This is a genomic window from Methylorubrum podarium, assembly GCF_040270385.1.
Taxonomy (GTDB): domain Bacteria; phylum Pseudomonadota; class Alphaproteobacteria; order Rhizobiales; family Beijerinckiaceae; genus Methylobacterium; species Methylobacterium podarium.
Window position 1 is genome coordinate 1 of record NZ_JBELQE010000091.1, and the last position, 57,671, is coordinate 57,671.

General features: G+C 69.9%; 43 protein-coding genes. 25 read left to right on the forward strand and 18 right to left on the reverse strand.

Going from position 1 to position 57,671, the window contains the following annotated elements; translation table 11 throughout:
- Positions 1-885 precede the first annotated feature (885 nt).
- Positions 886-1,128, reverse strand: coding sequence for a DUF4113 domain-containing protein (locus tag ABS772_RS17675; protein ID WP_350396105.1), 243 nt, complete (start codon positions 1,126-1,128; stop codon positions 886-888).
- A gap of 325 nt (positions 1,129-1,453) precedes the next feature.
- A complete protein-coding gene (locus ABS772_RS17680) occupies positions 1,454-1,624 on the reverse strand; it encodes a hypothetical protein (protein ID WP_350396106.1) in 171 nt (56 codons plus the stop codon).
- Positions 1,625-1,844: 220 nt separating this feature from the next.
- Here ABS772_RS17680 and ABS772_RS17685 point away from each other — a divergent pair, with 220 nt between their 5' ends.
- A complete protein-coding gene (locus tag ABS772_RS17685) occupies positions 1,845-2,549 on the forward strand; it encodes a sigma-70 family RNA polymerase sigma factor (protein WP_350396107.1) in 705 nt (234 codons plus the stop codon).
- A gap of 238 nt (positions 2,550-2,787) precedes the next feature.
- A complete protein-coding gene (locus tag ABS772_RS17690; protein WP_350396235.1) occupies positions 2,788-2,997 on the forward strand; it encodes a hypothetical protein in 210 nt (69 codons plus the stop codon).
- 61 nt (positions 2,998-3,058) lie between these two features.
- On the opposite strand, the gene ABS772_RS17695 is transcribed toward ABS772_RS17690, so the two are convergent.
- On the reverse strand, positions 3,059-3,355 hold the full coding sequence (locus ABS772_RS17695) for a helix-turn-helix domain-containing protein (RefSeq protein WP_141952928.1): 297 nt from the start codon (positions 3,353-3,355) through the stop codon (positions 3,059-3,061).
- 359 nt (positions 3,356-3,714) lie between these two features.
- On the opposite strand from ABS772_RS17695, the gene ABS772_RS17700 reads away from it, so the two are divergent.
- The 3 genes from ABS772_RS17700 (at position 3,715) to ABS772_RS17710 (ending at position 10,971) form a co-directional block, all read left to right on the forward strand.
- Positions 3,715-5,478 carry a type I secretion system permease/ATPase gene (locus ABS772_RS17700; RefSeq protein WP_350396109.1) on the forward strand — a complete coding sequence of 588 codons (1,764 nt, stop codon included), beginning with the start codon at positions 3,715-3,717 and terminating at the stop codon, positions 5,476-5,478.
- 3 nt (positions 5,479-5,481) lie between these two features.
- A complete protein-coding gene (locus ABS772_RS17705; RefSeq protein WP_350396110.1) occupies positions 5,482-6,855 on the forward strand; it encodes an HlyD family type I secretion periplasmic adaptor subunit in 1,374 nt (457 codons plus the stop codon).
- A 78-nt stretch (positions 6,856-6,933) separates the two neighbouring features.
- Positions 6,934-10,971 carry a hypothetical protein gene (locus ABS772_RS17710; protein ID WP_350396112.1) on the forward strand — a complete coding sequence of 1,346 codons (4,038 nt, stop codon included), beginning with the start codon at positions 6,934-6,936 and terminating at the stop codon, positions 10,969-10,971.
- Positions 10,972-11,108: 137 nt separating this feature from the next.
- On the opposite strand, the gene ABS772_RS17715 is transcribed toward ABS772_RS17710, so the two are convergent.
- From ABS772_RS17715 to ABS772_RS17725, 3 genes are read right to left on the reverse strand one after another with little or no spacing between them, the layout of a single operon-like run.
- Positions 11,109-13,067: a glycosyltransferase family 2 protein gene (locus tag ABS772_RS17715; protein ID WP_350396113.1), complete on the reverse strand. Its 1,959-nt coding sequence runs from the start codon at positions 13,065-13,067 to the stop codon at positions 11,109-11,111.
- Entirely contained in the window at positions 13,064-14,239 is a 1,176-nt protein-coding gene (locus ABS772_RS17720; protein ID WP_350396114.1) for a hypothetical protein, read from the reverse strand. The genes ABS772_RS17715 and ABS772_RS17720 overlap by 4 nt, the downstream gene beginning before the upstream one ends.
- A gap of 35 nt (positions 14,240-14,274) precedes the next feature.
- On the reverse strand, positions 14,275-16,029 hold the full coding sequence (locus ABS772_RS17725; RefSeq protein WP_350396115.1) for an HlyD family secretion protein: 1,755 nt from the start codon (positions 16,027-16,029) through the stop codon (positions 14,275-14,277).
- Between the two features lie 1,111 nt (positions 16,030-17,140).
- Here ABS772_RS17725 and ABS772_RS17730 point away from each other — a divergent pair.
- The 4 genes from ABS772_RS17730 to ABS772_RS17745 all read left to right on the forward strand — a co-directional run bounded on the left by ABS772_RS17730 (position 17,141) and on the right by ABS772_RS17745 (position 23,148).
- Positions 17,141-18,376: an MFS transporter gene (locus ABS772_RS17730; protein WP_350396236.1), complete on the forward strand. Its 1,236-nt coding sequence runs from the start codon at positions 17,141-17,143 to the stop codon at positions 18,374-18,376.
- 613 nt (positions 18,377-18,989) lie between these two features.
- Positions 18,990-19,472 carry a low affinity iron permease family protein gene (locus tag ABS772_RS17735; protein WP_350396237.1) on the forward strand — a complete coding sequence of 161 codons (483 nt, stop codon included), beginning with the start codon at positions 18,990-18,992 and terminating at the stop codon, positions 19,470-19,472.
- A 48-nt stretch (positions 19,473-19,520) separates the two neighbouring features.
- Complete coding sequence (locus tag ABS772_RS17740; protein WP_350396116.1) at positions 19,521-19,781, forward strand: hypothetical protein; 261 nt, start codon at positions 19,521-19,523, stop codon at positions 19,779-19,781.
- Between the two features lie 943 nt (positions 19,782-20,724).
- The gene (locus tag ABS772_RS17745; protein ID WP_350396117.1) at positions 20,725-23,148 is read left to right on the forward strand and encodes an MASE4 domain-containing protein; all 2,424 of its coding nucleotides are present in this window, start codon (positions 20,725-20,727) and stop codon (positions 23,146-23,148) included.
- A gap of 152 nt (positions 23,149-23,300) precedes the next feature.
- Here ABS772_RS17745 and ABS772_RS17750 read toward each other — a convergent pair whose 3' ends face one another.
- A complete protein-coding gene (locus ABS772_RS17750; RefSeq protein WP_350396118.1) occupies positions 23,301-24,194 on the reverse strand; it encodes a LysR family transcriptional regulator in 894 nt (297 codons plus the stop codon).
- Positions 24,195-24,297: 103 nt separating this feature from the next.
- On the opposite strand from ABS772_RS17750, the gene ABS772_RS17755 reads away from it, so the two are divergent.
- From ABS772_RS17755 to ABS772_RS17765, 3 genes are all read left to right on the forward strand, one after another.
- Entirely contained in the window at positions 24,298-25,161 is an 864-nt protein-coding gene (locus ABS772_RS17755) for an NmrA/HSCARG family protein (RefSeq protein WP_350396119.1), read from the forward strand.
- 38 nt (positions 25,162-25,199) lie between these two features.
- Complete coding sequence (locus ABS772_RS17760; protein WP_350396120.1) at positions 25,200-25,673, forward strand: SRPBCC family protein; 474 nt, start codon at positions 25,200-25,202, stop codon at positions 25,671-25,673.
- Positions 25,674-25,854: 181 nt separating this feature from the next.
- A complete protein-coding gene (locus ABS772_RS17765) occupies positions 25,855-26,556 on the forward strand; it encodes a GntR family transcriptional regulator (protein ID WP_238256217.1) in 702 nt (233 codons plus the stop codon).
- A 4-nt stretch (positions 26,557-26,560) separates the two neighbouring features.
- Here ABS772_RS17765 and ABS772_RS17770 read toward each other — a convergent pair whose 3' ends face one another.
- Entirely contained in the window at positions 26,561-26,971 is a 411-nt protein-coding gene (locus tag ABS772_RS17770; RefSeq protein WP_350396121.1) for a nuclear transport factor 2 family protein, read from the reverse strand.
- Between the two features lie 226 nt (positions 26,972-27,197).
- Between ABS772_RS17770 and ABS772_RS17775 the strand changes: the two genes are divergently transcribed.
- The 5 genes from ABS772_RS17775 to ABS772_RS17795 all read left to right on the forward strand — a co-directional run bounded on the left by ABS772_RS17775 (position 27,198) and on the right by ABS772_RS17795 (position 34,494).
- Entirely contained in the window at positions 27,198-28,388 is a 1,191-nt protein-coding gene (locus ABS772_RS17775; RefSeq protein ID WP_350396122.1) for an ABC transporter substrate-binding protein, read from the forward strand.
- A gap of 46 nt (positions 28,389-28,434) precedes the next feature.
- Positions 28,435-29,304 carry a branched-chain amino acid ABC transporter permease gene (locus ABS772_RS17780; protein ID WP_350396123.1) on the forward strand — a complete coding sequence of 290 codons (870 nt, stop codon included), beginning with the start codon at positions 28,435-28,437 and terminating at the stop codon, positions 29,302-29,304.
- 3 nt (positions 29,305-29,307) lie between these two features.
- On the forward strand, positions 29,308-31,779 hold the full coding sequence (locus tag ABS772_RS17785; RefSeq protein WP_350396124.1) for a branched-chain amino acid ABC transporter ATP-binding protein/permease: 2,472 nt from the start codon (positions 29,308-29,310) through the stop codon (positions 31,777-31,779).
- Entirely contained in the window at positions 31,742-32,713 is a 972-nt protein-coding gene (locus ABS772_RS17790) for a polysaccharide deacetylase family protein (RefSeq protein ID WP_350396125.1), read from the forward strand. Before ABS772_RS17785 ends, ABS772_RS17790 begins: the two co-directional genes overlap by 38 nt.
- Positions 32,714-32,784: 71 nt before the next feature.
- Complete coding sequence (locus ABS772_RS17795) at positions 32,785-34,494, forward strand: gamma-glutamyltransferase family protein (protein ID WP_350396126.1); 1,710 nt, start codon at positions 32,785-32,787, stop codon at positions 34,492-34,494.
- A 166-nt stretch (positions 34,495-34,660) separates the two neighbouring features.
- Here ABS772_RS17795 and ABS772_RS17800 read toward each other — a convergent pair whose 3' ends face one another.
- On the reverse strand, positions 34,661-35,551 hold the full coding sequence (locus ABS772_RS17800; RefSeq protein WP_350396127.1) for an AraC family transcriptional regulator: 891 nt from the start codon (positions 35,549-35,551) through the stop codon (positions 34,661-34,663).
- 134 nt (positions 35,552-35,685) lie between these two features.
- On the opposite strand from ABS772_RS17800, the gene ABS772_RS17805 reads away from it, so the two are divergent.
- Positions 35,686-36,441 carry an SDR family NAD(P)-dependent oxidoreductase gene (locus ABS772_RS17805; protein WP_350396129.1) on the forward strand — a complete coding sequence of 252 codons (756 nt, stop codon included), beginning with the start codon at positions 35,686-35,688 and terminating at the stop codon, positions 36,439-36,441.
- A 27-nt stretch (positions 36,442-36,468) separates the two neighbouring features.
- On the opposite strand, the gene ABS772_RS17810 is transcribed toward ABS772_RS17805, so the two are convergent.
- On the reverse strand, positions 36,469-37,581 hold the full coding sequence (locus ABS772_RS17810; protein ID WP_350396130.1) for an aldo/keto reductase: 1,113 nt from the start codon (positions 37,579-37,581) through the stop codon (positions 36,469-36,471).
- A gap of 165 nt (positions 37,582-37,746) precedes the next feature.
- Between ABS772_RS17810 and ABS772_RS17815 the strand changes: the two genes are divergently transcribed.
- On the forward strand, positions 37,747-38,634 hold the full coding sequence (locus tag ABS772_RS17815; RefSeq protein WP_350396131.1) for a LysR family transcriptional regulator: 888 nt from the start codon (positions 37,747-37,749) through the stop codon (positions 38,632-38,634).
- A 116-nt stretch (positions 38,635-38,750) separates the two neighbouring features.
- Here the strand turns inward: ABS772_RS17815 and ABS772_RS17820 are convergent, their stop codons facing one another.
- The 8 genes from ABS772_RS17820 to ABS772_RS17855 all read right to left on the reverse strand — a co-directional run bounded on the left by ABS772_RS17820 (position 38,751) and on the right by ABS772_RS17855 (position 48,887).
- The gene (locus ABS772_RS17820) at positions 38,751-41,804 is read right to left on the reverse strand and encodes an ATP-binding protein (RefSeq protein ID WP_407943001.1); all 3,054 of its coding nucleotides are present in this window, start codon (positions 41,802-41,804) and stop codon (positions 38,751-38,753) included.
- Positions 41,805-42,337: 533 nt separating this feature from the next.
- Positions 42,338-43,234 carry an STM4011 family radical SAM protein gene (locus ABS772_RS17825; protein WP_350396134.1) on the reverse strand — a complete coding sequence of 299 codons (897 nt, stop codon included), beginning with the start codon at positions 43,232-43,234 and terminating at the stop codon, positions 42,338-42,340.
- A 5-nt stretch (positions 43,235-43,239) separates the two neighbouring features.
- Positions 43,240-44,607 (reverse strand): STM4012 family radical SAM protein, encoded by a 1,368-nt coding sequence (locus tag ABS772_RS17830; RefSeq protein WP_350396135.1) that lies wholly within the window; start codon positions 44,605-44,607, stop codon positions 43,240-43,242.
- Positions 44,604-45,407 carry an STM4013/SEN3800 family hydrolase gene (locus tag ABS772_RS17835; protein WP_350396136.1) on the reverse strand — a complete coding sequence of 268 codons (804 nt, stop codon included), beginning with the start codon at positions 45,405-45,407 and terminating at the stop codon, positions 44,604-44,606. The genes ABS772_RS17830 and ABS772_RS17835 overlap by 4 nt, the downstream gene beginning before the upstream one ends.
- Positions 45,404-46,579 (reverse strand): STM4014 family protein, encoded by a 1,176-nt coding sequence (locus tag ABS772_RS17840; protein WP_350396137.1) that lies wholly within the window; start codon positions 46,577-46,579, stop codon positions 45,404-45,406. Before ABS772_RS17840 ends, ABS772_RS17835 begins: the two co-directional genes overlap by 4 nt.
- Complete coding sequence (locus ABS772_RS17845; protein ID WP_350396138.1) at positions 46,576-47,502, reverse strand: STM4015 family protein; 927 nt, start codon at positions 47,500-47,502, stop codon at positions 46,576-46,578. Before ABS772_RS17845 ends, ABS772_RS17840 begins: the two co-directional genes overlap by 4 nt.
- 53 nt (positions 47,503-47,555) lie before the next feature.
- Positions 47,556-48,569: a DUF6745 domain-containing protein gene (locus ABS772_RS17850; RefSeq protein ID WP_350396139.1), complete on the reverse strand. Its 1,014-nt coding sequence runs from the start codon at positions 48,567-48,569 to the stop codon at positions 47,556-47,558.
- A 21-nt stretch (positions 48,570-48,590) separates the two neighbouring features.
- Entirely contained in the window at positions 48,591-48,887 is a 297-nt protein-coding gene (locus ABS772_RS17855) for a hypothetical protein (protein WP_238253878.1), read from the reverse strand.
- A 366-nt stretch (positions 48,888-49,253) separates the two neighbouring features.
- On the opposite strand from ABS772_RS17855, the gene ABS772_RS17860 reads away from it, so the two are divergent.
- The 6 genes from ABS772_RS17860 (at position 49,254) to ABS772_RS17885 (ending at position 57,666) form a co-directional block, all read left to right on the forward strand.
- The gene (locus ABS772_RS17860; protein WP_350396140.1) at positions 49,254-51,509 is read left to right on the forward strand and encodes an ATP-binding protein; all 2,256 of its coding nucleotides are present in this window, start codon (positions 49,254-49,256) and stop codon (positions 51,507-51,509) included.
- Positions 51,510-51,511: 2 nt separating this feature from the next.
- The gene (locus tag ABS772_RS17865; protein ID WP_238253891.1) at positions 51,512-51,973 is read left to right on the forward strand and encodes a response regulator; all 462 of its coding nucleotides are present in this window, start codon (positions 51,512-51,514) and stop codon (positions 51,971-51,973) included.
- Entirely contained in the window at positions 51,970-53,697 is a 1,728-nt protein-coding gene (locus tag ABS772_RS17870) for a response regulator (RefSeq protein WP_350396141.1), read from the forward strand. The genes ABS772_RS17865 and ABS772_RS17870 overlap by 4 nt, the downstream gene beginning before the upstream one ends.
- Before the next feature lie 402 nt (positions 53,698-54,099).
- Positions 54,100-55,038, forward strand: a complete 939-nt coding sequence (locus ABS772_RS17875; protein WP_238253893.1) for a pirin family protein — start codon at positions 54,100-54,102, stop codon at positions 55,036-55,038.
- A gap of 107 nt (positions 55,039-55,145) precedes the next feature.
- Positions 55,146-56,912: a monovalent cation:proton antiporter-2 (CPA2) family protein gene (locus ABS772_RS17880; protein WP_350396142.1), complete on the forward strand. Its 1,767-nt coding sequence runs from the start codon at positions 55,146-55,148 to the stop codon at positions 56,910-56,912.
- 34 nt (positions 56,913-56,946) lie between these two features.
- The gene (locus tag ABS772_RS17885) at positions 56,947-57,666 is read left to right on the forward strand and encodes a cytochrome c biogenesis CcdA family protein (protein WP_350396143.1); all 720 of its coding nucleotides are present in this window, start codon (positions 56,947-56,949) and stop codon (positions 57,664-57,666) included.
- Positions 57,667-57,671: the final 5 nt, after the last annotated feature.

Below are 57,671 nucleotides of genomic sequence, written 5' to 3' on the forward strand. Positions count from 1 at the left end.
GCCTGTTAGCTTCCCCGATCTGGCCTTCCGGCTACCCATGGCAGCGGCCATGCAGTAGCCTCTCACTCGGCTCGGTCCAAAATACCGGTCAGGTCACCTGTCGCGGATCAGTCGGCTTATACGGTTGTAGTAGCGAACCAAATCAACCTGTACGAGGGACCCAACCTTTATCTCAATGCCAACTACAACAACACGAGCGTACCGGTGCCGAAGGGGGTCGGATTCGTCTCAGGGCAGCTCTTGTTGACCCAATGATGATCGGGTCGTCTTCGACGGCAACCCGGTGACGGCCGCGGGCGTCTTGGTAGGGCTCGACTTCGCCCTGACTGACATCAGGTCGGCAGTGGTTCAGGAGCGACCAGATGCCCGATGCCGGGCAGTTCGTTCAAGAGCCCTACCGTCCGCGGCAACTGGTGAGCGCGATAGCCCACGCAGCCTAAGATGGTGATGCTCAGCCCAGGCGTTGTCGCAGGCTTCTTCCTCACAGGTTCATGCGACCCTGTCAGCTGCTGTCAATTTTGCGAAACGCGGGGAGAGGGGGTTGACTTCCCCGCCGTGGTGAGGAGCAGCCTGACCAGGCACACCGCCGAATTTTTGAGGAAGCGCGCCCGTGAAGACCTTGTTTGTAACCGCGACTGCGCTGCTGATGCTCTGCACTGCCCCAGCTCTTGCCATGAGCTGCTGCGGAGGTGCCAAGGGGAAGGGCGCAATGATGTGCGGTAAAGGCGGTATGGCGATGAACCAAGCCAAGAAAAGCAGGAAGGGTAGCTGCTGCTGCGACGGTATGAGTGGTGGCAACATGAGCAAGCGTACCTAAGCCGCGTCACGACGCCTCTCTCGCAGTCCGTCGCGAGCATCCTGCTACTTATGTCTCGCAGGGCCTTATCAGGCTCGGGCGACCGGTAGTTCATCCACCTGGGTCGTGTAACGCGGCGTGCGCATCTCGAACTCCGTCGTCCAGGCGCGCCGCTGCCGTTCCAGCCCCGCCCGCGCAGGCAGCACGCTGCCGCGGCCGAAGCGGGCGTCGCAGATATCTATCGCACCCATGAGCCGACCCGCACATTCGCGGTCGAGCCGGCCGATCAGCGCCCGCTGCGAGCCCGCCAGTGGCAGATTGGTGGTCAACATGCGGGAACATGCCCACCATTTTGGCACCGGGTTCGTCGTGGAGATGCGCGGAATATCCGCCTGCGTCCCGCTAAATCGGCCCCCCTCGCAGGGCCGGAAGCGTGACAACCTCATGCCGACCGGGGTGGGTACTTGGTCTCTCGTCACGACAGCTGCCGCGGCCGAGGTGGCCGGGGAGAGATGCCATTCACGCTTGACTGCCGGATCCTGCCACCCCTCGCGTTCCGTCTCGCAAACGACGCTGTCGGAGGCAGGGCCTCGGCTAGGCGCATCTCACGTTGCTCGAGTATGGAACTCTGGCCGGTGTTGCGGGAGCGGTTACCCGTTACCCCGGCGGACGCGGCCGGTTCGGTGTGTGCGGATTGGGCGAATGGTCGGAGCAGGCGAGGGCCGCCCCGCAGAGCGACAGCATGGCGCGCAGATCCTCCACGCAGGCATCCGCCTCCGCGAGCGTGAGCAGCCCGCCGCGCCAGTAAGCGGTACCGGACTTTGCCATGGCGACAACCGCAAACCGACCGTCCGGACAATCGACGATTCTGCATTTCACCGGACGCGTCATCACCTCGACCGTGCAAGTGTTCACGACGCTCCCAAACGCAGCCGCGGAATGGATCGATCCTTCGAGTCCGTGAGTTAGATGTTCACTGTACGGCGGAGCGGACCGGTTCAGGCGCGCCTCTGCCACTCGCTTCGGACAAAGGACGTGGGTTATCGACATGTTGATTGCAGGCGGCCTCGGACCGGTTCGCTCGGACCGCAATAGGAAGGCAGGCGCTGCCAAACTGCCGTTGGCCGTTCAGAAGCATCTCGGTGCGCAGTTGCAGACGTCCTATCTCGATATCGTCGCCACGGATTCACCGCAGCACCTGCTCGATCTCAGCCGGGCCTTGGAAGGGACGCTCGCCTTCCTGGCCAGCGAGCGCAACAAGGCTTTTCGCGAGGGACTCAAGGCGGCGCTCCCCGCCCTGCACGTCTTCGCCCAGTCCCTGGCGGGAAGCCCGGCACGGGCCGATGACCTCGTGCAGGAGACGGTCCTGAAAGCGTGGGCCAATCAGGATCGGTTCATTCCGGGCACCAATCTGAAGGCGTGGCTGTTCACCATCCTCCGCAATTACTTCTACACCGAGCGGCGCAAGCACAGGCGTGAAGTGGAGGACGTGGACGGCGCCATGGCGGCCCGGCTGGTCTCCCTGGCGGCGCAGGAGCACGGATCGGACCTTCAAGTCGTCATGTCTCACATCGCGCAACTGCCTGCCCCCCAGCGCGATGCGCTGCTTCTCGTCGGTGCGCAGGGCCTGACGTACGAGGCGGCCGCGGAGGTCATGGGCTGTCAGACCGGCACGGTGAAGAGCCGAGTGAGTCGTGCCCGCTCCTACTTGGTCGAGCGGCTGGGTGAGCCATCCACCAGATTGCCGGCCTGAGCCTCTTTCTACATTGAAACAAATTGAGTGAAGCGCGGCAGCGATGCAGATCTGCCGCAAACACCGGATGACGTCGTCCGCAATCCGAGGTGGCGCCCAGCTTATTGCGGATCAATGCTGGCCGAGCCTCGTTGTGGGACGGTCGGATACAGTGAAGTTCATAGCTTGAACTGCACGAAACGGCGACGCATGACAGGGCCTGTCTTTCCGCCCTTAGCCCCGCTCCCTATTCGTGCTCATGCCTCGCCATGCGTCGTATCGGATCGTCGAACGCCCTGATGGCCGCTTCGACATCACCGTGACATTGGCCGGGGGCGGCACGCATGTTCGGGAAGGCTTGGCGAGTCCGGCGGACGTGGAAACCGCGCTTGCAATGCTCCGCGACTTGATGACGGCCTGCGATGCCGTCCTTGTCGAGGCGGAGGCGCTCAGCCTCGCTGCGGAATAGGGGCCGAGGGCCGACATCCTGCGCCGCCCACGGCAGGACCTTGGCCTCCGAGCGTGCCCGGTCAGTCGCCGAAAAGGATCTCGAAGGTCAGCGGATCGTAGAAGCGCATCAGGCTTTTCACGAAATCTTTCGCATCGACCCCGAGGGCCTCGGCCCAGATTCGGTACCGGTCCGGGGGGACACGGCCGCGCCCGGTCTCCAGTTGCGAGATGAAGGTGTAATATTCCGCGCCGACCTGCGCGGCCAGCTGCCTCTGCGAGAGGCCGCGCTTCTCTCGAAGTTCCTTCAGAAAACGGCCACCTTCACGGCGCAGTTCCTGCACCTCCTCAGAGCCGAGACGTTGCTGGTGGACATACAAATGGAAGGCTCCCGCCAGCGCTCGAAGGCGACAGCGCCGAATGGTACAGTAATCCCTATATGTCGCTCCACGAGCCGACGTCCAGTTCTCGGCGCGCCTGATTTTCGGCAGGCTCGGCGCCGCTTCTTGGAATACAATAAGCCTGCGCTAAGATTCATGGGTCGGCACGCGATGACGCGGACCGGGGAAGCAGACGGTATGCGGCGGCACGGGTCACATTTTACTGAGGGCGGGTCTCCGGCAGCGGTTTCGGTCCTTCCGGAGCCGATCCGGCAATGGGCGGAATCTGCTTGGCACCCGCAGGCGGGTTGCCTGGACGCAGGAATCGGCACAGGCGTACCGGCGCGCCCGGAGGTGCCATGAGCGACCCTGTGGCCGGGTCCGTCCTGAAGGATGGACTGCGCTCGATTCGTCCCGTTCTGATGACGGTGTTAGTCTTCGCCTTCTTCACGAACCTGCTCCTGTTCGCCGGCCCGCTCTACATGCTGCAGGTCTACGACCGCGTCCTTCTGAGCCGGAACGAGGCGACGCTGTTCGGGATCACGGCGATCGCAGCCTTCGCGCTCGCGGTCTATGCCGCCCTCGAGATGCTGCGTTCGCGCCTGCTGGTGCGGGGCGGGATGATCTTCGATCGGAAGGTCGCCGAACCGGTCTTCGAGATCGTGCACAGGGCCGCGTTGCTCAAGCCGCGAGCCGGGCACGAAGCAACCCTGCGCGACGTCGACGTCCTGCGCGAGTTCCTCACGGGCGGTGCGATTCTGGCGTTCTGCGATCTGCCCTGGGCCTCGCTGTTCCTGATCGCATGCTTCATCCTCCATCCGTGGTTCGGCTGGATGGCGTTGCTCGGGGGCGGCACGCTCCTGGGACTGACGCTGCTCACCGATCTCACGACCCGGCGGCCCCTCGACGTTGCGAGCCAGGTTGCCCGAGAGGCGGGCGAGCAGGCCCGCGCGTCGGTCCGAGGGGGCGAAGTCCTGCGAGCCATGGGCATGCTCGGCGCAATGCGCTCACGATGGCGTCGGCGTCACGATGAGGCGATCCTGCTGCAGGCTCGGGCAAGTGACCGCGCAGGCCTCATCGCTGCGGCGACGAAGTTCACGCGCATGTTTTTGCAGACGATGGTCCTCGGTGTCGGCGCCTATCTCGCCATTCATGGCGAGATCTCGGCCGGCTCGATGATCGCGGCCTCGATCATCATGGGCCGGACGCTGGCGCCCATCGAGGCGGTGGTCGGACATTGGAAGAGTTTCACGGCAGCCCGGAGCAGCCACGCCCGGCTGACGGATATCGTGGCACGCATCGGTCTCGAGCCGCAGCGCGTGATGCTGCCGCGCCCGCGCGGTCGAATCGAGACCGAGAACGTGGTCGTCGCGGCCCCGGGCTCGTCGAGGACCATCCTTCACGACGTCAGCGTGCGGCTGGAGCCCGGCAGCGTTGTCGGGATCATCGGTCCGAGCGCGGCCGGAAAATCGACCCTGGTCCGCGCGATCACGGGCGTCTGGCCCCTCGTCTCCGGCGCGGTGCGCATCGACGGAGCCGACCTCCGGCATTGGGATCCTCAGGCGCTCGGGCGGCATCTTGGATACCTGCCGCAGGATGTCGAATTGTTCGATGGCTCGGTGGCGCAGAATATCGCGCGCTTCGACGTCCAAGACGACGCCGCGGTCGTCTCGGTCGCGCAGCGCGCGGGCTGCCACGACCTGATCCAGGCTTTGCCCGACGGCTACAACACCCGGATCGGCCCGGGCGGGCACGGTCTCTCCGGCGGCCAGCGTCAGCGCATCGCCCTGGCGCGCGCGATGTACGGGGATCCGAGCTTGGTCGTCCTCGACGAGCCGAATGCCAGCCTCGACCAGGCCGGCGAGGCCGCGCTGATGCGGGCGGTGGCGGACCTTCGAGAGCGCGGGACGACCGTCGTCATCGTCACGCACAAGGTGAGCCTGCTGGCTGGCGCCGACCTGATCCTGATGCTGGATGGCGGAACGCTGCACGCCTCAGGCCCGGCGGACCAGATCCTCGCCCAGGTCTCCGGACCCCGCCCGGTTCCGGCGCTGGTCGCGACCGGTGGCCGGCCCATGCCCGAGAACGAGAGGGTGCCCGAAGTCCAGCGCAGCGCGGGCTGAGCCATGAACACGCCTTCCGCCCCGATTCCGATCACGTCGCCCGCCCCTCCCTCGCCGTCACCGGGTCGGATCAGCGAGGACAGCGCCGTCTCTCCGATCGCGTGGCAGCGCTACGCGATCGCCGGCTACGCGCTCATCGTGGCAGCCTTCGGTATCGCCGGTGCCTGGGCGGCCACGGTGCGCCTGGATCGCGCCGTCATCAGCACCGGCGTCATCGTCGCGGAGAGCAGCCGCAAGGTCGTCCAGCACTTCGAAGGCGGCATGGTCCAGGCCGTGCTGGTGCGGGATGGACAGACGGTCCGCGCGGGTGATGTCCTCCTGCGGATCGATCCGGTTCAGTCCCAGGCGAGCGCGGACCTGTTCCGAAATCAGCTCGACGCCGCTCTCGTCCTCGAGGCGCGGCTGCGGGCGGAGCAGGCGCAGTCCGACGACCTGCACTTACCCGCCGACATCGCCGCGCGGCGCGACGAGCCCACCCTCGCGCGCATGATCGGCGATCAGGCTGGGCAGTTGGTGGAACGGAGGACCACGCTCAAGGGGCAACTCGCCCTCATCGAGGCCAAAGTCACCCAGCTGAGGACGGAGATCTCCGGCCTTGCCGTCGAGAAATCCTCGGTCGAGCAGCAAGTCGGCTTCATCCGGCAGGAACTGGAGGGCCTGCGCAGCCTGCACGAGCGCAATCTGATCCCCCTGTCGCGCCTTCTCGTGATGGAGCGCGAGCGCACGCGGCTGGAAGGGGTGATCGGGCGCTCGGTGGCCGAGAGGGCCAAGGCCGAGAACGCCATCAGCGAGGCCGGGCTGCAGATCACCCAATTGAAGCAGAAGCTTCAGGAGACGGTCACAGGCCAGCTTCTCGAAACGCGTCAGAGAATCGGCGAGCTCCGCGAAAAGCTCGTCGTCGCCCAGGACGTGTTCAGGCGTCACGAGGTCCGCGCCTCCCACGACGGCGTCATCCAGGCGCTCAAGGTCGTCGCGACCGGCCAGGTCGTCCGCTCGGGCGAGCCGCTGATGGAGATTGTCCCGACCGCCGACCGGCTCGTGGTCAGCGTGCAATTCTCGCCCAACGACCTCGAAGCCGTCCATGCCGGCATGCGGGCGGAGATCAAGTTTCCGACCTTCCAGGCGCGCCGGACGCCCGCGGCCTTCGGAACGCTCACGGTGGTGTCGCGGGACCGTCTGGTCGACGAGGGCACGAAGCAGGCCTACTTCGCCGGCACCGTCGAGATCGACGAACACCAGCTTCCGGCCGATGTCAGACACCGTCTCCTCGCGGGCTTGCCGGCCGAGGTGGTGGTCTCGGCCGGGGAGCGCACGGCCTTGGAGTATCTGTTCGCGCCCTTCTTCGACGCGATGGGACGCGCCTTTCATGAACGCTAGCGCCGCGCGCGGTCACGCTGCCATGGAAGGCGACGCGATCCGCCGGGGGACGCAACGAGCCGATACGGTGAGAGGACGATGAGCACAGTCATTCCCTTCTTCCGTCCGGCGTCGGCGCGACAAGGCAACTGGTCGCAGCAGGAGCTGGCCGAATTCTACCGCGTCGAGGCAGCCCTCCTCCGGGCCGGGTTCAGCATCGCGAGCGAGCACGGTCTCAGCGACGAGGGGGAGCCGTGGTTCGTCTTCTGCCGGCCGGACGGCGATGCGATCATCCACTTCGCCAAAATCGACGGCAGCTATCTCATCGCCTCGGAGGCTCTGGACCGACCCGTGCGCGGGACGGATTTCCGAACCCTGATCGACCAGATCGCGCGCTTGCATCCGCATCTGCTCCCGATTCCGGCGACGGGGACGGGGACCACGCTCGTGGTTCATCCGGCCGCGCTGCTCGCGGCTCTGGTGGCTGCCGCCGCCTTGAGCCTGTCGTCCGAGGACGCCCATGCGGGGCCGCTCCTGCCGGGCGGCGAAGGCGTATCGGCGCCGCCCGCCTCCGAGGGAGGCGGGCCCGCACAGGGCCAGCCGCAGCCGAAGGCCACCGGCGGATCCGGCGATCGGGACACCGATCGCAAGCAGCTCGAAGCGATCATTCTCTCGGCGATGATCTTCGCAGCCGAGGCGATGGCGGTCGATCACCGCGCCGTGAGCGCGGAGCTGAATCTCGACTTCGCGGACGGGGCGGGCAACGCCTCGAGCCCGACGCCGCAGGGTGATACGACGCTGGCGCCGGGCACCGCGCTCGGCTACGGCCGCGGGGGCGTCTCGGTCCAGCCGGCCGTTCTGACGGCGCAGGGAAGCGGCGCGAATCCCGACCCTCGTCCTCAGTCCGCTTCCGACACGATTGCGGTGTCGAGCCGGGTCGATTCGGCTCCTGTGGCACGGATCGAATTCGCGAGCGAAGCGCCGAAGTCGCCAACCTCGCAGAACCAGCCGCTGGCGCCCGGATTTGGCAGCGATGTCGCGCCGACCGGCACATCGGCCGAGGCGTCCGCCGCCAAATCCGGCGGTCAACAGGCGTCGACTTCGGGGCGCAGCGAGAGCGCGGCGCCCGCATCGGACGAGTCGGGGCCGGCCTCGATCGCCGAGCCCCCCTCCCACGCCCGTCCTGCACATGCCGCATCGTCTGATTCGGCCAATGCCGGAAACGGACCTGCCCGGCCGGTCTCGGGCAATGCCGTGCCCCAGACCGTGACGGACCGGGTACTCCCTGCCGAAGCCTCGCGCGATGACGACGATCGGGGCCACGGCCGGCAAGCTGAGGTTGCCGTCGGAGACAACCCGAAGGCCGATCAGGCGAAGCCTGGAAACGGCCCCGTCAACGCCTTTGGCCGGGATCGCGCATCTCCGGCTGTCCCCGCAGCCGAGGACAATCCGAATCACGAGCAGGCCGGACCCGGCAACAGCCATGCCAGGGACGTCAGCCACGACCGAGGCTCACCGACCGAAGCGGCGGCGGAAAATGGGTCTCAAGCCGAGCGGGACAACTCCGGCAACGGCCGAGCCCGCACCTTCGCTGAAGCCCGAGGGTCGCAAGCTGAAGCTACGCCCGGGAGCAGCCCTCAGGCAGAGCTTTCGCAACCCGGCAAAGGCCACGCCAGCGGCGATGCTTGGGAGGTTCGCTCGTCGGCTCGGGCTGCACATGGAAACGGCTCACAGGTCGAGAAGTCGGGCCGTGGCGGAAGCCCTGCCGACGGCGCCGCCTCTGATCAGAGTTTGCAGGCCGAGGCTACGGCGGAGAGCAATCCGCCGGTGGAGCAGTCTGGAGGTGGCGAAGGCCACCGGAGCAGCGCTGGTCAGGATCGAGGGGCACGGATTGAAAACATGGCCGGCAACAACCCGCCGGCCGAGCAGGCCGATCCAAGCGACAGCCGCCACAGCGGTGTTGATCAAGGTAGAGGCCCGCAGAACGAGGCCGCAACGCGGAACAACCCGCAGCTTGAGCAGGTCAACCCTGGTAAGGGCCATGCCGATGCCACGGGCCAGTCTCGAAAGGCACCGACCGAGGCTGCGATCAAGGATCCGTCGCAGGCCGAGCGAGACCCGCATGTTGAAGGCCAAGCCAGCAGCGCCGGTCCAACTCATCATTCGCCGGCCGCAGCCGCGAGCGATCCGCAGGTCGAGCCAACCGGCCCCACAAGCGGAAGCGGCAAGAAACTCGGTCACGACCGAGGTTCGTCGCCCGAAAGTGCGGCCGGAGATCAACCGGCGACCGATCCTCCCAGCCGCGGCAAAAGCCACGTCAACGACGTTAGCCAAGATAATGAGCCGTCGGTTGGACCTTCGATCGGTGGCGAGCCGCAGGCCGAGCAGGACGTCCCACGTCACGGCCGTTCCGGAGGCATCGGTGAGAACCTGAACCCGCACGCCAAGGCTGCGGCGGGGAACGAGCCGCAGATCGAGCGGTCGGGCGGTCAGGGCAACGGGCGCATCGAGAACTTCGATCAGGACCGAGGCTCACGGAATGAGTCCGTGTCTGGCGGGCGCTTCGAGGCTGAACAAATCGGCCGCGGTGAGGGCCGGGAGCACACCGACGGTCAGGGTTTGCGCCGACCGACCGAGACGTCCTCCGAGAGCGGTGTACATCTCGATCAGGCGGGCGGCGGCAACGGTCACAACGATGGTGGCAGCTCGCACGGTGAGGCTGCTGCGCACCGCAATACGGGCTCAGGCTCTCCTGTTGCGGGCCACGGTCGGACGCCGAGCAATGGCGCCGATCATGGATCTGCCGTGCAGCCTGAAACCAATTCCGGCGGCCCGGACCACCAAGTCGATCGCGTTTCTGGTCACGACCGGGCTCTTGCCGAGGGAGATGGCGATCAGGAGCCGGATGCGCGCGGTCCCGGCGCGATCGATCCGTCCTCAGATCACCGTAGGCCAGAAGCGCCCGGCGAAGCGCGATCAGACGCAGCACCGATCACGAAGGCCCATGCGACGCTTGATCTCGACTCCGCGGCCCATGGACCGACCAAGCTCAGCGCGACCAAACTGCCGGGCGGCGTGCGCGAACCGACCGACGGAGCCGCTCCCGAGCATGCGACCGCGGCCGGTCACGCGTCCGCAACGGCCGATGGTCCGGCTCGGGATCCGACATCGTCCCCCTCCGAACACCCACGGGGCAATTCGATCGGGCATGACTCCGATCACGCCTCGAACGCGGCAGTCTCGGAACTGACGAGCGGGGACGTGTCCGGCACGAGGGAGCACGAATCCTCGCCGAGCGACGTCGCCGTAACGTCGCCGTCGACCGTCCATGTCGGCGGCACCGGGTCTCAAGCGAAGCTTGCGCAGGAAGAGTCAGCGCCGCACGGGCAAAGTGCCGATGGGGAGCCTGCCATTCCCGCGTCGGCCGCCCGTGATCCAGTTTCACAGGATCGGGGAAGCGATCGGGCAGAAGCGGAAAACCCCCTTCGACACGCAGCTTCACCGGCGTCGGACGCTCAGTTTGCGTCGCCGAAGGGTGAGCACGCCGAAGCCGGTCCTGACGGGTCGCATGACGGCGCGGGACCCGTCGTCGATCGCGCGATCCCAGCGGCGGACCCGCAGGCGATGGTTCACGGTGTGGACGAGAATGGCCTGCCCGACCCGTCCGGTGGTCCGAACCGGACGTCGCCACCCGCATCGATTTCGCAGGACGAGACCGCATCGGCCCATTTCGATCGCGGGCAGGTCGATGACGCCCCTTCGGTCAGTGGCCGCGGCGACCGGGAGGCGCCCGGCCAAGCGGCCCATCCGGTCAAGACCGAGCCGCCGACCGAGCCGCCTGTAGAGGTTGAAGCCGGTCTGGCGGACGGGCTTTCACCGAGCGGCCAATCCGGCTCCGAGGCGTCCCACGGGGCGTCTCATGGCGCGTCCGGTCAAACGAAGCCCGGCCGGCCGAGCCCCCCGCCCGCGGCGATCGACGCGGATGGCAATCTCGTGTTCCACACGGACGCCCATCAGGATTCGGTGCCATCGGCTCCTCCTCACGGGCCGGATGAGGCAACGACCCATCACGCGGTCGGCCTGATCGGGGTCTCGGATCAGGCGCATCCAGTCCACGACATGTACCACCACACCTAGGGCCAGATCCGGCCTGATCGCTTCAAGCCGGCGTCTCCAACCGCTTGTCTTGACGCGGGTCTTGCGGACGCACTGACCGCCACTCCCTCGGATCGCGTTCGGGAGAATCCGCCGATGCGCTTCGGCCGCGGCCCCGCTCAGCCGAGGCCGAGGCTTCGGCGGAGCAGGCCGCCGACGGTCGGTGCGAACCGGGCGGCGCGGGCGATGGTGTCGCGCGGCGTCGAGTAGAGGGCTACGACCAGAGCCCGGTACTGCTCCGGCGACGGATCGAGCGAGAGGCCGGCGGGATCCGAGACTGCGTCGATCGCGCCGATGCCTGGAAGGTGCAGGACGAGCGGCACACCCGGTGCGGAGACCGGCTCGCACTCGTCCGCGAGCGTCGCCCGGCCGGGCGAGAGGGTCGCGATGCGGCAGGCACGGGTGGTCCCGCCAGCGTCAATTCGGGCATCTGCGTCGTAGCGGAACGCGAGATCGACGCGTGGGTGCTCGAAGCAGACGAGGAAGCAAATGAAGGTCAGCACCATCGCCACACCGGCCCAGACGAGGTTGAAATAGTCGATATCCGAGATCTCGGCCGGTGCGGTCGGAGCGATGAAGGCCCAGACGATGCTGAACGCGGAGAGCAGGGAGAGGCCGCCGAAGGCCGAAGCCATGCGCCAGCGGACCCGCATCTGGGAGCGGTCACCGCCCTTCTCCGTGACCTTGAACGGTCGGCCGAAGGGGCGGACGGCCGCTTGGATCAGTGTCATGGTGACGGCGAGCGCGCTGATCGCGTGGGTCACCTCCATGAAGATCGGTAGGGTGCGCGAGCGCGAGACCCAGCCGCTATAGGCCCACAGAGCGAAAAGCGGGGGCGCGCCGTATCGCAGGAAGGAGAGCACGTCGGCCTCGAAGGCTGGCAGGCCGGCGAGCCAGTACACTGCCGGGGCCAGCAGCATCAGCACGATGTAGGGCTTGCAGGCCCAGTTCAGCACGCCGTGCAGGAAGTGGATCCGCTGGACCAGGGTATACCCTGGCCCGCGCAGCGGTCCGTCGGCGAGCAGGGCGATCTGAAGCGTCCCGAGGCACCAGCGGGTGCGCTGCGTGATGTATTCCGGAAGGCCCTCGGCCGAGAGGCCCATGCTCAGCCGCTCGTTCAGCCAATGGGTCTCGTAGCCGCGGCGCGACATGCCGAGCGAGAGGTTGAGATCCTCGCAGATCGCCGCATCGGGGAAGCCTCCGATCTCACCGAGCCGGTCGCGGCGCACGATGAATGACGTGCCCACACAGAAGGCCGCGTTCCAGGCGTCCTTTGCCGGCTGGAATACGTCAAAGAAGATGCGCTGGTCGTCGACCCAGCTGTCGGAGACCGCGAGGTTGTGCTGGATCGGATCGGCGTTGAAGAAGAATTGCGGCGATTGGACCACGCCCGCCTTCGGATCGTCGAACAGGCCGACCATGCGTTTGAGGATGTCCGGCTGCGGCGCGAAATCCGCATCGAGCACGAGGATCAGGGGCGCGTTGCTCCGCTCCGCGGTGTGGCGCAGGGCGTTGTTGAGGTTGCCGGCCTTGGCCCCCTTGTTGTCCGGTCGCGTGATGTAGCGGGCGCCGACCTCCTCGCAATATTCGCGCAACCACTCGCGGCGGGTGTCGTCGCAGACCCAGACGGTCTTGGGTCCGTAATCGATAGCGAACGATGGCAGGATCGACTTCTCCACGACCTCGCGCGGTTCGTTGTAGGTGCAGATGAAGATGTCGACGGCCGGCCATTCGCCGCTCGCCTCGCGGCGCACCTGTGCCGCGTCGGCCTCCGCAGAGCGGTCCTTGAACCGCAGCAGGATCACCACCGAGAGCAGGGTATAGACCACCGCCACCATTTCGGCGGCGAAGAACAGGTAGGACCAGAGGGCCCCGGTCTCGGGGGTCAGCGGCGGCAGCGTGTCGCTCCAGCGCCAGCGGGCGTAGGTGGCGATGAGCGCGGCCGTCAACCCTCCGAACAGAAGGCGATCGAACGCGCGCTCCGGACGCAGCAGGCCCGCGAGAGCGAAAAGCCCGAGCGCGATGCCGAAGGAGAGAGCGAGCACGGAGGCCGCGTCGCCGGGGGAGGGAAACATCATCGGACGCGGCCTCCTGTGAAAGGGTTGTGGCCAAGCGCCGCCAGCGCGGCCCATGCCGTCGCGCCGAGATGCGGACGGCGGAAGTAGAAGAAGTCGTCCTGCGTGCTTGTCGGCCCGATCCGCAGGCCGGTCGTCAGCCGGGCCTCGCGGCTCGCGTAGAGCCAGCCCGAGGGCGCCCGCTGACCCGCAAGGGTCTGCAGGAGGGCCTCCGCCGCGGCATCGTCCCGGACGGAGCGGTAGCTCAGCGCCGCCTGAGCTGTCCCCTCGACCCAGAGACCGTCGCGGTCGTCGTTGAAGTCGAACCCGCCCGGCACGCTCAACCGTGCGGTCGCGCAGGACAGAGCGCGCCGCCATGCCTCCGGCGGGTCGGCGACCCCGAGCAGCGGCCAGAGTTGCGTGTCGAGGGCGACGGCCTCGACGCCGCGCATGCGGCCCTCGACATCGGTTCCCATCCGGAAGCAGCCGGCCTGCCCATCGAAAGCGGCGTCCAGGAATGCCCGCGCCGAACCTGCCATAGCGAGGTCATCCGGCTTGCCGAGCCGCATCCCGAGAGCGACGATGTCGAGGTTGTGCTCCGTCGAGGCCCAGCCCAGCGGAGCCTGTTCCGGATCGTAGCCGTCGAGCCCGCCGGTGAAGCCGGGAGCATCGTGGCGAGCCGTCCGCGCTCGAATCCAGGCCGCGAGACGGGTCGCTCCTATCCCGAAGCGCGGGTCCTGCGTCGCGTCGCGCAGATTGATGAGCGCGAGACCGACCCAGGCGACGTTGCCGGTCGCCGTACCGGCCTGATAGCGATCCTCAGACCAGCGCTTGTTCGCGGCATCCCACCAGCCTGGGAGCAGGACGGGACGCTCGCGCACAGGGCCGGCGCGGTAGGCATTGCGCACCCGGCCGTCCTCGAAGGTGCGGTCGCTCTCGATCGCCGCGAGGAACGCTTCGCCGATCTGACGGGCGCGACGCAGGTCCCCGCAGGCCGAGAGTGCCGTGGCAGCCAAGGCGTTGTCGTAGGAGAAAGCGGTGCTGCGAAGCGGCAGCGGGACCTCCTTCTCGTCCGGACTGGGCTCGTAGCTTGCGAGGAAGGCGGGTTCCCCATCGGGCGCAGTCATCTCGACGGCACCGGACAGGGCGCGGCACAGCTCTCGGCCGAGATCATCGGCTTTGCCAGGGGTCGACATCCCCAGCGCGAGAGCGAGCGCGGCGGCGACCGCCCTCAGCTGCGTGCCTCCTGCGCCGTGCGATCGATCCGCCTCGGAGCCTCACTCTGGAAGGAGTTCGGCCGCGCCGGCGGGAGGGGCGGCATCGAAATGCGGCGCTGAAGCGTGACGTCGGCAGGCTGCTGCCCCGTGCTTGAGGGATGGGTCGGAGTCGGGACCAATCGATTGGTCGCGGCCTGCTCGCCGGATGAATCGGACATGTTGGTCGGCGCCTCAGCGGAGTGGTCGGATGCGCCGGCCCCCGATTGCTTCTCGGATCGCTCCCCGCCAACGGCTGCGCTCGCCGGAGGCTGTCCGCTGTCCGGTCGCACGGGGATGTTGTGACCGACCTTCGCGGGGCCAGCGACATCCGCACCCGTGGAGACGACCTGTTTCAGAACGTCGCTTGCGGAGGAGACGAAGGACCGGGTGTGGTCGACGACGTTTGACGCGAGATCGGGTGCGGCGGCCGCGACCTTCGTCACGAGCCCGCTCGCGCCGTCTTCGAGATCGCGCCAAACGACGGATGTCGACGGCACCCAGCCCGAGTCCCGCGTGACCGTCACCCAACGCCCGACGCCGCAAGCCGCCTCGACCGGACTCTCGGACCTTGCAGCGCTGGCCGGGAGCGGCTCGGGCTTGACCAGGACGTAGAGCTCGCGCCGCTCCGTCTGCGGGAACGGGACCGCGTAGGTCGCGTCGACCGTGTCGCTGGTCTTGGGCAGGATCTCGGTCACGATGCCTCGACGAGGCTCGACGGATCCACCAGAAATCGTGACCGCGCTTCCGACCTGGAGGTTCTGGCCCTGGCGGTAAGAGAAGATGGCGACGACGAAACTGCGCTCGCAATCCACGACGGAGGCGAGGCTGTCGCCGGCTCCGACATGCCGCCCGGTCGTGGCGCTGACGTTGTAGACAACGCCCTTGGCCGAAGCCTTGATCTCGGAGGTCGTCAACCGGTCGAGGCGCTGGTCCTCCCGCGTCAGCAAGGCCTGCTGATCGGCCATCGCAGCCTTCAGCTCCCTCTCCTCAATTGCGAGGCGCTGCGTGTCATAGGTGATGGAGAGCTGCTTCTGCGAGAGGTCGGCGAGGCTGCGCAGTTCGTCGCCCAGGAACAGCCCACGAGTCAGTCCATCGAGCTGAACCGTCTTCTGATTGAGCTTGGCCTCTGCCGCCTTCTTCTCCTGGATCGCGGCATTGAAGGCTTGCGTCGTCGACTTCACCATGTCGGGGCTCGCCACGTCGCGAGCGACCATGCCGACCTGACGCTCCATCAGCACCCGCTTCTCCTCGCCCGATGCGTTGGCCGAGGCGATCTTGGCCCTGAGCTCCTCGACCTGCGCCCGGAGAACCTGCGTCATCTGAGCGGACTGATCCCGGATCGCCCGGTCGAGGGCAGCGAGGTAGGCCTCGTTCGAGGTTCGCTTGTTCTCGGCGGCCAGCGCGCGCTCCCGCAATTCGGAAACCCGTCCGGCAAGCTGGATCGCCGTGGCGCGATCAAGACGGTCGTTGGTGATCTGGGCCACCAGCGAACCGGGCTCGACGCTGTCCCCGGCAGCGACCGGGATCGCCCCGATATCGCCCGCGATCGGGGCCGTGAGCAGGGTGATCGGGGCGTTGACCACCGCGCGATCGGACTGGTCCGCCACCAGGGGAGGAAGAACCGAGGTACCGATCAGGATCGCCAGAACCGAGGCAAGACCGACGCTCGACACGCGGACGAGCCGGCCATGGCGGTGCTCGGGCGCAGACGTGAGGGTAGGCTGTGACAAGAGGCCAACTCCAGGCGCGTGGAATGGGTCGCTCTGCGGACTGCAACCATTCGGATCACCGACCGTGCGACGCCCCCTGAATTGCTGCGGTGCCGAAAGGGTTGCGAAAATTTTTCATCAATTTGCAGCGAACGCGGCAATTCAAGAATATATTCTGGCATGAACAACGCCCGCACAGCGTATACGTAAATCCAATTGACGGTTGCAGTGCGGTCGATTGACGGAAATATGGCAGAAATGCAGTCATATTTGCTCAATTTCCTGTGAGATGGGGTGCTGGGTGCAAAGATCGATTGCAGGATGGTACCCTGCGGTACTTTGCGCAGGGCAAAGTAGGCGGCCATCGCGAGGCTCGTGGCGCGGTGAGCCGCCCGATAGCAGCAAGCGGACCGAGTTCCACCATTCAGTCACGCGCTCCAGCGTCGGCCGGGTCGACGACGTGAACTTCAGCGTCGGCACTGCGATCCGGCGCTCGGTCACGCTGCACGCCCTACTGCCGGTCGTACTGAGCCTGGTGCCGGCCTAGCGGAGCGACCGCTACATCCTGATGCGCGACGACATCGTCAGGATCGACCCGGATACCTACCAGGTCGTGGACGTGATCCAGGGCTGAGCGAAGTCGGAGCCGCGGGCGGAACCGGACGGTCCCGCCCACGGAGCAGCGGCGTGGTCATTCGGGATCGACTCGCTGTCGTCCGTGACGACATCTTCGGCCCGGTCGGGGGTTGGATAACCGGCGCATCCTCGAACGGGCGAGCGGCAACGAGGGCGATCGAGCGCTGGGCCGGCTCGAAGGGCATCGTGGCCGACCCGGAGACGACCAGCCCCGCCATGCTCCTCAGATCTGAGGGCTGGCACGGGTCCAGGACACAAGCCCAAGGCAGGTTCCTTTAAGGTATATCTCTGGATCCGGACACGCCCAACAAAACGTTCTTCGAATGCAGACCGTTCCGAACGAGCAAGTACGTTGCTCAATGGGTTCGCGTACGCCGCTTCTTCGTCGCTCGTACATCACCATTTCCTGCGTCAACAGACGCGGCGGAACGGTTTAGGTCGTCAGAACGTCTCTCGTGACCTGTCCTCGCGCCATGCGGCGCATTGGTTCGAGAGCATGCTCGCCACCACTCACCTCGCCCTCATCAATGTCTTCACCGGCGACATCCAAGGAGGCCTTGGCCCGTTCCTGGGCACCTGGCTCGCTCAGACTGGAGGCTGGTCGCCTGCGCGTGTCGGGTTCGTCACGACACTGGTAGGGGTCAGCGCCCTGTTCCTGAGCGGGCCTGCCGGAGCCGTTGTCGACCGGATCGGGCGGCCCCGCTTGCTCATCGCCGCCGCCTGTGCTGCCATCCTCGCGGGCACGTTGCTCATCCTGCCAGCCACGTCCTTCCCGGCCGTGTTCGCCGCCCAAATGGTCGCCGCCGCCGGCGGTGTGCTGCTGTTGCCTGCTATCACAGAACTCACCCTCGGCATCGTCGGCAAGGACCGCTTTCCTAAGCAACAGGGCCGTAACCAGGCCTACAACCATCTCGGCATCCTGATCGCTGCCGGCCTGATCAGTTTCGGAACCGCTTATTTCGGGGCGGCCGTGGCCTTTTGGGTGCTCGGCGCCATGGCGGTGCTGGCCATCGTTGCGACGCTGACGACGCCGGGCCACTGCTACAACGGGCGCCGCGCCGTCGGCTGGAAGGAAGATGACCCAGACGACAAGCCGGAGCGCGCGACGACCCGCAGCGTGCTCTCGAACCGCAAGCTGATGGTGCTGGCGGTAGCGCTCGCCCTGTTCAACCTCGGCAACGGTGGGATGTTGACCCTGCTCGGCCAGAAACTCGTCGCCGCCGGAAGCGACGCAACGGCCTGGACTGCCCGCTACGTCATGGTGGCGCAGTTGGTGATGATTCCGGTGGCGCTATTTGCGGGCTCGCTCGCCGACAAGCGCGGTCGTCGCAAGCTCCTATTGGTCGCACTGGCGGTGCTGCCCGTGCGCGCAGCCCTGTCCGCCTTCATCGACGACCCAGTCTGGCTGATCTCGGCCGAGATCCTCGATGGAGTGGCTTCCGGCATCGTCGGCGTGGCCGTACCGGTGGTGGTGGCCGACCTCACCTGGGGCTCAGGCCGAACCCAGACGGCGCTTGGCACTGTCAACGCGGTACAGGGCATCGGCGGCGCGCTTTCGGCCTGGTACGGCGGCCTAGCCCAATCCGTTCTCGGCTGGAGTGGCTCGTTCCTGGCGCTTGGGGCACCTGCCCTGATCGCGCTCGCCCTCGTCATCTGGCTTGATGCAACCTCGGAGCCCGGTCGTCGAACCCAGCGGCGCGAGCGCCTAGCCGCCAGCCTGAAGCCCGCCTGACGCCTCGGGTGAATGCCGGTGCATCATCGAACGCCACTCTGGCCCGCACGCCGAGCGTCGGATGGAGCTCGCGCCTCAACGCTAGCCATGCATCGCATGCATTGCTCTCCTGGAGAACGATTTCCGTGCTTTGACCGTTGCAGACCCCTCCCGTTGCCCGAGCCTCTGGCCGCCCAGCGAGCGGCCGGTGCGAAAGGAGAAGGAGTATGGCGTCGCTGCTGGACTACGAACACGGCGATCGCCGGACGGCAGAGTTCCACCGCGGCTTCACACATGGAGCACAGGCTCAGTTCGACGTGGCAAGCGGCCATCGCTCCGCGGATCACGCGAGCCTGCTGCGAGATTGGCTGATCCGGTCGGTGCGGGACTGGACCGCCAGACCCGGCGAGGCCGGGGAGCCGCCACCCCCCTCGTGGCTGCAACCGTCATGACTGCATCCCCGCAGAAACAGGATGACCTTGCGACCGACGAAGGCCGGCACGCCTCCGAGGCGGCGGGCCGGGCGCAGCTGGAACGGGCGCTCGAACGGCGGAGCCCTGCGGAGCGCTCCGACTTTTGGAAAGCCGTGGACCACCTCTACACTTTCGTCGAGCCCCACTCTCAGGGTGATTCCATGACGCCAACAGCCCCAGGAGAGCCCACACATTTCAAGGCGTCGGCGTCGCGCGCCTTCACCTTCTTCGCGGGCAAAGTGGCCAAGTGGGCTGGCCATCCCCTCGCTTTTGCGCTGGGAACCGCCGTCGTCGTCGGCTGGGCCGGCACTGGCCCATTCTTCGGCTACTCGGAAACGTGGCAGCTCGTCATCAACACGGGCACCACCATCGTGACGTTTCTGATGGTGTTCCTGATCCAAAACTCGCAGAACCGCGACGGGGCGGCCATCCAAGCCAAGCTCGACGAACTCATCCGGGCCAGCGCCGCTCAAAACCGCTACATCGGTATCGAGAACCTTACCGAGGAAGAACTCTACGAGTTGCGACAGCGCTGCGAGACGTGCGCCATGGCCGAGCGCTTGGACGATGCTCGCGAGGCGGCCGACGAGGCCGAGGCCAGAGCGCGGGACCGAGCGAGGATGGCGGCGGAACGGTTCGGCTAGATTGGCGCCACCTTCACCGGCCGGAAGCATGTGGGTGCTCCCGAGGCGATGAAATTGCTGACCGATGCCTCCCTCGGTCAACAGGTCGAGGCCGACGTCTACGTTTCTTCCTTTAGGCAGGTCGTTGAGGCATGCTTTGAGGCTGCGGCAGACGCATCTGATACCGTCACTCGAGCGGCTCGAGTTCGGATGAGCACGAGCGTTTATCTTAAGTATTTCTATGACTATATCGTCTTTCTGCCCGCGCCTGGGATCAACTTCCCGGGCGAATGCGGCTTTTCCTCTGCTTCCGGAGTAATTCTGGCGTAGGGACACGCTGTGCAGGACGGCTTCGCAGTGCGTGAGGCAGAAATTCGGCACCGTCCCGTGCGGCGGGAGGTGGCAGCGCTCAGCGAAATTCTCCGCTGTCCCGCACATGGGGTGTTCCTCGGATCTTCAGAATCAAGGTCAGCCTAGCCGCAACCCTGCAACTTTTGATTTTGCCGTCAGAAAATCAGATTATCGTCGCGTCAAGGACGGATCTTGTACCAAAAGCAGACGATCCGTTAATCGCAGGCGAAGGTCCGTTGATGGCGCATCTGAGACATCCCGCAGGTGTCAGTCGAAGTCTGCTTTAGGAACAGCGACGAAGTACTTGTGTTCGGTACGAAGCCGACTGGACGTTTCGTTGCTGTGCTCAGGTAGGCGATTCTTATCACTACGGTTCACGCCATCATTTCGCACGGTAGGATTGCGGCTGACGCTTCAGCTCGGGTTGAGCCGCGCAGAGGTGAGCCATTTCCGGTTTGACGGGTGCTACGAAAGGTTGCTACGAAAGCTCGAGTAAGTGCGAGCAAAAGCCTTTTATCTGCAATGGACTAAGGCGCCCGGCGGCGAATCCCCCCCTCTCCGCCAAGTCGCCCCCAAGCCCCTCTGTGAACGGTATCTTTCTGATTCCGTCGGCTTCTGAGCGTGCTCCTGCTACGAAGCCTTGGGCAGATGGGGGGCTTGGCCCAGCGTCGGGGTATGTTCTCTTTCCGTCGCACCATCCCGGAAACGCCGCGTTTCGATAGGCCGGCCGTGCTGGGAACGGCAGGACCTCGACCATCGACGCTGTCTCCGCCCACGCCTTGAAGGCCGGCCGATGCGGCCGTTGCGGATGGTTCCCTTCGAACCAATGAATGGTCGGCCCGACAGGGCCGTGCTACGCCGTTCTCCTCGCCCACGACCGACCGAATCGGCCTGGTCGTGCGCCTCGCTGGGGGAGGACACGATGCCCGCGGTCGACCCTGACCCGACGCTCGCGACCCTGGCGACGGCGCGGGCCAATCCGGCACAGCGGCGTCTCGCCGGCATCGTCAGCCTCGCCTTCGGCGCCGTCACACTCGCGCTGCTGCCGATCGCGAGCCACCCGATGCCGCCGATGCCGGGCTTCGTGCCCGTCTACCAGTCGGCCCTCACCGTGGTCTACGCGCTGACCACCTACCTGTTCTTCTCCCAGTACCTGCACACGCGCTCGGTTCCGCTGCTCCTTCTCGGCGCCGGCAGCCTCTACGTGACGCTGATCGTCCTGCTTCAGCTCCTGTCGTTCCCCACCGTCCTCGCGCCGGGCCGCCTGCTCGGCGACGGGCCCGACACCACGACCTGGTTCTGGACCTTCTGGCACGTCGGACCGCCGCTGTTCGCGCTGCCCTACGCCATCATGGAGGGCGACGGGCGCAGCCGGTCCGTCCCGCCGGGGCGCGCCGCGCGCGTCGGCTGGTTCGCCGCGGCGACCGCCGCGGTCGCGGTCGTGCTCGCCGGCCTCGCAGCGACGCGCTACGTCCACCTGCTGCCGAAGAGCGTCGAGGGCGACGATTACTGGCTCCTGACCACCTCCGGCATCGGACCCGTCGTGGTGGCCCTGACGGTCGCCGCGCTCGCGGTCCTGTGCTGGACGACGCGGCTGCGCACCGTGCTCCAGCTCTGGCTGGCCGTCTCGCTGCTGCTGCTGGTGTTCGACAACATGATCACCCTGTCGGGCGCGGCGCGCGGCACGGTCGGCTGGTTCGTCGGACGGCTGGAAGCGCTCGTGGCCGGGCTGATCGTGCTCGGGGTCTATCTGCGCGAGGTCGATTTCCTCTACGCCCGGGCCGAGGCCGCCGCCGACGAGCGCGAGGCGCGCCGGGCCGAGCTGCAGCTCGCGCGCGACAACCTCGCTCTGGCCCTGGAGGCCGCCGAAATGGGCGATTGGGAGATCGACCTCGTGTCGGGCACGTCGCGCCGCACTCCGCGCCACGACGCGATCTTCGGCTACGACCGGCTGGCCGCGGGTTGGGACGTCGAAACCATCCTCCGCCACGTCGTCCCGGAGGACCGCGCCATGGCGCGGGCGGCGCTGCAGGGTGCCGACGGGCGGGAGCGCATCGACCTGCACTGCCGCATCCGCCGGGCCGACGACGGCGCGACCCGCTGGATCGCGCTGCGCGGCAAGGCCTATCTCGATGAGGCCGGCCGGACGCGCGGCCTGGCGGGCATCGTCATGGACACGACGCGCCAGCACGAGGCGGAGGAGCGCCTGAACCAGGCGCAGAAGATGGAGGCCATCGGTCAGCTCACCGGAGGCGTGGCCCATGACTTCAACAACCTGCTCACCATCATCGTGGGCAACCTCGACATGATCGTCCGCCGGCCCGAGGACGCGGGGCGCGTCGCGCGGCTGGCGACCTCCGGCCTGCAGGCGGCCAAGCGGGGCGCCGAGGTGACCGAGAAGCTCCTTGCCTTCTCGCGCCGCCAGGTGCTGCGGCCCGAGACGGTCAACCCGAACCGCCTGCTCAAGGACTTCCAGGGCCTCTTGCGGCGCGCGATGGGCGAAACCATCCAGGTGCGGCTCGACCTCGATGCCAGCCTCGATCCGGTCCGGCTCGACCCGGGGCAGTTCGAGAGCGCGGTGCTGAACCTCGCCGTGAACGCCCGCGACGCGATGCAGGGCGGCGGCGTGCTCACGGTCAGGACCTGCAACGCCCACCTCGACGCCGGCGAACTCGCCGACCGGCCGGACCTCTCCCCCGGCGCCTACGTGCTCGTGGCGGTGACGGATACCGGTCACGGCATGGACGCGGCCACGAAGGCGCGCGCGTTCGAGCCGTTCTTCACGACCAAGGAGGTCGGCAAGGGCACGGGCCTCGGTCTGAGCCAGGTCTACGGCTTCGTGCGGCAGGCCGGCGGCCACGCTCAGATCAAGAGCGAGGCGGGGCGCGGCACCAGCGTGGAGCTCTACCTGCCGCGCTCGGTCGGCCAGGTCGCTGAGAGCCAGCCGGTGGGACCGCTGCCGCTGCGCCGGGCGGCCGCCGGAGAGGTCGTGCTCGTGGTCGAGGACGAGCCCGCGGTGTTGGAAATGGCGGTCGAGAGCCTGGGCGAACTCGGCTACCGGACGCTGACCGCCACGCAGGCGAGCGAGGCGCTCGACCGCCTGCAGGGCCCGGAGCGGATCGACATCCTGTTCTCGGACGTGGTGATGCCGGGCGGGATGAACGGGGTCCAGCTCTCGGTCGAGGCGCGGCGCCTGCGCCCGGGCCTGCGGGTGCTGCTGACCTCGGGCTACACGGGCACGGCCCTCGACGACCAGGGCGTGCCCGCCGACTTGCCGCTCCTCAGCAAGCCCTACCAACGCGAGGAGCTGGCGACCAAGATGCGGCTGGTGCTGGGCCGCGCCTGATCCTGAACGACAAGCCCGGCCGCGGTGCGGTTCGGGCGTTCACGGACCTGCCCGGCTTGGTTGGCGGCGACGTCGCTCCGTTCGCGCCCGGCCAAGTGGAGGCCGCCCCCGGCTTCGGTCGACGCCGCCGGTCGCGGGGGTAGCGGGGCCGCTCAAGACCCGACATAGGCCGTGAGCTCGTCCGGCGTCCCGTGCGGGAATGCCTGCCGCAGGTGGTCGAGGAAGGCCGACACGCGGGCGCTGAGCAGCCGGCGCGAGGGATAGAGCGTCCAGAGCGCGATCTCGGGAGCGTCGACGTCGCCCCAGTGGACCAGCCTGCCCGCCGCGAGGTCGCGGCTGACGAGCGAGATCGGCAGGCTCGCGGCCCCGACGCCGACCCGGACGGCGTCGCGGATCATGATGAGCGACGACAGGGTGAGGACCGGCTCGAAGGCGAGGCGCGACCGCCCGCCCGGCGCCATCAACGGCCAGACTCCGCTCCGGCCGTCCCCGCCGCGGACCACGGCCGGCACCGGCCGGTCATCCTCCGGCCGGCCGAGATCCGGGCTCGCCACGACGACCAGCCGGTCGCGCAGGAAGGCGCGGCCGACGAGGCTCTCGTCCGCCTCCGGGTTCACCCGGATCACCAGATCGTAGCCCTCCTCGACCATGTCGACGGCCCGGTCCTCCGTCGTCACCTCCAGGCGCACGGCCGGGTGCTTCACCGCGAACTCCGCGGCAAGCTTTCCCATGGCGACCTGCGAGAACAGGAGCGGCGCGCTGATCCGCAGCCGGCCGCGCGGCGTCCCCCCGCCCGAGGCGATGGCGGCCGCCGTCTCGTCGAGTTCGGCCAGCAGGGCCCCCGTGCGCTCGTGCAGCGCCCGGCCTTCCTCGGTGAGCTTGAGGAGGCGCGTCCCCCGCTCGAACAGCCGCAAGTCGAGGCTCGCCTCCAGTTCGGTGACCCGCCGGGACAGCGTCGCCTTCGGACGACCGGAGGCGCGGGCCGCCCGCCCGACGCCGCCGTGCCGGGCGACGAGGTTGAAGTCGGCGAGGGCGAGAAGGTCCATGTGTTCCACCAGTGAGACGGCCTGTCCTAACAGCTCGTCTATCGGGCGGAATATGGATCATTAGGTTTCCGGAGGCCACTAGGCACCAACCGGAGAGAACACCATGACCATCCTCGTCACCGGCGCGACCGGCACCGTCGGCCGCAACGTCGTCGATCAACTCCTCACGCGCGGCGCCGACGTCCGCGCCCTCGTCCGCGACACCGCCAAGGCCAACCTCCCGGCCGGCGTCGCGACCGTGCAGGGCGACCTGCTCGACATCGATGCGGTGCGCGGCGCGCTGTCGGGCGTCTCGACGTTGTTCCTGCTCAACGCCGTCGTGCCCGACGAATTCACTCAGGCGCTCATCGTGCTGAACGCCGCCCGCGAGGCCGGGATCGAGCGGATCGTCTACCTCTCGGTGATCCACGCCGACGTCTCCGTGAACGTGCCCCACTTCGCCGGCAAGTTCGGCGTCGAGCGCATGATCGAGCGGATGGGCATGGCCGCCACCATCCTGCGCCCCGCCTACTTCATGCAGAACGACCTCACGGTCCGGGACGTGGTGCGCGAGCACGGAATCTACCCGATGCCGGTCGGGGCGAAGGGCATTGCCATGGTCGATGCGCGCGACATCGGCGAGGTCGCCGCGCTCGAACTCATCCGCCGCGAGCGGGCGGCCACCCCGCTCCCGCTCGACCGGATCAACCTCGTCGGCCCGGACCCGCTGACGGGGCCGGGCCTCGCCGCGATCTGGTCCGCGGTGCTGGGCCGGCCCGTCGCCTATCCGGGCGACGACATCGCCGGCTTCGAGCGGAACCTGCGCCAGTTCATGCCGGGCTGGATGGCCTACGACATGCGGCTGATGGGCGAGCGCTTCCTCACGGACGGCATGGTGCCCGAGGCCGGCGACGTCGAGCGCCTGACCGCGCTGCTCGGCCGGCCGCTGCGCTCCTATCGCGATTTCGCCGCCGAGGCCGCTTCCTGAGCCGCGACCCGCATCCTCAAGGTCACAGGAGACCCGTCATGATCTATTCGACCGCCACCGTCCCGGTGAACCCGGAGGGCGAGACCCCGCTGACCCGCGAGCAGGCCTGGGCCGGCCTGGTCAAAAAGGCGCGCGACGCCCGCCTGTTCCTGCCGCCCGGCCTCTGCACCCGCTGCGACGTCGTGGAGGAGAGCGCGACGCACCTCGTGCGCGAGGCCACCATCGGCGGGCAGGACCTGCGCGAGATCATCACCTTCGAGCCGCAGGCCAAGGTCACCTTCTTCCAGGCCACGGGACCGCGGGAAGGCGCCATCGTCAACGAGCTGTTCGAGGACGGCTCCGGTGTGCTCCGGCTTCGGTTCTACTGCTACCTGGGCCTGCGCGGGAAGGCGCCGAACGGCCCGGAGGAACGGGCCGAGCAGGCGCAGTTCGACGGCGAGACGGGCTACAGGGCGGCCCTCGTCTCGACGCTGAAGCGGACCCGCGAGCTCCTGGCGGACGGCAAGCTCTAGGAACTGTCGGCATTGTCCGAGACGGTGCCGTCCGTGCCGCGGCGCCTTCCCGGTGACGGCCGACGCACGACCGGCACGGATTTTTCCCGCGATTGGGTCGGTCGAGGCACATCGGCGTCGATCGTGCATCTGGTACGAACCGGACCCGGAGGTCCGCCGTGCAAGAGGATGCGCGTCAGCGATGAGACAGGGCGAGAGGAGCCCCCCGACCAACCGCGTCGGAGCGATCTGCCGATCCCTCCGGCGGGCCATCGTCGAGCGAGCCCTGACCCCGGGAGATCGGTTGCCCGAGGACGCGCTCGGCGAACGGTTCAGCGTCAGCCGCACCATCGCGCGCCAGGCGCTGGTTCAGCTCGCGGGCGAGGGCTTGGTCGAGCTGCGCCGGAACCGCATCGCCGTGGTGGCGAGCCCGAGCTGGGAGGAGGCACGCGACACCTTCGACGTGCGCATCAGCCTCGAGCGCCTCGTGGTCCAGCGGCTCGCCGGCCGGCTCAGCGCCGAGCAGCGGGCCACGCTCGAAGCGCATATCGAGGGCGAGGAGCGGGCGAGCGGCGGTTCCGAGGCCGCCTCGATCCGGCTCGCCACGGAGTTCCACCTGCTGCTCGCCGAGATGACCGGCAGCCCGGTGCTCAACCGCTACGTCGCCGAGATGGGCTACCGCTGCGCCCTGATCCTGTCGCTCTACAGCCGGCCGCACTCGTCCGACTGCGCGGTGAGCGAGCACCGGGGCATCGTGGCGGCCCTGGTCGAGGGTGATGCCGGGCGGGCGGTCGCCCTGATGGACCACCATCTCGACGCGGTCGCGGAAAGGGCGCGCATCCTCGACGAGCCTCGGCGCGAGCGCGACCTCCTTCGCCTGCTCGCGCCCTACGTCGACGGATGACCGGTCAGGCCGCCGCGCCCTGTCGTTCGAGAAGCCGCTCGGCGCTGTCGTTCCACACCTCCATGGAGACGATCAGCCCCTCCCGCACGGTGAAGCGATCGACGTAGCGGTTGCCCTCGAACGGGGTGCCATCCGGCCACGCGCCGTAGAGCGTGCCGAGGCTGTAGACGGTGGTGACGCCCTCGCCGGGCACCACGTCGAGCCGCTCCATCCGCTTCTTGACCCAGGCGTAGCGGCCGGCGTTGAAGGCCGTGACCTCGCGCGGATGATGGAACACCCGGCCCCCCGTGAAGACGATCGCGATGCCGGGCGCCATGTAGCGCGCCGCCGTTTCCGGATCCGGCACCATCGAGGCCTCCAGATAGGCCGTCACCGCCGCCGCATCGCGCGCGGCCCCCGCTTCCTTGTCATCCATGCCGAGACCTCCGTGCTGCCGGGCGCCGATCATGCCCATGTCCTCCCGCGAGAATGACGAAGGCGTGACGAGTGTGCATGCAGAAAGTGTATGCACTTTGCCGGCACTTTGTGCACACTTCTCGGGCAGACGTCGAACGATTCGGAAAATGTGAGAGAAAACAAAGCCGCGTCGGCTGGCACGGCTGTTGCGGACGTCGGTCGACCACAAACGGGATCGGATCGCCATGCCCCACCGCCTCGACGCAGCCCGATCTCTCACGCGGCGCCTCGCCCTCGGCGCCCTTCTGGCGGGGTTCGCGAGCCTCGGCCCCGTCCAGGCCGCCGAACCGATCCGGATCGGTCTCGTCACCGCGCTCAGCGGACAGTCGGCGAAGTCGGGCGAGGCGATCTCCCGCGGGATCGGGCTGGCGATCGAGGAGATCAATAGCGGCGGCGGCGTCCTCGGCCGGCCCCTGGAACTCGTCGCCCGCGACGACGAAGCTAACCCGTCGAAGGGCGTGCTCGCCGCCCGCGAGCTGATCCAGCGGGCCGGGGTCGTGGCACTGATCGGCGGCCTCGACACGCCGGTCTCGATGGCGATCGTGCCGATCGCCAACCAGATGAAGGTGCCCTTCGTCGGGCCCTGGGCGGCCGGCACCGGCATCACCCGCAACGGGGCGGCGGACAACTACGTGTTCCGGGTCTCCGCCGTCGACGCCCTCGTGGACGAGGCCCTCGTCGCCTACGCGGTGAAGACCTACGGCGCCAAGAAGCCCGGCGCGATCCTCGTCAACAACGCCTGGGGCGAGTCGAACCAGCAGGGCATCGTCGCGGCGCTGAAGGCCGCGGGCCTCCCCAGCGCCGGCATCGAGAAATACGAGGCCAACGACATCGACATGGTGCCGCAGCTGTCGCGGCTGCGCGAGGCGGGGGCCGACGCGCTCTTCCTCGTCGGCAATGTCGGCCCCTCGGCCCAGGTGGTGAAGTCCCTCGACCGGATGGGCTGGACCGTGCCGGTGATCTCCCATTGGGGGCCGGCCGGCGGGCGCTTCGACGAACTCGCGGGCCCCGGCGCGGCGCGGGTGCACTTCGTGCAGACCTTCACCTTCGCGGGCAACGACAGCCCGAAGGCGAAGGCAGTGCTCGACGCGCTGAAGGCGAAGTACCCGGCGATCAAGTCCATGGCCGATGTCACGCCCGCGGTCGGCATCGCCAACGCCTACGACGCCACGCACCTGATCGCCCTCGCGATCAAGGCTGCCGGCGCCACCGAGGGGCCAAAGGTCCGCGACGGCTTCTACAAGGTCCCGGCCTATGCCGGCCTGATCAAGACCTACGAGGCGCCGTTCGCCCCGGACCGGCACGACGCCCTGAAGCCGGACGACTACATCTTCGCCAGCTTCCGGAACGGCGAGATCGTCGCGGTGTCCAAGTGAGGCGCCCTTCGAGCCGCCGTTCGAGCCTGCGGCCGGGGAGGCGCCCGTGCTGACCGGAACCCTCGTGAGCGGGCTCGGCCTCGGCAGCATGTACGGGCTGGTGGCGCTCGGCTTTCACATCACCTTCGCGGTGTCCGGCACCGTGAACTTCGCGCAGGGCAGCGCCGTCGCCCTCGGGGCGGTGCTGGGCTACGCCTTCGGGGTCCAGCTCGGCTGGCCGATGCCGCTGGCAATCACCGCGGCCCTGGCCGGCTGCGCGCTGCTCGGGCTCGCGGTCGAGCGGTTGCTGGTGCGCCCCTTCGTGGTGCGCGGCTCCGACGCGTGGCTCCTGGCCACGGTGGCCGGCGGAATCATCCTCGACAACGTCCTGCTGTTCACCTTCGGCAAGGAGCCGCGCAGCCTGCCGTCCTCCCTGGTCTCGGCGCCCGTTCAGGTTCTCGGCGCGGGCATCTACCCGCTCCAGCTCGTGATCCCGGTGGTCGGCATCGCCGCCGCCGTGGCGATCCGCGCCGTGTTCCGCGGGACGGAACTCGGCCGCGTGCTGCTGGCGGTGGCGCAGAACGCCGAGGCCGCGCGGCTGATGGGCATCGACGTCGCCCGCACCGTGGCCTGCGCCTTCGCGCTCTCGGCCGTGCTCGCGGGCGCGGCGGGCCTGCTGATCGCGCCGCTCTTCTCCGTCTCGGCCGAGATGGGCGCGCTGTTCGGCATCAAGGCCTTCGCGGTGGCGATCCTCGGCGGAATCGGCTCGGCCACCGGCGTGGTGCTGGCGGGCCTGCTCTACGGCCTCGTGGAGGCGGGCGTCACCGCCACGCTCGGCTCCGGCGCGACCCAGATCGTCGTGTTCTCGGTCATCATCCTGGCGCTGGCGCTCCGCCCGAACGGTCTGCTCGGCCGCGCCGCCGTCAACAAGGTCTGACCCATGCGCTCGCTTCTCCGGGCGCCGGCCGCGATGCCGCTCGCCATCCTCGCCCTGACGCTCGCCGGCCTCGGCCTCGTCGGGCTGACCAGCGGCTACAGCCACTTCGTCATCGCCCTCGTGGCGCTGACGGTGCTGGCCGGCACCGGCCTCAACGTCCTGCTGGGGCTCGCCGGTCTGATCTCCTTCGGCCATGCCGGCTTCTACGCGCTCGGCGCCTATGCGAGCGCGATCCTGACGCTGAAAGGCGTGAGCTTCTGGCTGGCGCTTCCCGCCGCGGCCGGGATCGCCGCCCTCGTCGGCGCGGCGCTCGCCGTGCCGGCGATGCGGGTGCGCGGGCCCTACCTCGCCATGGTGACGATCGCCTTCGGCTTCCTCGTCGAGCACGCGCTGATCGAGGGCGGCGAACTGACCGGCGGCCAGAACGGCCTCGTGGTCGCGACCGGCCCGAGCCTGTTCGGCCTTCCCCTCGGCGAGCGCGACCTCGCGATCCTGGCGGTGATCGGGGCGGGCCTCAGCCTCTACGGCTTCCACCGGCTCCGCCACGCCCGCCTCGGCCAGGCCTTGCGCGCGGTGCGCGACGCGGACGTCGCCGCCGCCTCGCTCGGTTTCGATCCGGTCCGGGTGAAGACCGCCGCCTTCGCGATCTCGGCGGCGCTGACCGGGCTCGCGGGCGCGGTGCTGCCGCCGCTGATGCTGTTCATCGCGCCGAGCTCGTTCCCGTTCACCCAGTCGATCCTGTTCGTCCTCGCGGTGGTGGTCGGCGGGGCCGGCACCGTGCTCGGACCGCTGTTCGGCGCGCTGGTGACGGTGCTGCTGCCCGAGGCGCTCGCCGGGCTCGCCGAGTACCGGCTGCTGTTCTTCGGCCTGACCACCCTGGTCGTGCTTTGGCTCGTGCCGGCCGGCCTCGTCGGCAGCCTCGCCCGGCTGCTGCCGCGGGGCGGTGAGGCGCGCCCGGAGGCGGCGGCCGAGGCGCCGAGCTTTCTACACCGGGAAGCGAGCGAGTCGCTGACGGTCGAGGGGCTCGGCATCGCCTTCGGCGGCATCCGGGCGGCCGACGGCGTCGCCTTCGAGGCGCGGCCCGGCGCGATCACCAGCGTGATCGGACCGAACGGGGCCGGCAAGACGACCGTCCTCAACATGATCTCGGGGTTCTACCGGCCGAGCGCCGGCACGATCCGTCTCGGCGCGCGCGACCTCGCCGGACATCCGGCCCACGCCATCGCCCGCGCCGGGATCGCCCGTACCTACCAGACGACGCGGCTGTTCGGCACGCTCAGCGTCGTCGAGAACGTCACGCTGGCCCGTGCGCCGGGGCGTCTGCTGCGCCGAGCCCAGGCGCGGGACCGGCAGGAGGCGGCGGCCCTGCTGGCCTTCGTCGGCTATGCCGGCGCCCTCGACCGGCCGGCCAGCGAGCTGCCGCATGTCGATCGGCGGCTCGTCGAGATCGCTCGCGCGCTCGCCGGAGCCCCCCGGGTCCTGCTTCTCGACGAGCCGGCCGCTGGCCTCGCCCGCGCCGAGACCGACCGCCTCGGGGCGCTGCTGCGCCGGATCGCGGCCTGCGGCATCGCGGTGATCCTCGTCGAGCACGACATGCCCCTGGTGATGGGCGTGTCCGACCGCATCCTCGTCATGGATGCGGGCCGCCCGATCGCCCGCGGCACCCCCGCCGACGTGCGCCGCGACCCCGCCGTGCTGCGGGCCTATCTCGGGGCCGCCGAAACTCCGGCCCGGCCGCGATCCGCCCCCTGGAGCGGCCCGGCCGACCCGGTGCTGGCCGCCCACGACCTCAGCGCGGGATACGGCGCGGCGCCCGTCCTCGATCGCATCGACCTTGCGGTGCGGCCCGGCGAGACCGTGGCGCTGCTCGGCTCGAACGGGGCCGGCAAATCGACGGCGATGCGGGCGCTCTCGGGCCTGCTCCGGCCGGTCGAGGGCTCGGTGGTGCTGGCCGACGCGCCGATCGCGGCGCTACCGGCGCACAAGATCGCGCGCCGCGGCCTCGCCCTGGTTCCGGAGGGCCGGCAGGTCTTCCCCGAACTCACGGTCGTGGAAAACATCCGCCTCGGCGCGTGGAGCCGCGGCGGCCGGGTCGATCCGGCCGAGGTCGAGGCCCTGCTCGACCGCTTCCCGCGCCTGCGCGAGCGGGCGGGCAGCCGCGCCGGCCTGCTCTCGGGCGGGGAACAGCAGATGCTGGCGATCGCCCGGGGGATGATGGCGCGCCCGCGCATCCTCCTGCTCGACGAGCCCTCCCTCGGGCTCGCGCCCGCGATCATCAACAGCCTCTACGCCACCGTCGCCGAGCTGCGCGACGCGGGCACGACGATCCTGATCGTCGATCAGATGGCGGCGCTCGCGCTGACCGTGGCGGACCGGGGCTACGTCCTGGAGCAGGGGCGCGTCGCCGCGTCCGGCACGGCCGCGGAACTCAAGGCGGATGCGGCGCTCGAAGCGGCCTATCTCGGCGCCGCCTGACGCCGCGCGCTTTCCCGACGACAGGAGCGAGACTCTTCCCGTGACGACATCCGAGCCGACTGTGTCGAGCCATGGCCGCTACGCCTATTCCGCCCTGCCGGACCGGCCGGTCTACGACTGGCCCGGCGGCCGGCGCCTCGCGGTCTACCTCGCCCTCAACCTCGAAACCTTCGACTTCGGCTCGGGCCTCGGCGCCGAACTGGCACCGGGCGGGCCGCAGCCGGATGTGCTGAACTACGCCTGGCGCGACTGGGGCAACCGGGTCGGCGCGTGGCGGATCCGCGACATGCTCGACGAGCTGGGCCTGCCGGCCAGCGTGCTGGTCAACAGCCGGATCTACCGCGACTGCCCGGGCCTGATCGAAGCCTTCCGTGCCCGCGGCGACGAGATCGTCGGGCACGGGCGCAGCAATTCCGAGCGGCAGGGTACGCTCCCGGAGGCCGAGGAGCGGGCGCTGATCGCCGAGGCGACCGCGGTGCTGACGCGGGAGGAGGGAAAGGCGCCGGCGGGCTGGCTCGGACCCTGGATCTCGCAGTCGCGGGTCACGCCGGACCTGCTGGCGGAGGCGGGCTACCGCTACCTGCTCGACTGGTGCCACGACGACCAGCCGATCTGGTTCGCCACCCGCGGCGGCGGGCGCATCCTCTCGGTGCCCTATCCGCAGGAGCTGAACGACATCCCGGCCATCGTCGCCCGCAAGGACGGTCCCCGCGCCTTCGCCGAGGCCATCGCGGACGGCTTCGACGAGATGCTCGACCAGTCGCGCCGCGCGCCGCTGGTGATGGGCATCGCGCTCCATCCCTACATCGTCGGCCAGCCGCACCGCTTGCGCCCCCTGCGGCAGGCGCTCGAACGGATCGCCGGGCACCGGGACAGGGTCTGGCTCACCACCTCCGGCGCGATCGCGGCGCACGTCGCCAAAATGGCGGAGTAGCGGCACCGTGCGGCCGGGCTCACGCAGCCGTCTCCCGCTCGATCCGAGCGGGCAACCGGGGGGACGCCGCCATGGATCGTAGCGAAGACCATCGACCCGTCGCGCCGACCGCGTCGCGGCGGGCACTTCTCCTGACCTCCGCGGCTGCCCTGGGGGCGACGACCATGCCGACCCGTCTCTTCGCTGAGGCGAGCGCCGCCCGCGGCGCCCTCGCCCGATCCGGCCAGGGCATGGTGACGAGCCCGCACGAACTCGCCAGCGAGGCCGGGCGAGAGGTGCTGCGGGCAGGGGGCAACGCCATCGAGGCGGCGATCGCCATCAACGCCACCCTCTGCGTGACCTACCCGCATTTCTGCGGCCTGGGCGGCGACGCGTTCATGATCGTCAGCGACCGCCAGGGTGCCAGCTTCACCCTGTCCGGCATCGGTCAGGCGGCCGCGAATCTGCCGGAGGACGGCCGGCCGATCCCGTTCCGCGGCCCCGGATCGGCGATCACGGCGGCGGCGGCCGTCGATACCTGGGACCAAGCCTTCACCTACAGCCAACGGGCCCTGGGCGGGCGGCAATCCTGGAAGGGGCTGTTCCAGCGCGCCATCGCCTACGCGGCGGACGGCTTTCCCCTGACGCCGTCGCAGCGCTTCTGGTCGAACTTCCGCGCCAAGGAGATCGGCAACTGGCCCGATATCGTGCGCGTGTTCACCGACGCCGGCCGCATCCCGGAGGCTGGGGAGACGTTTCGCCAGCCCGACCTCGCCCGCACGCTCACGACGCTGGCGGAGAATGGCGGCCGCGACTTCTACGAGGGCGAGTTGGCCCGCCGCATCGCGCGCGGGCTGCAGCAGGCGGGCTCGCCGCTGACGGCGGACGACCTCGCCCGCTGCCGGGCGCGCAACGAGAGCGCGCTGCGCGTGCCCTATCGCGGCGGGGAACTCATCAGCCTGCGCCCGCCGACCCAGGGGCTGACGACCCTCGAGATCATGGGCGTCCTCGACCGCTTCGACCTAGCCTCCGTCCCGGAGGGCAGCGCCGATTACTACCACCTCCTCGTCGAGGCGGTGAAGCTCGCCTTCATCGACCGCAACCGCTTCATCGCCGATCCCGATTTCGCCGAGGTCCCCGTCGAGAGGCTGTTGTCGGCCGCCCATCTCGACGCGCTGGCCCGGGGCATCGATCGGCGCAAGGCGGCGCCCTGGCCGCACGTCTTCAAGACCGGCGACACCGTCTTCATCGGGGCGGCCGACCGGGACGGCAACTGCGTCAGCCTGCTCCAGACCGTCTATTTTGACTGGGGAAGCGGCGTCGTCGCGGGCGATACCGGCATCCTCTGGCACAATCGCGGCGCGGCCTTCAGCGTGGAGCCCGGCAGCATCAACAGGCTGCGCCCCGGCGCGCGCCCGTTCCACACTCTCAATCCCGGAATGTATTTCCGGAACGGTCGTCCGCGGCTGCTCTACGGGACGCAGGGCGCGGACGGGCAGCCGCAGACGCTGTCGGCGGTGCTGACGCGCCTGATCGATTACCGCATGGATCCGCTCACCGCCCTCGCGCGGCCCCGGTTTCTCCTCGGCAAGACCTTCTCGGACAACCGCGACAGCTTGAAGCTCGAACTCGACGCGGGACAGGCCGTGTTCGACGACCTCAAGGCGCGGGGCCACGAGATCAGCCCCATTCCCGCACAGAGCCCCTTGGCCGGCCATCCGGGGGCGATCCGCATCGAGGATGACGGCAGCTTCGTCGGCGCTCACGATCCGCGCAGCGATGGCTTGGCGCTGGGCCTCTGATTTGGTTGTCGGGTGATTGCTTCGGGTTGGTCCTCATTCCGTCATCGCGAGGCGAAGCCGAAGCGATCCAGAGCGCGACTTTTTCGGAGATGTCGCGCCCTGGATTGCCACGGCTTCGCCTCGCAATGACGGGAAGCGGCATCGGAGCGATCAACCGAACGCCGTCTCACGCCGCCGCAGCCGCGAGGCTTCTGGTGGCCTTCGCATCCCGGACGGGCGACAGGCCGAACATGCGGCGATACTCGCGCGTGAACTGCGGAACGCTCTCGTAGCCGACCGCGAAGGCGGCAGCGCTCGCCGACAGGCCCTCCGTGACCAGCAGGCGACGCGCCTCGATCAGGCGCAGGTGCTTCTGGAACTGCAGCGGCGAGAGCGAGGTCACCGCGCGGAAATGCTGGTGGAACGATGACGGGCTCATCCCGGACGCCGCCGCCAGCCGCTCGACCGGGAGGTGTCCGGCGAACTCGGCCCGCAGCAGCGCGACCGCGCGCGTGATCCGCTCGACGTGGCCGTCCGGCCACCCCAGGCGCCGGATGGCGGCCCCGTGCCGCCCCGCCAGCAGCCAGTAATGCATCTCGCGCACGAGCTGCGCGCCGAGCACAGGGATCGACGCCGGTCGGTCGAGGAGGCGCATCAGGCGCAGGGCCGCGTCCGCCGTCTCCGCTTCGGTCGGGTCGACCCGGACCGGAACGAGGTCGGCCTGCGGCTCGACCGGCATCTGCGCGGCCAGGTCGGCGATGATGGCCGGGTCGAGTTCCAGCACGAGGGAGAGGTAGGGCGCGGCGATGCTGGCCCGGGTGATCTGGCTCACCGTCGGGACGTCCGCCGTGACCAGGAGGGAATCGCCCGCCCCGAACGCGAAATCCCGCGTGCCCATGGTGACATGCTTGCCGCCCTGCAGAACCAGACAGACCAGCGGTCGCGAGATGTCGTGAAGCAGGCCGCTGGGGCCGGTCGCCCGCACGGTCGAGAGTCCCGGAATGGAGGTGGCCGCGATGCCGGTGTCGTTCCGGTTCGTCTCGGCGTGGCGGCGGACGAGGGCGAGAAGGGTCGTCATGGGAAGATAACGTACCTCATCCCTCGCGTGAAAGCACAGCTCTTCGGAGGATCAGGCAAGAACTCGCGAGCTTCCGGCAACAAGCGCCGACGCCCGGACGGCATACCGGGCCGACCACACGAACGGAGCCGTCCATGACCAAGATCACCCTCATCACCGGAGCCAGCCGCGGCCTCGGCCGCAACACCGCGCTCAGTATCGCCCGCCACGGCGGCGACGTCGTCCTGACCTATTACAGCCGCGCGGACGAGGCGGACGCCGTCATCGCGGAGATCCAGGCAATGGGCCGCAAGGCGGTCGCACTGCAACTCGACACCGGCGAGGTCGGCGCGTTCCCCGGCTTCGCCGAGCGTCTGCGCGCGCGGCTGAGCGAGACGTGGGGCCGCGAGACCTTCGACCACCTCGTCAACAATGCCGGCCACGGCGACTACGCCCTGATCGGCCAGACGAGCGAGGAGCAGTTCGACCGGCTGGTCGACGTCCACTTCAAGGGCGTCTACTTCCTGACCCAGTCGCTGCTGCCCCTCCTCGCGGATGGCGGTCGCATCGTGAACCTGTCCTCCGGCCTGACGCGGGTCTGCGTCCCCGGCTACGGCGCCTACGCGGCCGTCAAGGGGGCCGTGGAAGTGCTGACCCGCTACATGGCCAAGGAACTCGGGAGCCGTCGCATCGCGGTCAACACGGTGGCACCCGGCGCCATCGAGACCGATTTCGGCGGCGGCGCGGTGCGCGACAACGCGGACATCAACAAGCACTTCGCGGACCTGACCGCACTCGGCCGCGTCGGCGTGCCGGACGACATCGGACCGATGGTCGCGAGCCTGCTCGGCGAGGAGAACCGCTGGGTGAACGCGCAGCGCATCGAGGTCTCGGGCGGCCAGGGCATCTGACCGCCTCGCGGGGCGCCGTCACGCCGCTCAGGCTCGCCAGCCCCGAACCTCTGCGCCGCCGAACACGACCTGATCGCGCAGGGGCGGGCGTGACAGGCCGTAGAGGAGGTTCTCGTTGCCGCCGCTGACGGCATCGAGCGTTGCGACGTGCTCGGCCGACAAGGTCAGACCGAGCGCTGCCACGTTGTCGGCCACCTGCTCGGTCCGGCTGACCCCCAGCAGCATCGAGGTGACGCCCGGCCGTCCGGCGAGCCAAGCCAGGGCCACGCGGGCCGGCGTCTGTCCCGCCTCGTCGGCGACGCGCTTCAGCGTATCCACGATCCGCCAGTTGCGTTCCGTGAACAGAGAGTCGCCGAAGGGGTTGTCGCCGTCGAGCCGCTTGTCGCCCTCGGGGCGCCTGTCGCCGTTCGCGGCCCCCTCGTTCGGGACGCCCCCGCGCCGCGTCGGACCGGCCTCGACGGCGGCGCGGTCGTACTTGCCGGTCAGCAGGCCGTAGGCGAGCGGGCTCCAGGGGACGATGCCCAGACCGAAGGCTTGGCCGAGCGGACCATGCTCGCTCTCGACCCCGCGCTCCACGAGTGAATAGAAATACTGCAGGCCGACCGGCGCGGGCCGCCCGTGCAGCCTCGCTCGCGTTGCGATCTCGGCCACGTACCAGGCCGGCGTGTTGGACAGGCCCCAGTAGCGGATCTTCCCGGCCCGGATCAGGGCCGTCATCGTCTCGAGAAGTTCCTCGGCCGGGGTGATGCCGTCCCAGACATGCACCCAGTAGAGGTCGATGAAATCGGTCCGCAGCCGCGCCAAGGACCGTTCGACCGCCGCCCGAACATGCCGCGCGCCGTTGCCGCCCTGATGCATGCCCCGGCCCGTCGCGAAGCCGGACTTGGTCGCGATGACGAGGCGCTCCCGCAGACCGCGCTCGGCCACGAAGGTGCCGACCATCTCTTCGGAGCGGCCGCCCGCATAGACGTCGGCGGTATCGACGAAGTTGCCGCCGAGTTCGGTGTAGCGGTCGAACACGGCGCGGCTGCCCGCCCCGTCCAGGCCCCAGCGCGGCGTGCCGAAGGTCATGGTGCCGAGCGCGAGCGGGCTGACCAAGAGCCCGGATCGGCCGAGGGCACGGTAGGATTGCAGATCCATCGATTCGATTTCCTATCCCGACGACATGGCACCCGGACCGATCGCGCCGCGGCCGGCCGCTATGCGGAGCGCGGCGGTCCCCGGCCGAATAATTCGAAGATGGACCGGCCTCGGGCCGCGGATTAGACGGGATCGGCCGCAGGGGTTGCTGAAGGATTTTCAGGAATGGATCGCGACCTCTGGTCGGGGCTCGCCGTCTTCGCGGCCATCGTCGAGGCCGGCAGCTTCGCTCGGGCGGCGGTCCGCCTCGGTCTCTCCGCCTCCGCCCTCAGCCACGCCATGCGGGTACTCGAAGCCCGGCTCGGCATCCGACTTCTCGATCGGACGACGCGCTCGCTCGCCCCGACGCAGGCGGGGGCGGACCTCCTCCTGAGCCTTCGCCCGGCCCTGGCCTCCGTCGAGGAAGCGCTCGGCGCCCTGGACCTGAACCGTGCGCGCCCGGCCGGCCGCATCCGGGTGAACGCGCATCGTTCGGCGGCCCTGCACGTCGTCCTGCCGCGCTTGGCCGGATTCGCGGACGCCTATCCCGATGTCGCGCTGGAACTCGTGGTCGATGACGGCCTCGTGGACATCGTGGCCGAACGCTTCGATTGCGGGGTGCGGCACGAGGGTGAGTTGCAGCGCGACATGATCTCGGTGCGGATCAGCGATCCCGTGCCGCTCGCCTTCGTGGTCGCGCCCGCCTATCTCGAAGCCTGTGAGGCCCCGCAGGCTCCCGACGACCTCGGCCGACACCGCTGCCTGTGCTACCGCTACACCAGCTCCGGCACGATCCATGTCTGGGAGTTCGAGCGCGATGGGCGTCGGTTCGAGCGTGCGGTGCCCGGCGCCTTCGTCAGCAACGATGTCGACGTGATGCGCGACGCCGCGCTCGCCGCCCTCGGCGTCGCCTGTCTGCCGAGGCCGCATGTGGATCGTCATCTGGAAAGCGGCGCACTCGTCGAGGTTCTCGCCGGTTGGGCACCGGTTCTGCCGCCGAACCACCTCTACTATCCGAGCCGTCGGCAGCCCACCGCGGCCTTCCGCGCCTTCGTCGCGGCCATGCGAGTGTAGGCGAGCCTCGCTTCGAGTCTCGCGACGCGGCGATGTAGATCGATCGCTTCGGCCACGGCCTGTCTTCTCCCCGCAGGGGGAGGAGCTAGGCCATGTCCTGACCGGAAACCGTACGGTCAGGCGCCGGCCGGCGGTTGTCCGGCCCGCGAGATCTGGAGCACCGGAAAGTCGTTGCCCGCGGCGACATTGCGCACGGCCTGGGCCAGTTCCGTGAGCGCGAACGGCTTGCGCAGCACCGGTACGGCGTCGGGCAAGGCTGCGGCTTCCGCGTAGCCGGTCATCAGCAACACGCGCAGATCTGGCCGCGCCGCGACGGCCCGCGTGGCGAGTTCGCCTCCGGTCATCCCGGGCATGGCAAAGTCGGCGACGAGGAGGTCGACGCCGTCGCCTTCGGCGAGGACGCGCAAGGCTGCCGCGCCGGAATCCAGGGCGGTCACCGCGTGCCCCATCTCCTCCAGCATGGCCGCGGCGGTCGATCGCACCTGACCGTCGTCGTCCACGAGCAGGATGCGCAGGCCGCCCGACGTTTCGGACGGCGTCGCTGCGGGCGCATCCGCCTGCGCCGCGCTGGCATTGGCCCGCGGCAGGTAGAGCGTGACCTGCGTGCCTTCACCGACGCGGCTGTCCACCGCCACCCCGCCTCCGAGCTGGGTGGCAGTGCCGTAGACCTGGGCGAGGCCGAGCCCCGTACCCCGGCCCTGGGGCTTGGTCGTAAAGAAGGGCTCGAACAGACGCGCCAGCACCTCCGGCGGCATGCCGTCGCCGGTATCCGTCACGCGGAGGCGGACGAAGTCACCCGCCGGCAGCGTCGCCGGCCGCGGCTCGGCCGCCGTGACGTTCGCCGTCTCGATGCGGAGTTCGCCGCCATCCGGCATGGCGTCGCGCGCATTTACCGCAAGGTTCAGCACCGCGAGTTCGATCCGGTTCGGATCGGCGATCGCCGGCCAGAGGTCCGCCGCGAGGCGGGTCGAGACGGCGATCGTACCGCCGAGCGTCCGGTGCAGGAGGTCGGCCATTCCGGACAGCACGCCGTTCAGATCGGTCGCGCGCGCCTCCAGCCGCTGCCGCCGCGAGAAGGCGAGCAGCTGCTCGGTGAGCTTCGCGCCGCGTTTCGCCGCCTGATGGGCGTTGTTCAAGAGGCGAAGCACGCGCTCGTCGCTGACGCGCCGTTCGGCGAGCTCGACGGAGCCCATCACCGCGGCCAGCAGGTTGTTGAAATCGTGGGCCACTCCGCTCGTGAGCTGGCCGACGGCCTCCATCTTCCGGGCCTGGGCCGCCTGCTCCTCGGCCTCCCGCCGCAGCCGCGCGAGCTCCAGATTCGCCCGGACCCGCGCCTGCAGCTCGCGGGCCGCGAAGGGCTTCACGAGGTAATCGTCCGCGCCGGCGTCGAGCCCCTCCACGCCCGCTTCCGCACCCGCCCGGGCGGAGAGCATGATGACTGGGACGGTGCGCAGGGACGGGTCGGCCCGCACGGCGCGGGTCAGTGCGATGCCGTCCAGCACCGGCATCATCACGTCGGTCAGCAGGAGGTCCGTCCGCTCCTCGCGCAACGCGACCAGGGCCGCCGCGCCGTCGGCGACGGCGACGACGGTGTGGTCGAGGCCGAGGAGACGCTCGACGTAGGCACGCATGTCGGCGTTGTCGTCCGCGAGCACGATGCGCGCGCGCTTCCCCTCACCCGGCCGGGCGCCGGACGCATTGCGCAGCGGGACGACGTTGGTCGCGGTGTCTCCGTCCGGGAGCCAGCGCAGCGCCTCCTCCGTATAGGCCCGAGCGAGGCCGCCGCGCTCCGGCGGCCCGTCCGCATCCGCGATCCGGTCGGAGATCCGGTCCGGCGGCAGATGCGCGGACCCGGTCGGGACGGTCACGGTGAAGCGGGTGCCCCGATCGACCTCGCTGGCGACCGCGACGGTGCCGCCATGCATGCCGACCAGTTCGCGCACGAGCGCGAGGCCGATGCCCGACCCCTCGTGCGAGCGGCTGCGGCCGCTCTCGACGCGCAGGAAGCGCTCGAAGACGCGCGGCAGGGTCTCGGCGGGGATGCCGACGCCGGTATCGGCCACGGTCAGGCGCACCGCGCCCGAAACCGGTTCCAGCCGGACGACGATGCTGCCCCGGAAGGTGAACTTGAAGGCGTTCGACAGGAGGTTGAGGACGACCTTCTCCCACATGTCCCGGTCCACGAAGACCGGCTCGGGCAGCGGGAGACACTCGACCCGCAGGGTCAGGCCGCCCCGCTCGATGGCCGAGCGGAACGTGCTGGCGAGGTCTTCCGTCAGGGCCGCGATATCGACCTGCGTGAAGGTGGCCTGCGCGCGACCGGCCTCGACCCGGGAGAAGTCGAGGAGCGCGTTGACGAGACGCAGCAGGCGCAGCGCGTTGCGGTACGCCACGTCGAGTTCGTCCCGGACGCGCTGGTCGAGCCGATCGGAGGCCAGCACCTCTTCCAGCGGTCCGAGCATCAAGGTCAGCGGCGTGCGGAACTCGTGGCTGACGTTGGAGAAGAACTGCGTCTTGGCGCGGTCGAGTTCGGCCAGGGCCTCGGCCCGGCGCCGCTCCGCCTCGTAGGCGCGGGCGTTGCGCAGGGCCGTTGAGACCTGCCCCGTCACGAGATGAAGGAAGTCGCGGTAGCCCTCGTCGAGCGCGCGGCTCGGACTCGCGCCGAGGACGAGGACCCCGAGCGCCGCCGAGCCGGCCTCGCCGGCGAGCGGGAGAACCAGGGCGCCGTCGGCCGGATCCGCCCAGAAACCGGCCGGCAGGGCGAGGCTGTCCGCCAGCCCGTTCACGGTGACGGTCTCTCCCGCGAGGGCGCGGTCGAGCGGCCAGCACGCGGCGCCCGGCAGCGCGGCTGGGTGGTCCACGCCGAGGCCGGTCGCCGCCGATAGGTGCAGGCCGCCGTCCGGCTCGCGCAGGAAAAGGAGCGCGAAGGGCACGTCGAGCCGGTCCTCCGAGAGCGCGCCCGCGATGTCGGCGCAGGTCGCGTCGACGCTTCGGGTCTCTCCGGCCTTGGCCGCGAGGTCGCGCAGCAAACCCAGCCGACGCTCGCCGACCACTTGCGCGGTGACCTCGCTGCAGACGGCCAGCATGCCGACGATGTGGCCGTCGTCATCCTCGGCCGGCGCGTGGGAGACGCTGAAGTAAGCCTCCTCGCGGTAGCCGGCCCGCTCCATCAGCAATGGCAGGGCCGGGGTCCAGTTCGCCTCGCCGGTCCGCATGACGCGGGCGATCATCGGCCCGAGCGTGTCCCAGCCCGCCGCCAGCGTGATGCGGATATCGCTGCCGAGCGCCTCCGGATGGCCGGCGCCGATCAGCTTGGCGTAGGCATCGTTGTAGATCTGGGTGAAGGCCGGTCCCCAGGTCAGGATCATCGGGTACTGCGACGACAGGAGCGTGCGCACGGTCGAGCGCAGGCTCTGCGGCCAGCCCGCGACAGGCCCGAGCGGCGTGCGCGACCAGTCGAGCGCCCGCGCCAGGGCCCGGATCTCACCTGCGCCGGCGAACAGAGTCTGGGCCGCGGTATCCGAGAGGTTCATGGATCGACCATGGCTGCCGTCCTTTTCCGTCGCAACAGCCAACACGTCGCCCCCCACGGGGCGACACAGGAACCGGGAGCCCTTCGTATGGGGAGTGACGCTTGCCCCGGGGTGGCGGTGGTGGGGTCTGGATCGAACCCATCAGCCTTGAAACCGTCAGGGAAGCGCGCCTACCGAACGCGCTCGACGATGGGCATCGCATCGTGGCGGGCCGGCGGCAGCGCCCGCTCCAGAAGCCCCGCGCCGAACATCTCGCGGAAACCGAGATGCGGCATGTGGGCGTAGCCGATATGGCAGCGGCACTGGGCGAGCGGGCAGGGCCGCGGCGTGAGGGCGGCCTCGAAATCCGGGTCGTAGAGATTGCCGATCCGGGCCGGCACGACGTGGCAGCGGCGGACCTCGCCGTCGCCGTCGACGCTGACCACGCTCTCCCCCGTGGCGCAGGCCCGGCCGCGGCTGCGGATCCCGGTGCGGTTGATGTCGAACAGCGGATCGACGGCGCGCAGGGCGGCGAGGTCGTCCGGCCGGTAATAGTTCGGCCCCTCGTCCCGGTAGGCGTTCACCCAGAGGTAGATCGCGGGCGGCAGGGCGCGGCGGAGGGCGGCGAGCGCCGGAAGATGCTCCCGCTTGCCCACGATCCCGACGCTGTAGCTGATGCCGCGGGCGTCGAGTTCGGCGCAGCGGTCGAGAAAGCGTTCGAGCGGCGTCTCGCCGGGATGGAAGGTGCACCAGAAGGCGACGCGGCCGGGGTCGCACGCGTCGAGCCACGCGGTCGGCCAGGACAGGTTGGTCTGCGCGGCGACGCGGCGGACATGCGGCATCCGGCTGAGCCGCGTCATCGCCGCCCGGTAGGCCGGCCGGATCAGCGCCTCGCCCCAGGGCGTGAACAGGATGCCCAGACTGCGCCGTGTCTGGCCCTCGGCCCAGTCCACGAAGCGGGCGAGCTGCGCCGCGTCGCGCCGCAGGGTCTCGCGGCTGTCCCGGCGCTTGGCGAAGGGACAGTAGGGGCAGGCGTAATTGCAGCTCGCGAGCGGCCCCCGGTAGAGGATGTCGAGGGGGGCGGGCACCACCGTCAGCGCAGCGCGTAGGTGCGCATCCGCTCGCGCACGCCCGCCGTCTGGAGCCAGGGGCCGATCGCGTCGGAACGCTCCAGGCCCACCTCGGTCAGGGCGAGGTGGTCCGCGTCGAGGCTAGCGAGTCCTGCCTCGACCAAGTCAGCGAGGTCCGGCAGATCGTCGAGGAGCGGCGTGCCGAAGCGCGCCGCGTAGGCCCGCAGCGGCAGGCCGGAAGCCTGGAGCAGGTGCATCAGGACGAAGCGGCGGCGGCGATCCTCGGCGTCGAGGCGAGCGCCGTAATCCGCGTGCCCGTGCCGCTGCGCGTCGCGGGCAACGTAGTCGGCGACGATCGCGGCGACGCCCGTCTGCCCCACCGCGTAGGCGGTCGCGTAGTGCAGGGCGGCGGTGTAGGAGCGCGCCCCGGCGCCGAGGCCCACCATGCCGTCGCGGGCGCAGTCGTAGGCGGGCCCCCAGGCGGCCTCGGGGCCGCGGCGGAACATCCGCATCGAAACCTGGGCGTAGCCCGCCGCGCGCAAGCGGTCGCGGGCCGCGCGGTAGATCGCGAGGCGGCGGGCGTCCCAGGCGCGATCGTCCTCCGCCGGACGGTCGCGCCGGCCGAGCCCGGTCAGCGGCCGGACGTAGAGCGGGTAGAGGAAGATCTCTTCCGGCTCCCAGGCAAGCGCCGCCTCGACGGATTCGAGGAAGCTGGCGGGCGTCTGCCCGGCACCGCCGTAGATCAGGTCGATGTTGAGGACGGGGAAGCGCGCGTCGCGGATGGCGCCCAGCGCCGCCTCGACGCTGCGGCGCGCCTGCGGCCGGCCCATGGCCCGCGCCTCGTCGTCGCGAAACGATTCCACGCCGATGCTGACGCGCTCGACCCCGTGCTCCCGCAGGACCGCGAGCCGCTCGGGCGTGGTGGTACCGGGCGCGGTCTCGACCGAGGCCGGCACCGCGAGCGGCGTGGCTCCGAACGTGTCGCGCAGGTCCGCGAGCAGCCGGTCGAGATCGGCGGCCCCCAGAAAGGTCGGGGTGCCGCCGCCCAGCGCCATGCGGGCGACCCGGAACCGGCCGAGACTGTCGGCCACGGTCTCGGCCTGGAGCCGGAGGGCGTCGAGATAGGGCGCGACGCTGCCCTCTCCGCGGGTCAGGGTGAACAGGTTGCAGAAGCCGCAGCGCATCGCGCAGAACGGCACGTGCACGTAGAGGAACAGGCCGTCCTTCGGCTCCTCCGCCCAGGCCTCGCGCAGGGGCACGGGATGCGGCAGCGGCCGGTAGGCGGTCTTGTGCGGATAGGCGTACTGGTATCCGCCGTAGACCGGCCCCGCGAGAAGCGCCGCCGCCGTGCCCAGGCCGCTCCGCAAGCCGCCCGTCATGCCGCTCGTCATGCCGCCTCCTGGATGAACTCGGCGTAGGGCACGTCCCAGACGGTGGGATGCGCCAGGCGGTGGCCGCGATAGCCGTCCTCGCCGAAGGCGGTGCCGTGGTCCGCGCACAGGATGCAGAAGGCCGGCCCGCGCCGGCTCAGCGCCGCGAAGAGCGGCGGCAGGGCGCCGTCGGCGTAGGCGAGCGCGGCGCCCTGCGTCTCGGCGCTCTCCCGGCTCGCGCCCGGCAGGTAGGCGCGGGTCGGGTGGTGGGTCGCCGAGACGTTCAGGAATAGGAACAGCTTTCGCTCGGGCGGCAGCGCCGCGATCCGCTCGACCGCGAAGCCGACCTGCGCCTCGGTCGAATCCCGCGCCTGCACGCCGAAGCGGCCGTGCCAGTGGCTCTCGGCGAACAGGCCGGGCAGGACGCGGCCGAGCGGGGTCCGCTTGTTGAAGAAGCCGACGCCGCCGATGCACAGCGTGTGGTAGCCGCGCGCGGCGAGCCCCGAAACGATGTCGGGCGCATCAAACAGGGCGGTGTCCGGCCCCGTCGTGCGGCTGCCCTCGAAGCGCAGCGCGAAATGGCGGTGATGCGGCCCCGGTTCGGCGGGCGTCGGCAGGAAGCCGGCGAAGATCGCCTGATGCGCGGCGTAGGTGAAGCTGCCCGGCGCGTGGCGGCGCTCCCATCGGCCCGCCGGCAGCAGACGCGCGAGGTTCGGCGTCCGGCCCGCCGCCAGGGCGGTCGCGGCCACGTCGTAGCGCAGGGAATCGAGCGTCACGAGCAGGATGTCGTGCGAGCCGACCAATTCGGCGGCGCGGATCATGCGGCGAGATCCACGGTTCGGCGCGCGGCGATCCAGCCCGGCAGGCGCGCGACCTGCCACGCGTAAGGGTCGAGCCCCTGGTGGCGGACGCGGCGGATCAGGTCGCCGAAGGCGTTGGCCTCGAAGAAGACGTGGCGGCGCAGGCCTACCGTCAGCGCCACGTCGAAGGCGAGGTGGAAGGTCCGCGGGAACAGAGCGGCGAAGCGTCGGCAATCCGCCAGCATGGCGTCCCACGCGGCGGGCGGCGCCAGCGCTCGAAGCGCTTCGGCATCGGACCGGCGCCCGCCGAGATCGAGGTTGGTGATCGGGCCGCGGGCCGTGCGCAGCACCGCGTGGGCGGGTTCACCGCCGACCACGAGCAGGCGCAGGTCGCAGGGCCCGCCGTCGAGCGCCGCCTTCGGCACCCACTGCTCGACATGCGCGTCCTGCGCGAGGATGGCATCGACGAGCGCCACGGCCTCGGGCCCGCGATAGCGCCGCATCCGGTGGGAATGGTGCAGCACGCCGCGGCGCGCGCCGGGCACGTGCTCGGCCGAGGACTCCGCGATGATGCCGTCGCGGGCAAGCGCGAGCGCGGCGATGCCGGCGGCGCCGGAGCCGAAGCGCGGCTTGACGAAGACGCGGGTCATCCCGGCCGCGCGCATCGCGTCCCGCAGCGCCTCGAACGAGGCGGCCGGCGGCAGCGCCTGAGGCACCGGCAGGCCCTGGGCGGACATCGCGGCGTGGCAGGCCCGCTTGTCGTAGAACAGGGCGACCGCCTCCGCCTCGTGGGTGACGGCGACCCCCGGCGGGACGGATCGGCGGGCGAGCCGGACCGCGGCGGCAAGCCCGCGCTGGAAAGCGTGGTCAGGGCGCAGCCGCGTCGCCCCATCGGCCTCATCTTCAACATCGTCCGCCCCGCCGAGGCGCAGCAGCGCCCGGCGGATGCGCGGCGCGTTGCCGGGGGAGTCGATGCGCAGCAGCCCCTGTCCCTCCGGGAACAGGGCGGCGAGCCGGTCCGGCGCCGCGACGAAGTCGGCATAGTCGAGCACCCGTGCGGGCGGGTGTCCGGCCCGGACCAGGGCAGCGCTAAACCCCTCCGTTCGCTCGTCGCCCGCGACCCCGAGGATGACGCACGGACCGATCCCGTCCGGGTCGCGCGAGGCGCCGGCCGGCCCGGCGGCGCGCATCATTCCGAGACGGCGATGTTGCGGTAGATCTCGCCGGCATACTCGTCCGGCTCCTGCTGCTCGGACAGATCGACCGCCGGCCCGAGCGCGGCGAGCCGCGTCATCGTCGCCTCGGTGAGGAAGTGATGGTGCAGGTCGAGCCGGGACAGCTTCGCGACGGCCGGGGAGGCGAGGAGCGCTTCGGCGCCCTCATCCGTCAGGTTGCCGAGCGAGAGGTCGAGCGTCGAGATGCGCTCCAGCACCGACGCCTCGGCGAGTGCCGCGGCGAGGTCGTCGGCGTAGGCGCAGTCGCGCAGGGCCAGGGTGTTGAGCTTGGGAAAGAGCCGGCCGGCGAACAGGTCGGCGAAGTCCTTCGGCGTGCTGTCGCCGCCATACTCGTCGGTGCCGAGCCACAGCTCGAGATGGCGCAGCTCCGGTGCCCCGGCGGCCAGCGCCTCCTGCACCACCCGGCGCGGCAGGCCGCCCGATTCAATGATGAGCGTCGTCAGCCGCGGCGCCTCGAACCGGCCGAGCGCGAGGTCGGTGGCGCCGCGCACCTGCATGTGCTCCAGATGCGGGAAGGCCGGCCAGAGGGCCGAGAGGTCGCTCTGGTTGATCCAGGAGATCTCGTTCTCCTCCGAGACGATGTCGCCGAGGAAGAGCGCGCGCAGGTTGGGGAAGCGCTCGGCATAGGTCACCAGCGCCTCGACGACCACCTGCGAGCTGTCGGAGGAATCGTCCCCCTGCCAGTAGCCGATGACGAGGGCGTCGGTCGCCTCGGCGCCGGGAAGGGCCGCGTAGTTGCCCAGCATCGCCGGGACGTTGTCCTCGGAATCGTACTCGATGCGGAAGCGCGGCACGGCGCCGGCGAAATCCCACGTCTCCATCCCGGGCTGGAAATCCTCGACCGGCTTGCCGAAGAAGGTCGTCAGGTTCTCGTAGGGCACGGTGTCCGGCTCCTGGTTCGGGTGGGCCGTTGCGGCGGCTGATGGCGGCGGGTTCAGGTCTCGATCAGCGGGGCGTAGTCGGCCGGGTCGTCGAAGCCGGCGGTCCAGGCCACGGCCTGGTGGCAGGTCCGCATCGTGGGCGGCACGCGCAGGAAATAGCGCCGCCCGGTCGAGGGGCAGCCGACCGAGACGCAGACGAGGGGCTCGTCGCCGTCGAGTTCGACCCGCAGGAGCCGGCGCTCGCCGCCGGGATCGCGGTCGTGGTCGAGTTCCTCGGCCTCGGCCGCCTCCATGAAGGTCTCGAAGCCGAAGCGCTCGAGCATGATCCGCCGCCGCTCGGCGTTGCGCTCCTGCAGGATCTCGGCGATCCCGAGTTCGTGCGGCCGGAAGGCAATGCGCGCATCCACCGGCACGCCGCGCCAGCGCAGGCCGATGCCGGGCAGGTGGGGCGGCGGCTCCGTGAGGCCGGAGCCGGCCACATCGATCCAGGAGGTGACGCGGAACCCCTCCGGCACGTGATCGATCCGGCCGCATCCGGCGATGTCGAGCTGGGCAACGGAACCGCGCGGCGGCAGGGCGTCGATTAGGGCGCAGTCGCGGATGTTGAGCCGCCCGCCGCGCAGGGCGAGGTCGTCGGGGAGCCGCTCCAGGGCCGTGCAGCCCTCGAGATCGAGGAAGGCCGGCGAGAGGCCGGGCGGCAGGGTCTCCAGGGCGAGGCAGTCGCGCAGGTCGACGATGCCGGCGCGCAGGCCCGCCGGCAGGGTCTTCAGCCTGTGGCAGCCGCGAGCGGAGAGCCGATAGGTGATGGCGTTGCCGTCATCGATGCGCGCGATGGCCGAGCCGTCGAGCACGAGCTCGCGGCAGCGGATGTTGCGGCCGAGGGCCTCCAGGCGGCTCGCGGGTGCCAGGATCCGGTGGCAGACAAGACCGTCCGGCAAGGCGCGGACGGCCTCGTTGCGCGGCATGTCGAGCTGGTCGAGTACCTGCCCGGCCGCATCGGCGGCGAGGGCTTCGTTCGGGCGCAGGACGCGCCGCTCCGGCGCGCGTTTCGCGGGTGCTGACGTCATCGGCGGCCGGCCCTCTGAAGCTCAGTCCTGCACGGTGACGATGCGCTGCGGGGTGTATTCGCGCTGCCGCCAGACCCGGTAGACGCCGCGGTCGAGGGTGATCGTGCCGTGCTCGTCGTGGACGACGCGCGCCCCGTCGGCGTGGACATCGAGGTAGAAGCAGCCGTCTCCGGCGAACAGGGCGGCGGGATCGACGACGCGGTGGCTATGGCCGGTCAACTCGCCGTGGGCGAGCACGGTATGCGGCAGCGGCCGATCGGCGGCCTCCGGCGGGACGGCCGGAATCGCGCGGATGAAGATGTCTCCCTGACGCCACATGCCCGTCTCCACCCGTTCTCGAATTCATTCGCCGTACGACGGAGCTGTCCCTGCTCTTTATCCGGCTATGATCGTGGTGCGTGCCCGACAGGGGCCGTGCGTCGACAGAGATGCACCATGGCAATACTCTGACGGTGGAAGGCTAGCCCGGCGATCGACTGTCGGTCAACCGGCGTGCGGTGGTCGGCGGGCCTGTCCGAGCGCGGTCCACGTTGAGACCTGAGAGCTGCCGGCCCGTGCCGGTCGCCTCCCGCGCAAGGGGAGGGGGCAACATATTATCGTGACCCGCGGTCGTCTTTGAGCGGCGGGACCGGCCTGCTACGAGGGAGGTCGAGCCCGGAAGGCCGCCGCTCAGGGAAACCCGATTTGAACCGAGCGAGCGACGCCGCCCAGCCCGTCGATCTCACGGCCTGCGATCGCGAACCGATCCACATCGTGGGGAGCGTGCAGCCGCACGGCTTCCTCCTGGCCCTGGACGCGCGGACTCTCGTGGTCGCCCAGGCGAGCGCCAACGCGCCCGTCGCCGCGCCGGCCGGCGCCGCCTTGGAGGGGGCTTTTCCCGAACTGGCGTCCCTCGCACGCCGCTTCCTCGACGGCGGCGGCGAGGCCGACGGCGCCCAGTACCTGAAGACCCTCACGCTGGGCCCCGGCGCCACGCGGCAGGCCTACGAGGTCGCCGCCCACCGGGTCGGCGAGCTCCTGGTGCTCGAACTGGAGGAGACCGACGACGCCTCCGGGGAGGCCGGCCTCGATGCGCTGAACCCGCGCCTGCGCGCGTTCGTGCAGAGGCTCCACACCGCCCGGAGCGTCGAGGATCTCTGCCAGCTCCTCGCCGCGGATATCCGCCACATCACCGGTTTCGACCGGGCGCTGGTCTACCGGTTCGACCGGGACTGGCACGGCACCGTGCTCGCCGAGGACGGCAACGGCGCGCTGCCCTCCTATCTCGACCTGCGCTTTCCCGCCTCCGACATCCCGGCCCAGGCGCGCGAGCTCTACCGGCGCAATCGCCTGCGCATCATCCCCGATGCCGGCTACGCGCCGGTGCCGATCCGGCCGGCCGCGACGCCGGCCGGTACGCCGCTCGATCTCAGTCAGTCGGTGCTGCGCTCGGTCTCGCCGGTCCATGTCGAGTACATGCGCAACATGGGCACGTTGGCGTCCATGTCGGTCTCCATCCTCGTGGACGGAGCGCTCTGGGGCCTCGTCTCCTGCCACAACGCCGCGCCGAAGCGCGTGCCGCTGCAGGCCCGCAACGCCTGCGACTTCCTCACCCAGGTCTTCGCCCTCCAGCTCTCCGCCAAGGTTCGCGGCGAGCAGGCCGAGCAGCGCCTCGCCCTCGGCGCGGTTCAGGCGCGCCTCCTCGGCTTCATGGCCGAGGAGGACAGCTTCATCGACGGGCTGCTCAACCATCCCGACGACGTGCTCGCCCTGGTGAACGCCTCGGGCGCCGCCGTGGTCACCGCCGACCATTGCCGGATCCTCGGCTCGGCGCCGCCCGAGCGCGAGGTGCGCGCCCTCTACGAGTGGCTGTCGGCCCGCGGCGAGGCCGACGACGTCTACGTCACCGAGGCGCTGGCGGAAGCGTTTCCGCGCGCCCAGGGCATCGCCGACCGGGCGAGCGGGCTCCTCGCGATCTCGGTCTCGAAGCGCTACGCGAGCTACATCCTGTGGTTCCGGCCGGAAGTGGTGCGGACCGTGAAGTGGGGCGGCAACCCGGTGAAGGCGGTCCGGCCCGACCCGGAGGGCGGCCCCGACCGCCTGCATCCGCGCAAATCCTTCGAGATCTGGAAGGAGACGCTGAAGGGGCGCTCGCTGCCCTGGTCCCTGCCCGAGATTGAGGCGGCCAAGGATCTGCGCGCCTCGGTGCTCGGGATCGTGCTGCGCCGGGCCGAGGAACTGGCCGCCATGAGCGAGGAGCTGCAGCGCTCGAACAAGGAGCTCGAAGCCTTCTCCTACTCGGTCAGCCACGACCTGCGCGCGCCCTTCCGGCACATCGTCGGCTACGCGAACCTGTTGAAGAACCGCGAGAGTCCGAACCTGACGGAGAAGGGGCGGCACTACGTCGAGACCATCATCGAGGCCGCCCTCTCGGCGGGCACCCTCGTCGACAACCTGCTCACCTTCTCGCAGATGGGGCGGCACGCCCTGAACAAGGTCTCCGGCGACCTGAACAGCCTCGTCGAGGAGGTCCGCCGTCGGGTGATCCGCGACGTCGCGCCGGACCGGACCGTGCAGTGGAAGGTCGGGCCGCTCGGGCGCGCCTACGCCGATCCGGCCATGCTGCGGCTCGTTCTCGAGAACCTGCTGTCGAACGCGGTGAAGTACAGCCGCAACGAGGCGGAGGCGGTCATCGAGGTCGGCCGGCTGCCGCCGCGCGACGGCGAGGCGGTGTTCTTCGTGCGCGACAACGGCGTCGGCTTCGACATGGCCTACGTCGACAAGCTGTTCGGCGTGTTCCAGCGCCTCCACCGGGTCGAGGAGTTCGAGGGCACCGGCATCGGCCTCGCCAACGTGCGCCGCATCGTCGAGCGCCACGGCGGCCGGACCTGGGCGGAGAGCCGGCTCGGCGCGGGCGCGACCTTCTACTTCACCCTGCCGGTCCGCGAGGAGGCGAACTGAGAATGGCGGCCCTGAAGCCGATCCTCCTCGTCGAGGACAACCCGAACGACATCGAGCTGACGCTCGCCGCGCTCGAATCGAGCCAGCTCGCCAACGAGATCGTCATCTGCCGCGACGGGGCCGAGGCGCTCGACTTCATCTACCGGCGGGGCGCCCACGAACGGCGAAGCCACCAGGACCCGGCCGTGGTGCTGCTCGACCTGAAGCTGCCCAAGGTCGATGGCCTCGAGGTGCTCGCCAAGGTGAAGGGCGACCCCCAGACCCGCGGCATCCCGGTGGTGATGCTGACCTCGTCGCGTGAGGAGACGGACGTCGTCCGCTCCTACAATCTCGGCGTGAACGCCTTCGTGGTGAAGCCCGTTGCCTTCGACGAGTTCTTCGCCGCGATCCGCGAGATCGGCGTGTTCTGGGCGCTCCTCAACGAGCCGCCGCCGCACAGGGGAGGTTGGCCATCCAACGCGTGATCGGACGCCAGACCGGCCCGCTTCGCATCCTCCACCTGGAGGACAGCGACCTCGATGCCGAACTCATCGAGGCCGAGCTCGAACGCCTCGGGCATCCCGTGCGGATCGAGCGCGTCTTCACCCACGACGCCTTCGCCGCCGAGGCGCGGCCGGACCGGCACGACCTCATCCTCGCCGACTACGTGCTGCCGACCTTCGACGGCGTCAGCGCGTTCCGCATGGCGCAGGCGCAGTGCCCCGACATTCCGTTCGTGTTCTGCTCGGGCACGCTCGGCGAGGACATCGCGGTCGAGGCGCTGAAGGGCGGCGCCACCGACTACGTCACCAAGCAGCGGATCGACCGCCTGCCGCATATCGTGGTGCGCGCCCTGGCCGAGGCCCGGACCCGGGCCGAGAAGCGCGCGGCCGAGGCGGCCCTGCAGGCGTTGAACCACTCGCTCGAAGCCCGCGTCGACGAGCGCACCCGCGAACTCGCCGAGGCCAATGCCGCGCTCCAGCAGCAGATCGCCGAGCGCGAGCGCGCCGAGGAGGCGTTGCGCCTGATGCAGCGCCTGGAGGCCGTCGGGCAGTTGACCAGCGGCGTCGCCCACGACTTCAACAACCTGTTGACCGTGATCGCCGGCAACATCGAGTTCCTGGAACGGGACGTGTCGAGCGAGCGCGCGAAGCGGCGCCTCGACATGATGCGGGGCGCGGCGGCGCGCGGCGCCAGCCTGACCGCGCAACTGCTCGCCTTCTCGCGCCGCCAGCGGCTGGAGCCGAAGCCGGTGGACTTGAACCGGACGGTCGCCTCGATGCGCGACCTACTGCAGAGCTCGATCGGCGGAGCGGTGCGGATCGAGACCGCCCTCCAGGCCGACCTGTGGCCGGCGCTCGTCGACGCCACCCAGATCGAGCTCGTGATCCTCAACCTCGCCATCAACGCCCGGGACGCGATGGCGGTCGGGGGCCGGCTGACCGTCGAGACAGCCAACGTCACCGTCACCGAGGCGCCGACCCGGCCGGAGCAGCCGGGTCCCGGGCCCTACGTGATGATCGCGGTGAGCGACACCGGAACCGGCATGGCGCCGGAGGTGCTGGCGCGGGTGTTCGAGCCGTTCTTCACGACCAAGGCGGTGGGCAAGGGCTCCGGCCTCGGGCTCGCGCAGGTCTTCGGCTTCGTCAAGCAGTCCGGCGGCGGGATCCGGGTCGACACCGTCCCCGGAGAGGGCACCTCCTTCAAGGTGTATCTTCCGCGCGCCGAGGGCGAAGGCGCCGCCTCGCCGGCCGCTTCATCCGAGACCGATTGCGCGCGCACCCACCCGCCGGACGCGAAGCGGATGCTCCTCGTTGTCGACGACGACGGCGGGGTGCGCGAGGTGACCGCGACCCGGCTCGGCGAGGCGGGCTACCACGTGCGCGAGGCGGCCTCCGGCCTGCAGGCGCTGGTGGCCCTCGAAGCGGACCCGTGCGTCGATCTCGTCGTCATCGACTTCGCGATGCCGGGCATGAACGGGGCCGAGGCCGCCACCGAGATCCGCAAGCGCTGGCCGGAGGTGCCGGTCCTGTTCGTCACGGGCTACGCCGACCGGGACGCGCTGGCCCGGGCCGGCGCCGTGGGGGCCGACGCCATCGTGCAGAAGCCGTTCCAGGACGGCGAACTCGAACGCAAGGTGGCCGCGATCCTGGCGGCGAGACCGATGCCGCACCTGCGCCTCGTCTCGGATCGCGACAAGAGCGCCTGAGCGGCGTCGTCAGAAATCGTGCTTGGATCAGACGGGCCGGGGCGTGTCGAAGCCGGCCCAGTCATACGGCTTCCGGCTGATCGCTTCGGTCGCCGTCGCTCCTCTCCTCCCCCCTTGCGGGGAGGAGGTAGGAGGTGGGGGTGGTGCCGGACCAAGCGCAGCGGTGCCGTCTGCACCACCCCACCCCGCCCCCCATAAGGGGGAGGGGACAGGCGACGCCGTAGTTGCGAACAGCAGCGCATCTTCGGAAACGATGCGTTTCAATCGTTTCCATATTCTTACCAATGCATTTGCCCCATTGTGTTCGCGACGACGCAAACTTCGGTGCATCGTCGAACGCCACGGCCGATGCGCGTCCCGCTTGGAGCGCCGCCGGTCCCAGACACGATGGGGAGGAAAGCGATGAGCTGGCACAGTGCGGATGACCCGGTCCCCGGCGACCATTTCAGTTGCGACGCGATCCAGACCCTGATCGTACCGCGCTCGCGCGATCTCGGCTCCTTCGCGGTCCGGCGCGCACTTCCCTCCACCGAGTGCCGGATGGTCGGCCCGTTCATCTTCTTCGACCAGATGGGACCGTCCGAGTTCCTGCTCGGCCAGGGCATGGATGTGCGCCCGCACCCGCATATCGGCCTCTCGACCGTGACCTACCTGTTCGACGGCGAGATCATGCACCGCGACAGCCTCGGCACGGAGCTGCCGATCCGGCCGGGCGAATTGAACTGGATGACGGCCGGACGGGGCATCACGCATTCGGAGCGCACCGCCCCGACCCTCCGGCAGACCGGCTCGCGGCTGTTCGGGATCCAGAGCTGGGTCGCCCTGTCGGCCCGGGACGAGGAGAACGCCCCGGCCTTCGAGCATTACGAGGCCGCGGCGCTGCCGGTTCTGACAGGCGAGGGCAAGACCGTCCGCCTGATCGCCGGTGAAGCCTTCGGGGCGCGCTCGCCGGTGCGCACCTCGAGCCCGATGGTCTATGCCGACGTGATGTTGGAGGCGGGCGCCGTCCTGCCGCTCGATCCGACCTACGACGAGCGCGCGATCTACACCGTCGCGGGGGCGATCGAGATCGCCGGCGACGGCTTCGGACCCGGCCAGCTCCTCGTGTTCCGGCCGGGCGACCGGATCAGCGTCCGCGCAACGGAGGCGGCGCGGTTCATGGTCCTCGGCGGCGAGCCGATGGACGGTCCGCGGCACCTGTGGTGGAACTTCGTGTCGTCGCGGCCCGAACGGATCGCGCAGGCCAAGGAGGATTGGCGTCAGGGCCGCTTCGACACGGTGCCCAACGACGCGGAATTCATCCCGCTGCCGGAAGAGCCCCAGCCCGTCCGCTACCCTTGAGCGAGGACGCGCGGGTCCGGTAGAGACCCGCGCAACCGCCCGCCGCACCCGTCATCCGGCGCCCCATCGACGGCGCCCCGTCACCCGTCGAGAGGTCCGACCACGCCATGGCTATCGAAGCATCCGGGGCCGCGAGCGAGCTCGTCCAAGTCGTCGCCCTCCTCGCCGCCGGCGTCGTCGCGGTCCCGCTGTTCAAGCGGCTCGGGCTCGGCTCGGTCCTCGGCTATCTCGTGGCGGGGCTCGCCATCGGGCCGTTCGGCCTCGGCCTGTTCACCGACGCCCACGCGATCCTCCACGTCGCCGAACTCGGCGTCGTGATGTTCCTCTTCATCATCGGATTGGAGATGGAGCCGTCGCGGCTCTGGGGCATGCGCCGCGAGATCTTCGGGCTCGGCCTCGCGCAGGTCGGCGCCTGCATCGCCGCCCTGACGCTCGTCGGCGTCGCCATGGGGTTCCCGGTCGTCGTCGCCTTCGTCGCCGGCACCGGCTTCGTGCTCACCTCGACCGCCATCGTCATGCAGCTCCTCGAAGAGCGCGGCGCGCTCTCGACCCCGAAGGGTCAGCGGATCGTCGCGATCCTGCTCCTCGAGGATCTCGCCATCGTGCCGCTGCTGGCCGCCGTCGCGCTGCTGGCGCCGGGCGGCGCCGAGACGAGCGGGATGGAGCGCGCCGCGGCCATCGCGATCGCCCTGGCCTCCGTGGCCGCCCTCATCGCGGCGGGCCGCTGGCTGCTCAACCCGCTGTTCCGCCTGCTCGCCGCCGCGAAGGCGCGGGAGGTCATGACCGCAGCGGCGCTCCTCGTCGTGCTCGGCTCGGCGCTGGCGATGCAGCTCGGCGGCCTCTCGATGGCGATGGGCGCCTTCCTGGCCGGCGTCCTCCTCTCCGAATCGAGCTTCCGTCACCAGCTGGAAGCCGACATCGAGCCGTTCCGCGGCATCCTGCTCGGCCTGTTCTTCCTCGGCGTCGGGATGTCCCTCGATCTCGCGGTGATCGCCGCGAACTGGGCGCTGATCCTCATGAGCGTGGCCGCCTACATGGTGGTGAAGAGCCTCGTCATCTACGGGATTGCCCGGGCGCTGCGCTCCGCCCATGCCGAGGCGCTGGAGCGCACGGCGCTGATGGCGCAGGGCGGCGAGTTCGCCTTCGTCCTCTACGCCGCCGCCGCGAGCGCCGGCATCATCGACGGCACCACCAACGCGATCCTGACGGCCACCGTCATTCTGTCGATGGCGATCACGCCGCTCACCGTCATCGTCTTCGACCGCTTCGGGCCGAAGGCCGCCGCCTCCACCGACGGCATGGTAGCGCCGGAGGATCTCGTCGGCAGCGCCCTGATCATCGGGTTCGGCCGCTTCGGGCAGATCGTCAGCCAGCCGCTGATCTCGCGCGGCTGCTCGGTCTCGATCATCGACACCAACCCCGAGAACATCCGGCTCGCGGAAGGGTTCGGCTTCAAGGTCTATTACGGCGACGGCGCGCGGCTCGACATCCTGCGTGCGGCCGGCGCCGCCACGGCGCGGGCGATCCTGATCTGCGTCGATGACCGCGCGATGGCCAACCGCATCGCGGAGCTGGCGAAGGCGGAGTTCCCGCTGGTCCCGGTCCTGGCCCGCGCCCGCGACCGCGAGCATGCCGTGGAGTTGATCGAGGCCGGGGTCGCCTACCAGTTGCGCGAGACGCTCGAATCGGCCTTCGCCTTCGGTGAGCGGGCGCTCGTGACGATCGGGGCGGACCCGGACGCGGCCGGCGAGATCATGGACGAGGTTCGCCGCCTCGACGCGGAGCGTCTCGACCTCCAGGTCGTCGGCGGCATCTACGCGGGGCGCGAGCTGATCCGGGGCAACGCGGCCCAGCCGGCGCACGGGCACGGCTGAGCGCCCGCGCGAGGGGAGGGGTCTCGAAGCGCCTATGGCCATCCAGTCCGGCCTCGCCCTCCTCGCCGGCCTCCTCTCCGTGCTGTCCCCCTGCGTCCTGCCCCTGCTGCCGCTGGTGCTCGGCGCGGCCGCCACGGAACATCGGCTCGGGCCGGTGGCGCTCGCCGCGGGACTCGCGCTCTCCTTCGTCGCGATCGGCCTGTTCGTGGCGACGATCGGCTTCGCCATCGGCCTCGACGGCGACGTGTTCCGCAAGGTTGCCGCTCTGGTGTTGCTGGTGCTCGGCCTCGTCCTGATCGTGCCGGCGGCGCAGAACCGACTTGCGGTCGCGGCCGGCCCCGTGAGCGACTGGGCGGAGCAGCGCTTCGGCGGCGTCTCGACCGCGGGGCTGACCGGGCAGTTCGCCGTCGGCCTCCTACTCGGCGCCGTCTGGAGCCCCTGCGTCGGCCCGACCCTCGGCGCGGCCTCCCTCCTGGCGGCTCAGGGGCGCGACCTCGCCAGCGTCGCGTTCACCATGCTGCTGTTCGGCCTCGGGGCCGCCCTGCCGCTCGTCGCCCTCGGCACGCTGTCGCGCGAGATCCTGATGCGGTGGCGCGAGCGGATGCTCGGCCTCGGCCGGGGGCTCAAGGTGGCGTTGGGCGTGGTCCTTGTCGTGACGAGCGGAGTGATCCTGTCGGGCTATGACCGGGCGCTGGAGACCGCCCTGGTGAACACGTCGCCCGATTGGCTCACGGCCCTGACGACCCGCTACTGAGCAGG

What these genes read in the sequence shown, in the direction of transcription:
- ABS772_RS17675 (WP_350396105.1), bottom strand. Translation starts at nt 1,128, where the DNA reads ATGTTGACCACCAATCTGCCACTGGCGGGCTCGCAGCGGGCGCTGATC.
- ABS772_RS17680 (WP_350396106.1), bottom strand. Translation starts at nt 1,624, where the DNA reads ATGGCAAAGTCCGGTACCGCTTACTGGCGCGGCGGGCTGCTCACGCTC.
- ABS772_RS17685 (WP_350396107.1), top strand. Translation starts at nt 1,845, where the DNA reads ATGTTGATTGCAGGCGGCCTCGGACCGGTTCGCTCGGACCGCAATAGG.
- ABS772_RS17690 (WP_350396235.1), top strand. Translation starts at nt 2,788, where the DNA reads ATGCCTCGCCATGCGTCGTATCGGATCGTCGAACGCCCTGATGGCCGC.
- ABS772_RS17700 (WP_350396109.1), top strand. Translation starts at nt 3,715, where the DNA reads ATGAGCGACCCTGTGGCCGGGTCCGTCCTGAAGGATGGACTGCGCTCG.
- ABS772_RS17705 (WP_350396110.1), top strand. Translation starts at nt 5,482, where the DNA reads ATGAACACGCCTTCCGCCCCGATTCCGATCACGTCGCCCGCCCCTCCC.
- ABS772_RS17710 (WP_350396112.1), top strand. Translation starts at nt 6,934, where the DNA reads ATGAGCACAGTCATTCCCTTCTTCCGTCCGGCGTCGGCGCGACAAGGC.
- ABS772_RS17715 (WP_350396113.1), bottom strand. Translation starts at nt 13,067, where the DNA reads ATGATGTTTCCCTCCCCCGGCGACGCGGCCTCCGTGCTCGCTCTCTCC.
- ABS772_RS17720 (WP_350396114.1), bottom strand. Translation starts at nt 14,239, where the DNA reads ATGTCGACCCCTGGCAAAGCCGATGATCTCGGCCGAGAGCTGTGCCGC.
- ABS772_RS17730 (WP_350396236.1), top strand. Translation starts at nt 17,141, where the DNA reads ATGCTCGCCACCACTCACCTCGCCCTCATCAATGTCTTCACCGGCGAC.
- ABS772_RS17735 (WP_350396237.1), top strand. Translation starts at nt 18,990, where the DNA reads ATGACGCCAACAGCCCCAGGAGAGCCCACACATTTCAAGGCGTCGGCG.
- ABS772_RS17740 (WP_350396116.1), top strand. Translation starts at nt 19,521, where the DNA reads ATGAAATTGCTGACCGATGCCTCCCTCGGTCAACAGGTCGAGGCCGAC.
- ABS772_RS17745 (WP_350396117.1), top strand. Translation starts at nt 20,725, where the DNA reads ATGCCCGCGGTCGACCCTGACCCGACGCTCGCGACCCTGGCGACGGCG.
- ABS772_RS17750 (WP_350396118.1), bottom strand. Translation starts at nt 24,194, where the DNA reads ATGGACCTTCTCGCCCTCGCCGACTTCAACCTCGTCGCCCGGCACGGC.
- ABS772_RS17755 (WP_350396119.1), top strand. Translation starts at nt 24,298, where the DNA reads ATGACCATCCTCGTCACCGGCGCGACCGGCACCGTCGGCCGCAACGTC.
- ABS772_RS17760 (WP_350396120.1), top strand. Translation starts at nt 25,200, where the DNA reads ATGATCTATTCGACCGCCACCGTCCCGGTGAACCCGGAGGGCGAGACC.
- ABS772_RS17765 (WP_238256217.1), top strand. Translation starts at nt 25,855, where the DNA reads ATGAGACAGGGCGAGAGGAGCCCCCCGACCAACCGCGTCGGAGCGATC.
- ABS772_RS17770 (WP_350396121.1), bottom strand. Translation starts at nt 26,971, where the DNA reads ATGGATGACAAGGAAGCGGGGGCCGCGCGCGATGCGGCGGCGGTGACG.
- ABS772_RS17775 (WP_350396122.1), top strand. Translation starts at nt 27,198, where the DNA reads ATGCCCCACCGCCTCGACGCAGCCCGATCTCTCACGCGGCGCCTCGCC.
- ABS772_RS17785 (WP_350396124.1), top strand. Translation starts at nt 29,308, where the DNA reads ATGCGCTCGCTTCTCCGGGCGCCGGCCGCGATGCCGCTCGCCATCCTC.
- ABS772_RS17790 (WP_350396125.1), top strand. Translation starts at nt 31,742, where the DNA reads ATGCGGCGCTCGAAGCGGCCTATCTCGGCGCCGCCTGACGCCGCGCGC.
- ABS772_RS17795 (WP_350396126.1), top strand. Translation starts at nt 32,785, where the DNA reads ATGGATCGTAGCGAAGACCATCGACCCGTCGCGCCGACCGCGTCGCGG.
- ABS772_RS17800 (WP_350396127.1), bottom strand. Translation starts at nt 35,551, where the DNA reads ATGACGACCCTTCTCGCCCTCGTCCGCCGCCACGCCGAGACGAACCGG.
- ABS772_RS17805 (WP_350396129.1), top strand. Translation starts at nt 35,686, where the DNA reads ATGACCAAGATCACCCTCATCACCGGAGCCAGCCGCGGCCTCGGCCGC.
- ABS772_RS17810 (WP_350396130.1), bottom strand. Translation starts at nt 37,581, where the DNA reads ATGGATCTGCAATCCTACCGTGCCCTCGGCCGATCCGGGCTCTTGGTC.
- ABS772_RS17815 (WP_350396131.1), top strand. Translation starts at nt 37,747, where the DNA reads ATGGATCGCGACCTCTGGTCGGGGCTCGCCGTCTTCGCGGCCATCGTC.
- ABS772_RS17820 (WP_407943001.1), bottom strand. Translation starts at nt 41,804, where the DNA reads ATGGAGCGGGCCGGCTACCGCGAGGAGGCTTACTTCAGCGTCTCCCAC.
- ABS772_RS17830 (WP_350396135.1), bottom strand. Translation starts at nt 44,607, where the DNA reads ATGACGAGCGGCATGACGGGCGGCTTGCGGAGCGGCCTGGGCACGGCG.
- ABS772_RS17835 (WP_350396136.1), bottom strand. Translation starts at nt 45,407, where the DNA reads ATGATCCGCGCCGCCGAATTGGTCGGCTCGCACGACATCCTGCTCGTG.
- ABS772_RS17840 (WP_350396137.1), bottom strand. Translation starts at nt 46,579, where the DNA reads ATGATGCGCGCCGCCGGGCCGGCCGGCGCCTCGCGCGACCCGGACGGG.
- ABS772_RS17850 (WP_350396139.1), bottom strand. Translation starts at nt 48,569, where the DNA reads ATGACGTCAGCACCCGCGAAACGCGCGCCGGAGCGGCGCGTCCTGCGC.
- ABS772_RS17855 (WP_238253878.1), bottom strand. Translation starts at nt 48,887, where the DNA reads ATGTGGCGTCAGGGAGACATCTTCATCCGCGCGATTCCGGCCGTCCCG.
- ABS772_RS17865 (WP_238253891.1), top strand. Translation starts at nt 51,512, where the DNA reads ATGGCGGCCCTGAAGCCGATCCTCCTCGTCGAGGACAACCCGAACGAC.
- ABS772_RS17875 (WP_238253893.1), top strand. Translation starts at nt 54,100, where the DNA reads ATGAGCTGGCACAGTGCGGATGACCCGGTCCCCGGCGACCATTTCAGT.
- ABS772_RS17880 (WP_350396142.1), top strand. Translation starts at nt 55,146, where the DNA reads ATGGCTATCGAAGCATCCGGGGCCGCGAGCGAGCTCGTCCAAGTCGTC.
- ABS772_RS17885 (WP_350396143.1), top strand. Translation starts at nt 56,947, where the DNA reads ATGGCCATCCAGTCCGGCCTCGCCCTCCTCGCCGGCCTCCTCTCCGTG.